At 71.8% G+C, this 56578-nt stretch carries 51 protein-coding genes and 1 other RNA gene (1 of these 52 running past the window's edge); 35 read left to right on the top strand and 17 right to left on the bottom strand.

The features are described 5' to 3' along the window. From ACIA5G_RS36115 to ACIA5G_RS36095, 5 genes are all read left to right on the top strand, one after another. Window positions 1-104, top strand: the final stretch of a protein-coding gene (locus tag ACIA5G_RS36115; RefSeq protein WP_395931548.1) for a DUF4129 domain-containing protein. 538 nt of this gene lie to the left of the window's left edge; the window shows 104 of its 642 coding nt (coding positions 539-642); its start codon lies off the left edge, out of view; it ends in the stop codon at window positions 102-104. Next, window positions 101-1240 carry a DUF4350 domain-containing protein gene (locus ACIA5G_RS36110; protein WP_395931546.1) on the top strand — a complete coding sequence of 380 codons (1140 nt, stop codon included), beginning with the start codon at window positions 101-103 and terminating at the stop codon, window positions 1238-1240. The genes ACIA5G_RS36115 and ACIA5G_RS36110 overlap by 4 nt, the downstream gene beginning before the upstream one ends. Next, window positions 1237-2208, top strand: a complete 972-nt coding sequence (locus ACIA5G_RS36105) for an AAA family ATPase (RefSeq protein WP_395931544.1) — start codon at window positions 1237-1239, stop codon at window positions 2206-2208. Before ACIA5G_RS36110 ends, ACIA5G_RS36105 begins: the two co-directional genes overlap by 4 nt. Window position 2209: 1 nt before the next feature. Continuing rightward, window positions 2210-3502 (top strand): DUF58 domain-containing protein, encoded by a 1293-nt coding sequence (locus ACIA5G_RS36100; protein ID WP_395931542.1) that lies wholly within the window; start codon window positions 2210-2212, stop codon window positions 3500-3502. 239 nt (window positions 3503-3741) lie between these two features. Next, window positions 3742-4521, top strand: coding sequence for an RICIN domain-containing protein (locus ACIA5G_RS36095; RefSeq protein WP_395931540.1), 780 nt, complete (start codon window positions 3742-3744; stop codon window positions 4519-4521). Here the strand turns inward: ACIA5G_RS36095 and ACIA5G_RS36090 are convergent. Further along, window positions 4513-5520, bottom strand: a complete 1008-nt coding sequence (locus tag ACIA5G_RS36090; protein WP_395931538.1) for a stage II sporulation protein M — start codon at window positions 5518-5520, stop codon at window positions 4513-4515. The two genes, ACIA5G_RS36095 and ACIA5G_RS36090, sit on opposite strands and share 9 nt — an antisense overlap. A 56-nt stretch (window positions 5521-5576) precedes the next feature. Here ACIA5G_RS36090 and ACIA5G_RS36085 point away from each other — a divergent pair, with 56 nt between their 5' ends. Further along, window positions 5577-6536: an RDD family protein gene (locus ACIA5G_RS36085; protein ID WP_395931536.1), complete on the top strand. Its 960-nt coding sequence runs from the start codon at window positions 5577-5579 to the stop codon at window positions 6534-6536. A gap of 10 nt (window positions 6537-6546) precedes the next feature. Here ACIA5G_RS36085 and ACIA5G_RS36080 read toward each other — a convergent pair whose 3' ends face one another. Continuing rightward, window positions 6547-7743 carry a neutral zinc metallopeptidase gene (locus ACIA5G_RS36080; protein ID WP_395931534.1) on the bottom strand — a complete coding sequence of 399 codons (1197 nt, stop codon included), beginning with the start codon at window positions 7741-7743 and terminating at the stop codon, window positions 6547-6549. 467 nt (window positions 7744-8210) lie between these two features. Here ACIA5G_RS36080 and ACIA5G_RS36075 point away from each other — a divergent pair, with 467 nt between their 5' ends. Genes ACIA5G_RS36075 through nudC form a run of 5 tightly spaced genes read left to right on the top strand, consistent with a single transcriptional unit; the run spans window position 8211 to window position 15251 of the window. Further along, a complete protein-coding gene (locus ACIA5G_RS36075; protein ID WP_395931532.1) occupies window positions 8211-9950 on the top strand; it encodes a DUF2207 domain-containing protein in 1740 nt (579 codons plus the stop codon). Between the two features lie 2 nt (window positions 9951-9952). After that, window positions 9953-11554 (top strand): DUF2207 family protein, encoded by a 1602-nt coding sequence (locus ACIA5G_RS36070; protein ID WP_395931530.1) that lies wholly within the window; start codon window positions 9953-9955, stop codon window positions 11552-11554. 9 nt (window positions 11555-11563) lie between these two features. Next, on the top strand, window positions 11564-12856 hold the full coding sequence (locus ACIA5G_RS36065) for a M16 family metallopeptidase (protein ID WP_395931528.1): 1293 nt from the start codon (window positions 11564-11566) through the stop codon (window positions 12854-12856). Further along, window positions 12853-14232: a M16 family metallopeptidase gene (locus tag ACIA5G_RS36060; RefSeq protein WP_395931526.1), complete on the top strand. Its 1380-nt coding sequence runs from the start codon at window positions 12853-12855 to the stop codon at window positions 14230-14232. The genes ACIA5G_RS36065 and ACIA5G_RS36060 overlap by 4 nt, the downstream gene beginning before the upstream one ends. Further along, window positions 14232-15251, top strand: coding sequence for an NAD(+) diphosphatase (gene nudC, locus ACIA5G_RS36055; RefSeq protein WP_395931524.1), 1020 nt, complete (start codon window positions 14232-14234; stop codon window positions 15249-15251). The genes ACIA5G_RS36060 and nudC overlap by 1 nt, the downstream gene beginning before the upstream one ends. Before the next feature lie 3 nt (window positions 15252-15254). Here nudC and ACIA5G_RS36050 read toward each other — a convergent pair whose 3' ends face one another. Next, complete coding sequence (locus ACIA5G_RS36050; RefSeq protein ID WP_395931522.1) at window positions 15255-15497, bottom strand: hypothetical protein; 243 nt, start codon at window positions 15495-15497, stop codon at window positions 15255-15257. 15 nt (window positions 15498-15512) lie between these two features. Continuing rightward, window positions 15513-15971, bottom strand: coding sequence for a hypothetical protein (locus tag ACIA5G_RS36045; protein ID WP_395931520.1), 459 nt, complete (start codon window positions 15969-15971; stop codon window positions 15513-15515). A 223-nt stretch (window positions 15972-16194) separates the two neighbouring features. On the opposite strand from ACIA5G_RS36045, the gene ACIA5G_RS36040 reads away from it, so the two are divergent. The 6 genes from ACIA5G_RS36040 to ACIA5G_RS36015 are packed head-to-tail and all read left to right on the top strand — an operon-like array spanning window position 16195 to window position 22927. Further along, a complete protein-coding gene (locus ACIA5G_RS36040; RefSeq protein WP_395932258.1) occupies window positions 16195-17403 on the top strand; it encodes an ROK family transcriptional regulator in 1209 nt (402 codons plus the stop codon). A 23-nt stretch (window positions 17404-17426) separates the two neighbouring features. Further along, window positions 17427-18785 carry an extracellular solute-binding protein gene (locus ACIA5G_RS36035; protein WP_395931518.1) on the top strand — a complete coding sequence of 453 codons (1359 nt, stop codon included), beginning with the start codon at window positions 17427-17429 and terminating at the stop codon, window positions 18783-18785. Beyond that, window positions 18782-19813 (top strand): carbohydrate ABC transporter permease, encoded by a 1032-nt coding sequence (locus tag ACIA5G_RS36030; RefSeq protein WP_395931516.1) that lies wholly within the window; start codon window positions 18782-18784, stop codon window positions 19811-19813. Before ACIA5G_RS36035 ends, ACIA5G_RS36030 begins: the two co-directional genes overlap by 4 nt. Further along, a complete protein-coding gene (locus ACIA5G_RS36025) occupies window positions 19810-20700 on the top strand; it encodes a carbohydrate ABC transporter permease (RefSeq protein WP_395931514.1) in 891 nt (296 codons plus the stop codon). The genes ACIA5G_RS36030 and ACIA5G_RS36025 overlap by 4 nt, the downstream gene beginning before the upstream one ends. Beyond that, on the top strand, window positions 20697-21962 hold the full coding sequence (locus ACIA5G_RS36020) for a 6-phospho-beta-glucosidase (protein ID WP_395931512.1): 1266 nt from the start codon (window positions 20697-20699) through the stop codon (window positions 21960-21962). The genes ACIA5G_RS36025 and ACIA5G_RS36020 overlap by 4 nt, the downstream gene beginning before the upstream one ends. Continuing rightward, entirely contained in the window at window positions 21959-22927 is a 969-nt protein-coding gene (locus tag ACIA5G_RS36015) for an N-acetylglucosamine kinase (protein ID WP_395931510.1), read from the top strand. Before ACIA5G_RS36020 ends, ACIA5G_RS36015 begins: the two co-directional genes overlap by 4 nt. 48 nt (window positions 22928-22975) lie before the next feature. Here ACIA5G_RS36015 and ACIA5G_RS36010 read toward each other — a convergent pair whose 3' ends face one another. The 4 genes from ACIA5G_RS36010 to ACIA5G_RS35995 form a co-directional block, all read right to left on the bottom strand. Then, the gene (locus ACIA5G_RS36010; RefSeq protein WP_395931508.1) at window positions 22976-23479 is read right to left on the bottom strand and encodes an SRPBCC domain-containing protein; all 504 of its coding nucleotides are present in this window, start codon (window positions 23477-23479) and stop codon (window positions 22976-22978) included. Next, window positions 23476-23799: an ArsR/SmtB family transcription factor gene (locus ACIA5G_RS36005; protein WP_395931506.1), complete on the bottom strand. Its 324-nt coding sequence runs from the start codon at window positions 23797-23799 to the stop codon at window positions 23476-23478. The genes ACIA5G_RS36010 and ACIA5G_RS36005 overlap by 4 nt, the downstream gene beginning before the upstream one ends. 119 nt (window positions 23800-23918) lie before the next feature. Then, window positions 23919-25286: a gluconate:H+ symporter gene (locus ACIA5G_RS36000; protein ID WP_395931504.1), complete on the bottom strand. Its 1368-nt coding sequence runs from the start codon at window positions 25284-25286 to the stop codon at window positions 23919-23921. Further along, complete coding sequence (locus ACIA5G_RS35995) at window positions 25283-25777, bottom strand: gluconokinase (RefSeq protein WP_395931502.1); 495 nt, start codon at window positions 25775-25777, stop codon at window positions 25283-25285. The genes ACIA5G_RS36000 and ACIA5G_RS35995 overlap by 4 nt, the downstream gene beginning before the upstream one ends. A gap of 61 nt (window positions 25778-25838) precedes the next feature. On the opposite strand from ACIA5G_RS35995, the gene ACIA5G_RS35990 reads away from it, so the two are divergent. Both ACIA5G_RS35990 and ACIA5G_RS35985 read left to right on the top strand, forming a co-directional pair. Then, window positions 25839-26564 (top strand): FadR/GntR family transcriptional regulator, encoded by a 726-nt coding sequence (locus ACIA5G_RS35990; RefSeq protein ID WP_395931500.1) that lies wholly within the window; start codon window positions 25839-25841, stop codon window positions 26562-26564. 64 nt (window positions 26565-26628) lie between these two features. Next, a complete protein-coding gene (locus ACIA5G_RS35985; protein WP_395931498.1) occupies window positions 26629-27525 on the top strand; it encodes a cobalamin biosynthesis protein in 897 nt (298 codons plus the stop codon). 36 nt (window positions 27526-27561) lie between these two features. Here ACIA5G_RS35985 and ACIA5G_RS35980 read toward each other — a convergent pair whose 3' ends face one another. From ACIA5G_RS35980 to ACIA5G_RS35965, 4 genes are all read right to left on the bottom strand, one after another. Next, window positions 27562-28185: an FMN-binding negative transcriptional regulator gene (locus tag ACIA5G_RS35980; RefSeq protein WP_395931496.1), complete on the bottom strand. Its 624-nt coding sequence runs from the start codon at window positions 28183-28185 to the stop codon at window positions 27562-27564. A 50-nt stretch (window positions 28186-28235) separates the two neighbouring features. Then, window positions 28236-29066 carry an SURF1 family protein gene (locus ACIA5G_RS35975; RefSeq protein ID WP_395931494.1) on the bottom strand — a complete coding sequence of 277 codons (831 nt, stop codon included), beginning with the start codon at window positions 29064-29066 and terminating at the stop codon, window positions 28236-28238. Between the two features lie 60 nt (window positions 29067-29126). Further along, entirely contained in the window at window positions 29127-29588 is a 462-nt protein-coding gene (locus ACIA5G_RS35970; RefSeq protein WP_395931492.1) for a low molecular weight protein-tyrosine-phosphatase, read from the bottom strand. A gap of 230 nt (window positions 29589-29818) precedes the next feature. After that, a complete protein-coding gene (locus ACIA5G_RS35965) occupies window positions 29819-30385 on the bottom strand; it encodes a chorismate mutase (RefSeq protein WP_395931490.1) in 567 nt (188 codons plus the stop codon). A gap of 31 nt (window positions 30386-30416) precedes the next feature. Here ACIA5G_RS35965 and ACIA5G_RS35960 point away from each other — a divergent pair, with 31 nt between their 5' ends. The 4 genes from ACIA5G_RS35960 (at window position 30417) to ACIA5G_RS35945 (ending at window position 35023) form a co-directional block, all read left to right on the top strand. Then, window positions 30417-31238 (top strand): Nif3-like dinuclear metal center hexameric protein, encoded by an 822-nt coding sequence (locus ACIA5G_RS35960; RefSeq protein ID WP_395931488.1) that lies wholly within the window; start codon window positions 30417-30419, stop codon window positions 31236-31238. Window positions 31239-31247: 9 nt separating this feature from the next. Continuing rightward, window positions 31248-31985: a zinc ribbon domain-containing protein gene (locus ACIA5G_RS35955; RefSeq protein WP_395931486.1), complete on the top strand. Its 738-nt coding sequence runs from the start codon at window positions 31248-31250 to the stop codon at window positions 31983-31985. Window positions 31986-31993: 8 nt separating this feature from the next. Beyond that, entirely contained in the window at window positions 31994-33097 is a 1104-nt protein-coding gene (locus tag ACIA5G_RS35950; RefSeq protein ID WP_395932256.1) for a bifunctional RNase H/acid phosphatase, read from the top strand. Window positions 33098-33280: 183 nt separating this feature from the next. Continuing rightward, window positions 33281-35023, top strand: a complete 1743-nt coding sequence (locus tag ACIA5G_RS35945; protein WP_395931484.1) for a hypothetical protein — start codon at window positions 33281-33283, stop codon at window positions 35021-35023. A gap of 108 nt (window positions 35024-35131) precedes the next feature. On the opposite strand, the gene ACIA5G_RS35940 is transcribed toward ACIA5G_RS35945, so the two are convergent. From ACIA5G_RS35940 to ACIA5G_RS35920, 5 genes are read right to left on the bottom strand one after another with little or no spacing between them, the layout of a single operon-like run. Beyond that, the gene (locus ACIA5G_RS35940) at window positions 35132-36373 is read right to left on the bottom strand and encodes an SLC13 family permease (RefSeq protein ID WP_395931482.1); all 1242 of its coding nucleotides are present in this window, start codon (window positions 36371-36373) and stop codon (window positions 35132-35134) included. A 9-nt stretch (window positions 36374-36382) separates the two neighbouring features. Further along, window positions 36383-37498 (bottom strand): dimethylsulfone monooxygenase SfnG, encoded by a 1116-nt coding sequence (gene sfnG / locus ACIA5G_RS35935; RefSeq protein ID WP_395931480.1) that lies wholly within the window; start codon window positions 37496-37498, stop codon window positions 36383-36385. 31 nt (window positions 37499-37529) lie between these two features. Beyond that, window positions 37530-40316, bottom strand: coding sequence for an AAA family ATPase (locus ACIA5G_RS35930; protein WP_395931478.1), 2787 nt, complete (start codon window positions 40314-40316; stop codon window positions 37530-37532). Window positions 40317-40347: 31 nt separating this feature from the next. Beyond that, window positions 40348-40884, bottom strand: coding sequence for a hypothetical protein (locus tag ACIA5G_RS35925; protein ID WP_395931476.1), 537 nt, complete (start codon window positions 40882-40884; stop codon window positions 40348-40350). After that, window positions 40881-41459: a sigma-70 family RNA polymerase sigma factor gene (locus ACIA5G_RS35920; RefSeq protein WP_395931474.1), complete on the bottom strand. Its 579-nt coding sequence runs from the start codon at window positions 41457-41459 to the stop codon at window positions 40881-40883. Before ACIA5G_RS35920 ends, ACIA5G_RS35925 begins: the two co-directional genes overlap by 4 nt. A 247-nt stretch (window positions 41460-41706) precedes the next feature. Here ACIA5G_RS35920 and ACIA5G_RS35915 point away from each other — a divergent pair, with 247 nt between their 5' ends. The 12 genes from ACIA5G_RS35915 to ACIA5G_RS35860 form a co-directional block, all read left to right on the top strand. Further along, window positions 41707-42375 carry a DUF4142 domain-containing protein gene (locus ACIA5G_RS35915; RefSeq protein ID WP_395931473.1) on the top strand — a complete coding sequence of 223 codons (669 nt, stop codon included), beginning with the start codon at window positions 41707-41709 and terminating at the stop codon, window positions 42373-42375. A gap of 8 nt (window positions 42376-42383) precedes the next feature. Next, window positions 42384-43190, top strand: coding sequence for a ferredoxin (locus tag ACIA5G_RS35910; RefSeq protein ID WP_395931471.1), 807 nt, complete (start codon window positions 42384-42386; stop codon window positions 43188-43190). Continuing rightward, complete coding sequence (locus ACIA5G_RS35905) at window positions 43187-44428, top strand: NAD(P)/FAD-dependent oxidoreductase (protein ID WP_395931469.1); 1242 nt, start codon at window positions 43187-43189, stop codon at window positions 44426-44428. The genes ACIA5G_RS35910 and ACIA5G_RS35905 overlap by 4 nt, the downstream gene beginning before the upstream one ends. A gap of 19 nt (window positions 44429-44447) precedes the next feature. Next, window positions 44448-44841, top strand: an RNA gene (gene rnpB, locus ACIA5G_RS35900) — RNase P RNA component class A. A gap of 208 nt (window positions 44842-45049) precedes the next feature. After that, on the top strand, window positions 45050-45904 hold the full coding sequence (locus ACIA5G_RS35895) for a hypothetical protein (RefSeq protein ID WP_395931467.1): 855 nt from the start codon (window positions 45050-45052) through the stop codon (window positions 45902-45904). Between the two features lie 452 nt (window positions 45905-46356). After that, window positions 46357-46623: a hypothetical protein gene (locus ACIA5G_RS35890; RefSeq protein WP_005166545.1), complete on the top strand. Its 267-nt coding sequence runs from the start codon at window positions 46357-46359 to the stop codon at window positions 46621-46623. Window positions 46624-46635: 12 nt separating this feature from the next. Continuing rightward, window positions 46636-47118, top strand: coding sequence for a hypothetical protein (locus tag ACIA5G_RS35885; protein ID WP_395931465.1), 483 nt, complete (start codon window positions 46636-46638; stop codon window positions 47116-47118). 3 nt (window positions 47119-47121) lie between these two features. Continuing rightward, window positions 47122-50103 (top strand): ATP-binding protein, encoded by a 2982-nt coding sequence (locus tag ACIA5G_RS35880; protein WP_395931463.1) that lies wholly within the window; start codon window positions 47122-47124, stop codon window positions 50101-50103. A 100-nt stretch (window positions 50104-50203) separates the two neighbouring features. Then, window positions 50204-52294, top strand: coding sequence for a magnesium transporter (locus ACIA5G_RS35875; protein WP_395931461.1), 2091 nt, complete (start codon window positions 50204-50206; stop codon window positions 52292-52294). Window positions 52295-52297: 3 nt separating this feature from the next. Next, window positions 52298-52900, top strand: a complete 603-nt coding sequence (locus ACIA5G_RS35870; RefSeq protein WP_395931459.1) for a hypothetical protein — start codon at window positions 52298-52300, stop codon at window positions 52898-52900. A 2-nt stretch (window positions 52901-52902) separates the two neighbouring features. Then, a complete protein-coding gene (locus tag ACIA5G_RS35865; protein ID WP_395931457.1) occupies window positions 52903-53904 on the top strand; it encodes a C40 family peptidase in 1002 nt (333 codons plus the stop codon). Window positions 53905-54024: 120 nt separating this feature from the next. Then, a partial coding sequence (locus tag ACIA5G_RS35860; RefSeq protein WP_395931455.1) for a hypothetical protein occupies window positions 54025-56578 on the top strand: 2554 nt, incomplete at its 3' end.

Here is a 56578-nt window from a genome sequence, read left to right as displayed (position 1 = left end):
TCCACTACGGCGGCCGCGAAGGCACCGAAGCGGCGTACACCACGCTGACCGAGCTGGACGAACGCTGCCGCCGCGAAAAGCCGGTCGCCATGGCGGGCTCGTGAGCACCTCGGTTTCGCCGGACCTGCGCCGGATCTGGCGCGGCGCCCGCGTCCCGCTCGCCCTCGTCGTCCTGGTCTTCGCCGCCGGCGCCCTGCTCCTGCTCGGCCGCGGCGAGCAGACGCACGGCGCGCTCGAACCCGGCTCCTACGAACCGGGCGGCGCGCACGCGCTTGCGCAGCTCCTGCGGGACCAGGGCGTGGACGTCCGCACGGTGCGCACCATCGACGAAGCGGACGACGAGACCGGCGACGGCGCAACACTGCTGGTCACCCAGCCGGACCTGGTCCCGGGGAAGCGGCTCGACACGCTGCGGGAGCGCGCCGCCGACGTCGTCCTGGTGACGCCGGGCGCGCCGACGCTGCACGATTCGCTGCCGCTGGTGCACCCGGTCGGCCAGAGCGACGAAGGCACGCTCGGCCCGCAGTGCACGGTGGCCGCGGCGATCGCGGCGGGCGACGTCACGCTCGGCGGGATCGGCTACGCGTCACCCGGCGCGCGCTCGTGTTACCCCGGCGAGGACGGCGGCGGCACGATGCTGCAGCTCGCCGACGCGGGCGGCACGACCACGCTGCTCGGCTCGTCCGCGCCGCTGGTCAACGCGAACCTCGCGGAGCAGGGCAACGCGGCGCTGGCGCTGCACCTGCTCGGGGCGCACCCGAAGCTCGTCTGGTACCTGCCGTCGGCGACGGACCCGGCGCTGGACGACACCCGCAAGTCGATCTTCGAGCTGATCCCGGACGGCTGGTACTTCGGCGCGACGCAGGCGTTCATCGCGGTGGCGCTGCTGGCACTGTGGCGGGCGCGCCGGCTCGGCCCGGTGGTCACCGAGCCGCTGCCGATCGTCGTGCGTGCGGCCGAAACCGCCGAGGGCCGGGCCCGGCTGTACCGGCGGGCGAAGGCGGCGGGGCACGCGGGCGAGACGCTGCGGGAGGCGGCGCGGACCCGGCTGCGGACCGCGCTGGGCCTGCCGCGCGACGCCGACGCGGCGGCGCTCGTGAACTCGGTGAGCGAGCGGACCGGACGGCCGGCGAACGACGTCGGCGCGGTGCTCTACGGCCCGCCGGCGCCGGACGACCCCGCGCTGGTCCGGCTGGCCGGCGAACTGGACAGGGTGGAACGAGAGGTGGGGCGAAGTTGAGCAGCGGTACCGAAAACGCGACCGGGGCCCGTGACGCGCTGATCGCGCTGCGCGGTGAGGTCGGCAAGGCCGTCGTCGGCAACGACGCCGCGGTCACCGGGTTGATCCTGGCGTTGCTCTGCCGGGGGCACGTGCTGCTCGAAGGCGTCCCGGGCGTGGCGAAGACGCTGCTGGTGCGCGCCCTGGCCGCGTCGCTGGACCTGGAGACCACACGCGTGCAGTTCACGCCGGACCTGATGCCCGGCGACGTCACCGGCTCGATCGTCTACGACGCGCACAGCGGCGAGTTCTCCTTCCGCGAGGGCCCGGTGTTCACGAACCTGCTGCTCGCCGACGAGATCAACCGGACACCGCCGAAGACGCAGTCGTCGCTGCTGGAGGCGATGGAGGAGCGGCAGGTTTCGCTCGACGGCAAGACCCGGCCGCTGCCCGATCCGTTCATCGTGATCGCCACCCAGAACCCGGTGGAGTACGAGGGCACCTACCCGCTGCCGGAGGCGCAGCTGGACCGGTTCCTGCTGAAGCTGACCATGCCGACGCCGTCGCGCGAGGACGAGATCGGCATCCTGTGGCGGCACGCGCAGGGCTTCGACCCGCGCAACCTCGCCGCGGCCGGCCTCAAGTCGGTCGCGGGCGCGACGGAGCTGGCGGCCGCGCGCGAAGCCGTTGCGCGCGTGACGATCGGGCCCGAGGTGATCGGGTACGTCGTCGACCTGTGCCGGGCGACGCGGTCACTGCCGTCGGTGCGCATCGGCGTTTCTCCGCGTGGTGCCACGGCGTTGCTGGCGGTAACGCGCGCTTGGGCGTGGCTCGCCGGGCGCGACTACGCGACCCCGGACGACGTCAAGGCGCTGGCGCGGCCGGCGTTGCGGCACCGGCTCGATGTGCGGCCGGAAGCGGAGCTCGAGGGCGTCACCGCGGACGGTGTGCTGGACCGCGTGCTCGCGTCCGTGCCCGTGCCGCGCTGACATGGCCGTCACCGGAAGGCTCGGGCTGCTGGCGCTGCTCGGCGCGCTGGTGGTCGGGCTGCTCATGCCGTCGGACGCCGGGATCCTGGCGGTCGGGGCGGTGCTCGTGCTGCTCGTGGTCGTTGATCTGGTGCTGGCCGGGAGCGTGCGGCCGCTGGTGTTCCGGCGGTCGGGTGACACGTCGGTGCGGCTCGGTGAGCCGTGCGAGGTGACGCTGGTGGTGGCCAACCCCGGCCGCCGCCCGGTGCGCGGGCAGCTGCGTGACGCGTGGCCGCCCAGCGCGGGCGCTTCGGACCGGCACGCTTTGCGTGTCCCACCGGGGGAGCGGCGGGCGCTGGTGACGGCGTTGCGGCCGTCGCGGCGCGGTGATCGGACGGCGGCGCGGGTGACGGTCCGGTCGGTCGGGCCGCTCGGCCTGGCCGCGCGGCAGGGTTCGCACGCGGTGCCGTGGACGGTCCGCGTGCTGCCGCCGTTCCACAGCCGTAAGCACCTGCCGTCGCGGCTCGCGCGGCTGCAGCAGCTCGACGGCCGCAACGCGGTGCTGATCCGCGGCCAGGGCACGGAGTTCGACTCGCTGCGCGAGTACGTGATCGGCGACGACGTCCGTTCGATCGACTGGCGTGCCACGGCGCGCGCGGCGGACGTGATGGTCCGGACCTGGCGCCCGGAACGCGACCGCCACGTGGTGCTGGTCCTCGACACGGGCCGCGTGTCGGCGGGCCGCGTCGGCGACGCGCCCCGGCTGGACGCGGCGATGGACGCGGCGTTGCTGCTGGCAGCGCTGGCTTCCCGGGCGGGCGACCGCGTCGACCTGCTGGCGTACGACCGGCGGCTGCGGGCGGCGGTGCAGGGCTCGTCGGGGGCTTCGCTGTTGACGTCGCTGGTCAACGCGATGGCGCCGCTCGAGCCGTCGCTGATCGAGACGGACGCGCGCGGGATGGTCGCGGAGGTCCTGATGCGGACGCGGCGTCGTGCGCTGGTGGTCCTGCTGACGGGCCTGGACGCGGCGCCGCTGGAGGAGGGTTTGTTCCCGGTGCTGAGTTCGCTGACCGCGCGGCACGAGCTGATTGTCGCGTCGGTGGCGGACCCGCGGGTGGCGGAGATGCTGACGGGCCGCGGTGACGCGGAGGCGGTGTACGACGCGGCGGCGGCGTCGCGGACGATGGCCGAGCGCAGCCGGGTGACGGAGCGGCTGGCGCGGCACGGCGTGAGTGTGGTGGACGCGGTGCCGGAGGAGCTGCCGCCCGCGTTGGCGGACCGCTACCTGGCTTTGAAGGCCGCCGGCCGCCTGTAGCCCGTACCCACCCGGACGACACGCGTACCCACCCGGACGACACGCGTACGCGGATGGACGACACGGCGACAGCCCCCGGCTTCTGCCGTGTCGTCCGCCCAGGTACGCGAGTCGTCCATCCCGGTACGCGTGTCGTCTGTTCCAGTACGCGTGTCGGCGTTCTGGGCACGCGGGCCGGGGTGTCCCTCGGGCGAGTGGCTGCGGTGGTGGACGTCCGTTCGGCCTGTTAAGCCCGAAGCATGCGAAAGCTGCTCATCGGGTGCCTGGTCCTGCTCGCCGTGTCGGTTCCCGGGACGGCAGCCGCCGATGACGGTGCGCCCGTCTACCTGGTCGAGGGCGGGGGCAAACTCTCGCTCGCGGCCGCCGACGGGAAGGCCGTCATCGCCGATGCGGCCGATCCGAACGCGAAGTGGAAGTACGACAAGACGTCCCAGCACTTCGTGAGTGTCCCGAGTGGACAGTGCCTGACCGCGGTCAGCCCGGTCGACGGTGTCGCGGTCAAGCTCGCCGCCTGTGACGACAAGGACAAGCACCAGGCCTGGCGGCGCGTCGCGGGGCTGCCGGGGCTCGTCGAGATCGCGAACGTCGCCACCGCGCGCTGCCTCACCGCCGAAGGCGCGACCGCGGGAGCCCGGCTGTACCAGGAAGTCTGCTCGCTCACCGGCATCGCGAACACCTGGGCCGCCGGCGGCCGGACACTCGCGATCCTGTCCGGCAACGGCCAGCGCCTCGCGTCGAAGGATCCCGGCGCGCCGTTCGTCGTGCGGGTGATCGGCGAGAACGGCCAGCCCGCGGCCGACGTGCCGGTGAACTTCTACGTCCGCGCGGCGCGCCCGAAGAACGTGCTGGTCTTCGAAGGCGGCAGCGAAACGGCGGCCGCGAAGACCGGCGCGGACGGCTCCGCGTCGAGCCCGAAGCTGACCCTGACCGAGCCGGGCGAGTTCGAGGCGCGGTTCGTCGGCACGGCAAGCCTCGACGACGGATCGTCGATCGCCTTCGAAGGCTCGTGCCTATGCTGACTCGGGCAGCGCGTCCCCGGTGTCGCGCGCGTCGAGATCGCCGACCTCGCCGTCGCGGGCCGCACGCCGGCCGAGCGTGAAAACGTAGACCAGGAAAGCCACTTCGACCACCACGCCGATGCCGACGCGTACCCACGTCGGCCAGCCGGACGGCGTCACGAACGCCTCGATCAGGCCGGACACGAACAGCACACACGCCAGCCCGAGCGCCATCACCACCACCGACCGGCCCTGCTCCGCCAGCGCGGCGGTGCGGGACCGGCGGCCGGGATCGATCACCGTCCAGCCGAGCTTCAGCCCGGTGCCCGCCGCGACGAACACCGCCGTCAGCTCCAGGAGGCCGTGCGGCAGCAGGAGCCCGATCATCACGTCACCGCGGCCCGCCGCGCTCATCGCGCCGATGATCAGCCCGGCGTTGAGCGCGTTCAGCCACAGCGCGCCGATCACCGGCAGGCCCAGCGCGACGCCGAGGAACAGGCAGGTCGCCGCCACCCAGGCGTTGTTCGTCCACACGCGCGCGGCGAACGACGTCGCCGGCCCGGTCGAGTAGTAGCTCTCGGCTTCGCCGCCGGGCTTGGTCAGCTGGTTCAGCTCGTCCGGCGTCGCGATCGACGCCCGGACGTGCGGGTCACCCGCGACCCAGACGGCGATCACCGCCATCACCGCGATCGACACCAGCGCGGCCGGGATCCACCAGCGCCGTGACAGGTACACCGCGGCGGGGAAGCGGCGCGTGAAGAACAGCGCGACCTCGCGCCACGCCGGGTTGTGCGACCCCGAGATCGCGCTCCGGCCGCGCGCGACCAGCCCGGACAGCCGCCCGATCAGCGCCGGGTCCGGCGCGACCGACCGGACGATCGACAGGTGCGTCGCGGTCCGCTGGTAGAGCGTCACCAGCTCGTCGGCCTCGGCCCCCGTCAGCTTGCCGCCGCGGCGGGTCAGCTCGCCGAGCCGGTTCCACTCCGCCGTGTGCGTCGCGACGAAGACGTCCACATCCACGCTGGCACCTCCCGCGCTCACCCTATCTGCCGGGCCCCGCCGCTAGGCTGGGCTGCGTGGGAGAGGAATCCGAGCTGGTCACCGGCGAAGCCGTGGTCCTGGACCTGCGCGTGGCCAAGCTCGCCAGCCGCGCGCTGGCGATGGCGCTGGACGTGCTCGTGCAGTTCGCGCTGCTGCTGGGCGCGGTGCTGGTGCTGACGTTCGCGGTGCCGGCCGACGACGAAGCGCTCGCGCTGACCCTGATCCTGGTGTTCCTGGTGCTGATCATGGTCGGCTACCCGGTGCTGTTCGAGACGCTCTCGCGCGGCCGTTCGCTGGGCAAGCTGGCGGTCGGGCTGCGGGTGGTGCGCGTCGACGGCGGGCCGATCCGGTTCCGGCACGCGCTGGTGCGCGGGCTCGCCGGGTTCGTCGTCGACTTCTGGACGCTCGGGCTGTTCGGCGCGGTCGCGGTGATCGTGTCGCTGTGCTCCTCCGACGGCCGCCGCGTCGGCGACTTCCTGGCCGGGACGCTGGTCGTGCGCGAGCGCGTGCCGGAAAGCGCGGGTTACCCGGCGATCGGCATGCCGCCCGGCCTCGAGGGCTGGGCGGCGCAGCTCGACCTGACGCGCCTGCCGGACGACCTCGCGCTGGCGAGCCGCCAGTTCCTCGCGCGGTTCGGCCAGCTGCGGCCGGAAGCGGCGGAGGCGCTCGGCTGGGGGCTCGCGCAGCAGGTGGGCAACGCGCTGGGCACGCCGGTGCCGCCCGGGGTCCCGCCGTGGGCGTTCCTGGCGGCGGTGCTGGCGGAGCGGCGGCGCCGTGACCACGCCCGGGCGTTCCAGGCGCACGAGGCGGCGCGGGCCCAGGCTCACGCGACGCCTTCGCCGGGCCAGCCGGGTTTCCTGCACGCGGGTCACTCGGCCGGTGCGCAGGTCGCCTCGATGGCGCAGCCGGTCGCGGCCCAGCCGGACCTGCCGACACCGCCGTCCGGGACCCCGGCTCCGGCTCCGGTCGAAAACCCCTTCACACCGCCGAGCTGAACCGGGCCCGCTAGGACACGTCTCCGGACGCCGAAGCCCACGTGTTGCACTGCTGGTTGCGGTTGGTCGTCGCGCCGTGCTGCCACCAGGAGATGTTGTGCCTGGCGCTGCCGTGGTCGTGCTTGCCGTTGCGGGAGTAGTCGTCGCCGCGGTCCTGGGCGTTCCAGGCTTCGTTGTAGATGTTCTTGTCGACCGAGCCGCCGGAGACCGACGCCGAGCCGAGGAACATCCCCGAGAAGCACTGCGCCTCGAGTTCCATGCGCCGCGACAGCTCCAGCCCGATCGCCGAGTCGGCGCCCGCGTCGTAGCGCTGGTCGCCGTACGCCTCGGTGATGCCGGACATGTTCTGCACGTGGTGGCCGTACTCGTGGGCCAGGATCGACAGGTACGGGCCGGGGTGGTTGCCCCACACGTCGAGCTCGATGCGGTCCATCGGCATGTAGATCGTGGTGTTCGACGGGCAGTAGAACGGCGTGACCCCGGTGGTCGTGCCGCCGCTGCCGCACGGCGTCGACGATTCGGAGATCGACCGCGGCACCGACAGGCTCGGCGACTTGAACGGCAGGTCCGCCGCCCCGAGCATCTTCGACCACATCGCGTCGAGGCAGGCGATGCCGGACTGGAAGAACCGCTGGGCGCTGTTCTGGTCGGTCGCCCAGCGGCTCAGCGAGCAGGGGATGTTCTGCAGGCCGTAGTCCGGGCTCTCGAACAGCGGGTTGTCCCGGGTGCGCGCGACCGGGCGCGGGCCGGACGGCGTTTGTGACGTCGGCGTTTCGCGCTCGGAGGTGCGGCTGGTCGTCCGTTCCGTCGATTCGGTCGACGACGTCGTTTCGGTGGTCTCTTCGGTCGTCTCGGTGGTTTCGGTCGGGTAGGTGCTGGAGTAACCGGCGTCGGCGACGTGGCGCTTGTCGCCGCCGGTCAGCGCGACGGCCGCGATGAGCCCGCCGACCACGGCGACGATCCCGATGATCGCAACGGCGACGATGATCCCGGCGTTGGACTTCTTGGCGACGTAGGGCCGGTAGCCGGGGGCGAACCGCGGACCGAAGGGCGCGCCCGGGGGCGGTCCGGCGTAACCGGGGGTGAAGACGGGCGGCCGGGCCGCGGCCGGCGGCGGCAGGGGAGTGCCGGGCGGCGGTGGGGTGAAGGGGCCGGTCGGGCCGCCGGGCTGGGGGTACGGCCCGGTCGGCGGTCCCTGCACGGGCATGCCCCGGGTGCCCTGCGGTCCGTGCGGAGGCTGCGGCCGGCCCGGGCCTCGCGGCGGCTGGCCGTGGGGTGCGCCGCCGGGTGGCTGGTTCGGCTGCCCGCCCCGGCCCGGACCCTGCGATGGCTGGCCCGGAGCGCCGCCCGGCCCGTGCGGCGGCTGGCCTGGAGGTCCGCCGGGTACCGGGTTCGGCTGCCCGCCCCGGCCCGGACCCTGCTGCGGCTGCCCGCCCGGACCCTGCGGTGCCTGGCCCGGCCGGCCCGGCGGCAGCGGCCGCACGCCCGGTGGCGGCAACGGCGGCCGTCCGGGTGGTGGCAGCGGACGGCGCGGGTCGTGCGGACCCGGGCCCTGCGGGCCTTGCGTCATCGAGTGGAACCCCCCGTGCGATTTCCCCGTCGGAACCGGCGTACCTGCGGTGATTGCGCCGTTCCGGGCGTCAGCATAGATCGCGTGCTCTAGGGTGTGGTGCTGTGTTGAGGAAATGGGGGACCACGACCGCGGCGGCCGTCGCGGTCGTGCTGATCACCGCCGGGCCCGCCGCCGCGCAGGACGGGCCGTCGGCCGGGCCGCCCCTGCCCGACGCGCCGAGCGACCTGGTCAAGAAACCGCAGCCGCTCACCGGCAACGAGGTGCGGCCCGCGGACGGCCCCAGTGCGGACGTCGCGCTCAAGGTCCTCCGCGACGGCGCCCTCTCCGTCACCGAGAAGGTCACCGTCCCCGGCGGGCAGCAGCTCACCTCCCGCGTCCCGTTGCGCGTCGCCGCGAGTGACGACCAGGACCGCGTCTTCACCGTTCGCGACGTCAAGACCGAAGGCGCCGCGAGCGGCCAGGTCACCGGCGACCAGCTCGTCCTGACCTTCACCGGCGGCACCTCGACCGTCACCTACCTGGTCGACGGCGCGGTCGCCGACCAGAGCGGCCGCCAGCAGGTCCGCTGGCAGGTCGCGAGCGGTTTCGACACGCCGCTGGCGAAGCTCACCGCGTCCTTCCTCGCGCCGTCGCCGCAACTGTCCCCTGTGGACTGTTTCGCCGGCCCGATCGGCTCGAACCAGCGCTGCACGCTCGCCGAGCTCGACCACACCGGTGTGGTGCGCCTCGAACAGAACGACGTCCAGCCCGGCGACCGGGTCGACCTGCTCGTCGGCCTGCCGGCGGGCACCACGCCGGTCAACGCGGTGTTCGCCGACATCGGCCTGCTGGCCAACGCCTTCGCGCTGACGCCGCTGACCGGGATCGTCTTCGCCGTCCTGCTGCTGTTCCTCGTCGCCGGCGCGGTTTTCGTGTGGCGTCGCCGCAAGGCGGACGCCGGTGCGCTGCACACCACCACCGGCCCGGTCGAGGTGCTGCTGCGCGACGGTGACCGTGTCTTCTTCGCGAGCCCGGACGGCGTGCTGCCCGGGCAGGTCGGCACGGTCGTCGACGAGACGGTGGACGTTGTCGACATCAGCGCCACCGTCGTCGATCTGGCCGTCCGCAACTACCTCTGGCTCGCCGAAGTGCCGGGGCCCCACGGACAGGATTGGCAGCTCGCCCGCCGCAACCCGCCGGACGAGCACCTCCACGACTTCGAGCGCGCCGTCTACGACACGCTGCTGCCGGACGGCACCGAGACCGTGCTGGTGTCGCAGCTGCGCGCCCGCGGCGGGCTCGACCTGCGCCGGATCAGCGACGCGATGTACACCGACGTCGTCACCAAGCGCTGGTTCTCCCGCCGCCCGGACACCGCCCGCGGCCGGCTGACCTGGCTCGGCGCCGGCATCTTCGCGCTCGGCCTGGTCACCACCGCGGTGCTCACCTTCACCATCGGCGACGCGCTCATCGGTGTCGCGGTCGCCCTCGCCGGGCTCGCCGTCGCTGCCGCGGCCGCGCTGCTGCCGTCGCGCACCGCGCGTGGCCGGGTGCTGGCCGGGCAGGTCCGCGGCCTGCTCGACTACCTGCACACCGCCAAGGCCGAGGACATCCCGCCGGCCGACCGCGAGCTGGTGTTCTCCCGGTCGCTGCCGTACGCGGTGGTGCTGGGTGACACCGAACGCTGGCTAGGCGCCTTCGCCGCGCTCAACCCGGCGTCGGACGGCTCGGCCGGGCTGTACTGGTACGGCGGCATGGAGGCCGACCGCGACCTGCGCCGGTTCGGCGCGCACTTCCCGTCGTTCCTGACCGCGCTCGACGGGCTGCTGACCGAGTCCCGCCGCGCCACCGCGTCCCGCTGACCGTGCTCGCCGGGGCGGTGCTGGCGCTGTTCCTGGCCGCCGCGCCGGTGCCCGCGCAGGACCAGCCGCCGCTGCCCGCGCTGCCGCAGAGCGCCGAGATCCAGCTCAAGCTGGAGCGTGACGGCTCGCTGTCGGTCGCCGAGGCGGTTTCGGTGCCCGAAGGCATGACGATGGACCGCCGGGTCCCGTTGCGCGTTGCGGCGCCGCACCACCGCGACCGCGTCTACGGCATTCGCGACGTCGTCATCGAAGGCCGCGGGACGGCGTCGGTGGACCAGGACGCGTTCACCGTCCACCTGCCGCCGGGCACCTCGATCTTCCGGTACACAGTGGACGGTGCGGTCGACGGCGACCGGGTCACCTGGGAACTGGCCGGCGGCTGGAGCGCCGAGCTGAAGTTCCTCCGCGCCTCCCTCGCCACCCCGAAGATCCCGACCGCGGTCGACTGCCTGGCCGGCCCGCCGGACTCGGACTTCCAGTGCGGCGCGGCGCAGATCGACCACGCCGGGCTGACGCGGTTCAGTCAGCAGAACCTCCTCGCGGGGCAGCGGATGACCACCACCGTCGAGCTGCCGGCGGGCGCCGTCCCGGCGAACGCGCGCCTGGTTCCCGCCAAGACATTCGCGGGCGCGTTTGTCCTCACCACCCCGGTCGGCTGGGCCTGGGCCGGCTTCGGCGCACTGCTGCTGGCCGCGGCGGCGTTCGTCTGGCTCGCACGCCGCCGTGACGCCGCCGCGGGGGAGCCGCGGAAGGCCGAGCTGGTCTCGGCGGACGGCGAGTTCGCGTCACCGGAAGGTGTGCTGCCGGGCCACACCGGCGTCCTGCTGGACGGCCGCGCCGGGCCCGCCGACCTGGCCGCGACGGTGCTCGACCTCGCCGTCCGCAACTACCTCTGGGTCAGCGCCGAGGACGACGGCTGGCAGCTGACCCGCCGCAATCCGGCCGACGAGCACTTGACGCCCTTCGAGCGAGCCGTCTTCGAAGCGGTCGTGCCCGAGGATTCGGTGACGCTTGCCGAACTCCGCCGGCGGCACGTGGACGTCCCACCGGACGAGCTGCGGGCCGACGTCGTCCGGCGCGGCTGGTTCACCACGCGGCGGCTCGGCCGCGCCGGGCTCCGGGTCGTCTTCTACGGCGTGTTCCTGACCGTGCTGCTCGCGCTGACCGTCGGCTACGCCCAGCTCGGCGTCATCCTCGTGCTGGCCGGGGCCGCAGCTGCCGGGGTTTCGGCCGCCTTGCCCGCGCGGCGGCGGGCCGGCGCCGACGTGGCGCGACGCCTGCGCGGGGTCGGCGCGAAGCTGACATCGGTGCGGCCCGGAGACCTGACGAAGCCGCAGCGCGAACTGGTGTTCTCACGCGGCTTGCCGTACGCGCTCGCTCTGGGCGAACTAAGCCCCTGGGTGGCCGCTTTCGACACTCTCGACCACCCGCCGCCGGTGTACTGGCACGCCGGCGACGTCACCCCTGACCAGGCCGGATCCTTCGCGAACGCGCTCGCCGGCACCTTCGCCGCCGCCCGCCGCGGCCGGCTCCTCGAAGCCGTGGGTCAGGACACCGGTTCTCACCCGCCAGCCGGGAAGCCAGGAGGCGCCGAGCCGTCGTAGGGTGGGGCCATGGCCGATCCCGAGCTCGTCCGATACACCCTAGACAACGGTCTGCGCGTGGTACTGGCACCCGACGCGACCGCGCCCGTGGTCGGTGTCAGCGTGCACTACGACGTGGGCTTCCGCTCCGAGCCGGAGGGGCGCACCGGATTTGCGCACCTCTTCGAGCACCTGATGTTCCAGGGCTCCGAGAGCCTCGAGAAGCTCGCCCACTTCCGGCACGTGCAGTCCAGCGGCGGCACCTTCAACGGGTCCACCCACCCGGACTACACCGACTACTTCGAGGTGCTCCCGAGCGCCGCGCTGGAGCGCGCGCTGTTCCTCGAAGCCGACCGGATGCGCGCGCCGAAGCTGACCGCCGAGAACCTGGCGAACCAGATCGACGTCGTCAAGGAGGAGATCCGGCTCAACGTGCTGAACCGGCCGTACGGCGGGTTCCCGTGGATCACCCTGCCGCCGGTCCTGTACTCGACGTTCCCCAACGCGCACAACGGTTACGGCGGCTTCGAGGACCTCGAGAGCGCGACGGTCGAAGACTGCGCGGCGTTCTTCGACACCTACTACTCGCCGGCGAACGCCGTGCTCACGGTGGCCGGTGACTTCGAGGTCGACAACGCCAAGAAGCTGATCGAGCAGCACTTCGGCGACGTCCCGCACCGGCCCGCGCCGCAGCGGCCGTCCTTCGCCGAACCGCTGCCGACCACCGAGCTGCGCGGTGAGGTCGAAGACCCGCACGCCCCGCTGCCCGCGCTCGGCATCGGCTACCGCATGCCGGACCCGATCAACGACGTCGACGGTTACCTGGCCTACCTCGTGCTCGCCGGTGTGCTGACCGACGGCGACGGCTCCCGCCTGCAGCAGCGGCTGGTGCACCGCGAGCCGCTGGTCGTCGACATCGGCGCCGGCGCCGGGCTGTTCGGCCCGTTCGAGGCCCGCGACCCGGACACGTTCACCATCACCCTGATCCACCCGCACGAGGTGCCGCGCGAGCGGGTCCTCGCCGCGCTGGACGACGAGCTCGAGAAGATCGCCGAGAACCCGCCGGACGAGCAGGAGCTGCGCAAGGTCACCGCCCGTTGGACGGCGAGCCTGCACTCGGAGCACGACAGGCTGGTGTCCCGGACGCTGGCGCTCGGCTCGTTCGAGCTGCTCTACGGCGACGCGTCGCTGGTGTACAAGCTTGCGGACCGGATGTCCGCCGTCACCTCGGAAGCCGTTTCGGCGGCGGCGAAGGCGCTGCGCCCCGACGCGCGCGCCGTCCTGGTGGTCAAGCCCGCTTCGGAAGGGACCAACGAGCAGTGACTTCTGCAACGCACCGCAGTGCCGAGGAGATCGGCCGCACCGCGCAGGGGCCGCGCCCGCTGCCCCCGCTGGGCGAGCAGCGGGTCGCCGGTGATCTGTCCCATGTGGACACCGAGCTGAGCAACGGCCTGCGGGTCGTGGCCGTGCGCAAGGCGACGGTGCCGATGACCGAGGCGCGGCTGTGGATCCCGTTCGCGGGTGACGACGCGCTGCACCCGGCGACCGCCGAGGTGCTCGCCGAGACGATCCTCACCGGCACCGCCCGCCGCAGCCGCATCGACATCGACACCGAACTGGCGCTGATCGGCGGTGACATCGGCGTCGGCGTCGACCCGGAACGCCTGGTGCTGACCGGTTCCGCGCTCGCCGCCGAGCTGCCGACGTTCCTCGACGTGCTCGCCGACGCGCTCACCGGCGCCACCTACGCCGACGACGAGATCGCCCGCGAGAAGGAGCGGCTCGTCGAGCGGATCGCCGTCTCTCGCACCCAGCCGCGCACGATCGCGCGCGAGGCCCTGCAGAAGCACCGCTACGGCGACCACCCGGCGACGCGTGAGGTGCCGCGCGCCGAAGACGTCGCGGTCGTGACCCCCGAGCAGGTCCGCGCGCTGCACCGGGCTTCGGTGCTGCCGCGGGGTTCCGTGCTGGTGCTGGTCGGCGACATCGACCCGCAGGGCGTCATCGGCGACCTGGAGAAGGTGCTCGGCGGCTGGGCTTCGGACCGGTCCGCCGTCCGGCTGCCGCCGCTGCCGGACCTGACCGGGCCGGACGTGCTGCTGGTGCCGCGCGCCGGGGCCGTGCAGTCGCAGATCCGGCTCTCGGCGCAGACCGTGCCGCGCACCGACCCGGGTTACGCCGCTCTGCAGCTGGCGAACCTGGCCTACGGCGGGTACTTCTCGTCGCGGCTGGTCGAGAACATCCGCGAGAACAAGGGGTACACCTACTCCGCGCATTCCGGCTTCGAGTTCACCGACGGCACGGCCGTGGTCAACGTCGACGCGGACACCGCCACCGTGGCGACCGCGCCGGCGCTGCTGGAGACCCGCTACGAGCTGGGCCGCCTCGGCCAGGTCCCGCCGGCCGGCGACGAGCTGGAGTCGGTGCGGCAGTACGCGATCGGCTCGCTGCTGACCTCGACGTCGTCGCAGTCCGGGCTGGCCGGGCAGGTGCTGGCGCTGGCCTCGACCGGGCTGGGCCTGGAGTGGCTGAACGAGCACCCGGCGCGGGTCGCCGCGGTGACCGCCGAGGAGGTGGCCGACGCGGCGCTGAAGTTCTTCGCCCCCAAGCGGTTCACCGGTGTGGTGGTCGGTGACGCGGGTGTGCTGGAACGCAAGCTGCTGTCCCTCGGCGACGTCGTAGTGGGCGAGCCGGCCTGATGTCCGTCCCGTTCTCCCTGGGTGACCTGCCCACCCTGTCGCGGTCCACTGTGGACCGCCAGGAGGGCTTGCGCACCAACCCCTCGCGGCTGCTGTCGCGCTGGGCCGACGCCCGGGTCGTCCTGCTGGACGACACCGGGCGCACCCCGGTCGTCGAAGGCTCGCCGGTGCTGGCGTTCCGGAAGGCGATCGACTTCGGGTCGGAGCCGCCGGCCGACGCGGTGTTCCTCGGCGAGTGGCAGGACACCGACTACTGGTCGCTGCCGGGCGGGCCGTCCGGTGACGCCGGCACGGTGAAGATGGCGGGCAGCTGGGGGTTCGTCGAAGAGGTCCCGAGTGCCGACGGCGAGATCTGGGTCGAGCTGCGCGGGTACGGCGACCTGCTGGACGACACGTCGGCAGGGCTGTTCACCACGGCGCAGGCGCTGCGGAACTGGCGTCGCCAGGCCAAGTTCTGCACGCGCTGCGGGCACCCGACCGAGCTGATCCAGTTCGGCTGGGCGAGCAAGTGCACCAACGACGGCCGCGAGGAGTACCCCCGCACGGACCCGGCAGTGATCTGCCTGGTCCACTCGCAAGAGGGGACGAACGGCTCCCACGTGCTGCTGGCCCGCCAGCCGATCTGGCCGGCCGGGCGGTATTCGGTGCTGGCCGGGTTCGTGGAGGCGGGGGAGTCGCTGGAGGCGTGCGTCCTGCGCGAGATCCGCGAAGAGGTGGGCGCCGTGGTTTCCGACGTCCGCTACCTCGGCAGCCAGCCGTGGCCGTTCCCGCGGTCGATCATGCTGGGCTTCACGGCCCGCGCGGACCGGTCGTTGCCACTGGTCCCGGCGGACGGCGAGATCGAAGAGGCGCTGTGGGTGTCGCGCGCGGAAGTCCGTGAGGCGTTCGCGAACAGCCAGCTCCGGAACGAAGGTGCGCGCCCGACGCCCATCGCGGACGGCGCGGCGGAGATCATCCTGCCGGGCAACTCGTCCATCGCCCGCGTGATGCTCAAGGCCTGGGCGGACGCGGAGGAGTAGCCCCTACTCGTAGATCGTCGCCGCTTCCAGGGCCACCCGGATGATCTCCCAGCCATCGGCGGGGATCGGGCGGCCCTGGTTCGCGAAGTAGCCCTCGCTGCCCTGAAGCCATGCGGCCAGTGCATCCAGATAACGCGGCAGGGTGTCGTTCTCCCAGTCCGGAGGGCCGTCCTGCCACTCGGCCAGCAATGTGTGGATGGTTGTCACCAGCTGGTCTCGACCTGCCTTGAACATCTCTTCGGACATTCCTGAATTCACTCCTCAAGGCCAGTACGGCTGGGCGTCCGCCGCCGCTTCGGCGATCGCCCGGCCGTCGATCGTGGTGGCGGTGCGGTCGAGGCCGACCTTTCGCCACTCCACGCTGAACTCGAACGGCTCCGCCGGCAGTGGGCTCAACCAAAGCTGCCGGTCACCCCGGTAGCGCCGGTCGTCGTAGCTCGCTCCGCCGCCGACCTCCACCAACGCTCCCCGGCTGACCCGGAACTGCAGGCCCGCGTCCGACGGGCCGGGGAACCCGCCCGCGTGACCGCTGTCGATGCCGTCCCAGGTCGCCGCGTCCAAGGATCCGCGCCGGACGCTCAGGTGCACGGTGAAGGCACACCCCGCCGGGTAGGCGACAACGTGCTGCAGCGCGACCACGGCGACGTCCGTCCGCGCGACGAACCGCGCGATCGGCACCGGGCACCCGAGCACATCCGGAGGCGGGACGGTCGAGGTCATGCCTCCAGAGTCCTCGCCACCGCAACCAGAAATCCGCTGACCAGGCCCACCGGCGCGGCCGAACGTGTTTCCGCCACGTGGCCCAGTGCGGCCCCAAGCGTTACCTGCCCGTTTCCGGAGCCCGTTGACGGCTGTGCCCCGGCTCACTACAGTCCCCGGAAACCGTCTGTAAAGTATCCTAATTAAGTCGGGAGCGACGACAGTGCGAGCCGGTAGCCCGCGGATGCTGCGCGAGATCAACGATCGCGCGGCCATCGAGGTCCTCCTCCGGGAGGGCCCGCTCACGCGTGCCGAGCTGGAGCTCGCCATCGGCCTCTCCAAGCCCGCCACCGCGCAGCTCATCACCCGGCTCGAGCTGGACAACCTCGTCATGAAGGCCGGCGTGCGGGGTGGTGGCCGCGGGCCGCGCGCCCAGCTCTGGGCGGCCAACGGCGGACTCGCGTTCGTCGCCGCCGTGGACCTCACGCCGCACGTCGCGGACTTCGTCGTCGCCGATGTCGCCGGGATCGTGCTCGCCGAACATCGGACCCCGCTGCCCGTCCACGAGGGCGCCGACGTCGTCGGGACCTTCGGGGAGGCGCTCAACCACGTCACCGCCGCGGCCGGGATCACCCGCCAGGAGCTCGCCCACGTCGTGATCGGCGCGCAAGGCGCGTTCGACCCGCGGACCGGCCTGCTCTCCTCCGCCCCGCACATCCCCGGCTGGCTCGGCTTCGACGTCCCGCAGAAGCTCAGCGACGAGCTCGGGGTCGACGTCCTGATCGAGAACGACGTCAACCTCGTCGCCGTCGAGGAGATGAGTGCCGGGAAGGCGCAGGACGTCGACGACTTCGTCATGGTGTGGATCTCCGAGGGGGTCGGCGGCGCGGTGGTGATCGGCCGCCGGCTGTTGCGCGGCGCCACCGGCGGCGGGGGCGAGATCGACTGGATGCGCGTGCCCGACGCCGCGACCGTCGACACCGGCGACGTCTGGCCCGAGGCCGGCGCGCGGTTCGGCAACCTGGTCGACTCGCCCGCGGTCTGCCGCCTCGCCGCCGCACACGGCATCAAGGCCGAGACCGCCTGGGAAGCCGTCGGCAAGGCCGAAAAGGGCCATCCGTTCCTCGTCGACCTCGCCCGGCGGGTCGCCGGCGGCATCGCCAACCTCGTCGCGGTCGCCGACCCGCAGCTTGTGCTGCTCTGCGGGGACACCAGCCGCGCCGGCGGTGAGGACTTCGCCGCCCTGGTGCAGGACCGGCTGCACGAACTGGTCCTGCCGCGCACGCCCGTCGGCTGCGCTTCCGTGCAGGGCAACGCCGTCCGCGCGGGCGCGCTGCAGTCCGCGCTCGCCAAGACCCGTGAGGACGTCTTCGGCGTTGTCACCCCCACGCTCCTCGGGTCGCGCCGGCCCGAGGCCGGAAGAACCCGTCCCGCCCCGTCCCCGACCGAGTAGCCCAACCGATGAGGAGGAGGGCCATGCCCCCTACCACCCGGATCCGCCGAGGCGCCCTGCTAGCGGCCGCCGCCGCGGCGTCCGTTCTGCTGACCAGCGCCTGTTCCGGTGCCGCCGCCCCGAGCGGGGGTGACGCCGCGGCCGCGCCCGGCAAGGACGACAAGCTCACGATCACCGTGTACTCCAAGTTCACCGACCGCGAGTACGGCGTGGTCACCGCCGGCCTGAACAAGCTCAAGGCGAAGTTCCCGAACATCGAGATCAAGCACGAGGGCAACCAGGACGACGACAAGCTCACCCAGTCGATCCGCGGCGGCAACCCGCCCGACGTCGCGATCTCCTTCTACACCGACAACCTGGGCGCCTGGTGCTCCACCGGCAGCTTCCAGGACCTGAAGCCCTACATCGAGCGCGACAAGATCGACCTCAACCAGATCCCCGAGGCGGTCCGCAACTACACCGAGTACCAGGGCAAGCGGTGCGCGATGCCGATGCTCGCCGACGTCTACGGCCTGTACTACAACAAGGACATGTTCGCGGCGAAGGGCATCACCTCGCCGCCGAAGACCACCACGGAGTGGTTCGAGGACGCCAAGAAGCTCACCGAGTTCAACCCGGACGGCTCGATCAAGGTCGCCGGCTTCCTGCCGTCGATGCCGTTCTACGCCAACCAGGCCCAGTACTGGGCGCCGAACTTCGGCGCGCCGTTCCTCGGCCCGGACGGCAAGTCGGACCTCGCCAGCAACCCGGGCTGGAAGTCGATGTTCGAGTTCCAGAAGAAGATGATCGACTTCCTCGGCGGCCACGACAAGGTCGAGCAGTTCAAGGCCGGGCTCGGGGACGAGTACTCCGCGGACAACGGCTTCCACAAGGGCAAGCTGGCGATGATCTACGACGGTGAGTTCCGCACCGCGTTCCTCAAGGACCAGGCGCCGACCCTCAACTACGCCACCGCGCCCGCGCCGGTGCTCGACAGCATGGCCGACCACTACGGCGGCGGCTTCACCACCGGCACGATCATCGCGATCCCCAAGGGCGCCAAGAACCCCGGCGCCGCGTGGGAGCTCGTCAAGCAGGTCACCCTGGACACCGACACCCTGGTGGACATGGCCAACGGCCTGAAGAACGTGCCCAGCACCAAGGCTTCGCTCACCTCGCCGAAGCTGGACCTGCAGCCGCAGTTCAAGACGTTCCTCGACATCTACGACAGCGGCAAGCTCGTCGCGAACCAGACCACCCCGATCGGGGACGCGCACCTCAAGGCGGTCAACGACTTCGCCGAGAAGTGGCAGGCCGGCTCGGTGCCCGATCTGACCGAGGGCCTGAAGAAGGTGGACGCGCAGATCGACGACGAACTGAAGCAAAAGGGCGCGGGCGGATGACTCTGTCCGATGGGGCCTCGGCGGTGAAGACCGCCTCGCCCCGCACCCTCTCCGCGAAGACCGACGGTTCCCCGGCCGCGCCTGACCAGGCGCGGGCGGGGGCCCGCCGGGCCAAGCGCCGCCGGACCGTCTTCTTCTTCATGGCCCCGGCGTTCCTCGGGTTCCTGATCTTCTTCGGCTACCCGCTGATCGCCACGGTCTACTACTCCTTCACCCGCTACGACCTGATCAACCCGCCGCAGTTCATCGGGTTCGACAACTACGTCCGGATGTTCACCAGCGAGCCGCTGGTCGGCACCGCCGCGTACAACACGCTGTGGCTGGTGGTCGTCCTGACCGTCTGCCGCGTGACGTTCTCCCTCGGCATCGCGTCGGTGATCTCGCGGCTCAAGTCGGGGGTCGGGCTCGTCCGGACCCTGTGCTACCTGCCGACGCTCGCCCCGCCCGCGGCGGCGACGCTGGCCTTCGTCTTCGTGTTCAACCCGGAGTTCGGGCCGGTCAACCGGTTCCTGCGGCTTGTCGGCATCGACGGCGGGCTCTGGTTCAACAGCCCGGCGATGTCGAAGCCGGCGCTGACGCTGCTGGCGCTGTGGGGCTCCGGCGAGCTGATGATCATCATCCTGGCCGCGCTGCTCGACGTCCCGAACGAGCAGTACGAGGCCGCGGAGCTCGACGGCGCCGGTGCGGTGCGCAAGTTCTGGCACGTCACGCTGCCGTCGATCTCGCCGGTGCTGCTGTTCGGCGTGGTCAACTCGATCATCTACGCGCTGCAGTTCTTCACGCAGGCGATCGTCGCGGCGTCCGCCTCGGCGGGGACGGCCGACGTCGCCGGCAACTCGAAACTCATCGGGGCGCCGCAGAACTCGACACTGACGTACCCGATCTGGCTGTACGTCCAGGGTTTCCGCTACTTCAACATGGGTTACGCGGCGGCCATGGCGGTGCTGCTGTTCATCGTGAGCGCGGCCTTCACGTGGATTCTCGTGCGGCAGCTCCGGAAGTCCCAGCACCAGGAGGAGGGGGCATGACCGCACTGGCCGAAGCGCCGCAGAAACCGGCGGGCGTGCCGCCGAAGGTGCGGTTCAAGCACAGCTGGGACAAGCGGCTGGCCTACATCGCGACCCACGCGATCGGCATCGCGCTCGGCGTGATCTTCGTGCTGCCACTGCTGTTCGTGTTCCTCACCGCGGTGATGAAGAGCGACCAGGCGATGACGGCGAGCCTGTGGCCGTCCGAATGGCACTTCGAGAACTTCGTCGAGGTGTTCCGGAAGGCGCCGCTGCTGGAGTACTTCGGCAACAGCCTGCTGTACTCGGGGCTGGCGACGGTGGGCGCGCTGCTTTCGGCGATCCCGGCGGCGTACGCGCTGGCGAAACTGCGGTGGCGCGGGCAGAACCTGTTCTTCATGCTGACGGTGGCGGCGATGCTGCTGCCGCCGCAGGTCACCGTCGTGCCGCTGTACGACCTGTGGGTGCGGCTCGGCTTCACCGGCACGCTCGTGCCGCTGATCGTGCCGTACTTCTTCTTCGACGCGTTCTCGATCTTCCTGCTCCGGCAGTTCTTCCTCACCATTCCGAAGGACTACCTGGAAGCGGCGAAGATCGACGGCTGCAACGAGTTCCAGGCGATGTACCGGGTGCTGATCCCGATGGCCAAGCCGGGGATCGCGGCCACCGCGATGTTCTGCTTCCTGTTCACCTGGAACGACTACTTCGGGCCGCTGCTCTACACCGGCGAGAGCCAGGACAACTGGCCGCTGTCGCTGGCGATCGCGTCCTTCCGCGGCATGCACCACGTCGAGTGGAACATGACGATGGCGGCGACCGCGCTGATCATGGCGCCGGTGATCGTGCTGTTCATCTTCGCCCAGAAGTCGTTCGTCAAGGGCATCACATTCACGGGAGTCAAGGGATGAAGCTGGCAGTCGTCGGTGGCGGGTCCACCTACACGCCGGAGCTGATCGACGGGATCGCCGGTCGCCGGTCCACTTTGGACGTCGACGAGATCGTGCTGGTCGACCCGGACGCCTACCGCGTCGAGGCGGTCGGCGGGTTCAGCCAGCGGCTGCTCTCGCACGCCGGTCACCCCGCCCAGGTGCGGACCACGCAGTCGCTGGAAGAAGGCGTCGACGGCGCGTCCGCGGTGCTGATCCAGCTGCGCGTCGGCGGGCAGCGGGCGCGGCGCTCCGACGAGACGTTCCCGCACGCCTGCGGCTGCGTCGGGCAAGAGACGACCGGTGCGGGCGGGCTCGCGAAGGCGTTGCGCACGGTGCCGGTGGTGCTCGACATCGCCGACCGCGTCCGCAAGATCGCCGGTGACGACACGTGGATCGTCAACTTCACCAATCCGGTCGGCATCGTCACGCGGGCGCTGCTCAACGAGGGGCACCGCGCGGTCGGGCTGTGCAACGTCGCGATCAACCTCCAGCGCCAGTTCGGGAAGCTGCTCGGGGTCGGCGCGGACGACGTCAAGCTCGTCCACACCGGGCTCAACCACCTGAGCTGGGAGCGTGGCGCGCTCGTCGACGGTGTCGACCGGCTGCCCGAGCTGCTGGAGAAGCACCTGGACTACCTCTCCAACGAGGTTAGTGTGCCGGAGAAGTGGTTGCGGCGGATGAACGTCGTGCCGTCGTACTACCTGAAGTACTTCTACGCGCACGACGAGCAGGTCACCAAGCAGCGCACCGAGCGGCCGCGCGCGGACGTCGTGTCCGACGTCGAGGAAGAGCTCCTGAAGATCTACCTCGACCCGGAGCAGAACACGAAGCCGGAGTCGCTCGAGAAGCGTGGCGGGGCGTACTACTCCGAGGCGGCGGTGCAGCTGGTGCACGCGCTGACCGCGGGCGGCCCGGCCGAGGAACACGTGGTGAACGTCCGCAACGACGGCACATTCCCGTTCCTGCCGGACGACGCCGTGATCGAGTCGCGGTCCCTTGTGGACTCTTCCGGTGCGACACCGATCCCGCAGACGCCCGTGGAGCCGCAGTTCTCCGGTCTCATCGCGGCGACGACGGCGTACGAGTTCCTCGCGCTGGAGGCGGCGATCAAGGGCGGCCGCGACCGCGTGGCCGACGCACTGCTCGCGCACCCGCTGGTCGGCCAGTACACGAAGGCCGACACGCTCGCCGACTCCCTGGTGCAGATCAACCGCGAGTACCTGCCCTGGGCGCGCGGATGAGGCCAGCTGTCATTGCCATCGACGGCGGGAACAGCAAGACCGAGGTCCTGGTGATCTCGGAAGACGGTGTGGTGCTGGGGAAGTCGCGCGGCCCCGGCGCGTCGCCTCAGAACGTCGGCGTCGCGGCGTGTGTCGCGGCGCTCGAAGAGCTGGTGCTGGCGGCTTTTCCCGGGTTCGGCGAAAAGCCGTTCGCCGTGCACACGTCGGCGTACCTCGCCGGGCTCGACTTCCCGCGTGAGGAGGAGGCGCTGCACGCGGCGCTGGCGGCCCGCGGCTGGAGTGACACGCTGGTCGTCGGCAACGACACCCTCGCGCTGCTCCGGGCGGGCAGCGCGGGGGTCGGGGTGGCCGTGGTGTGCGGCGCCGGGATCAACGGCGCCGGCGTCGGCCCGGACGGCCGGGTGCACCGGTTTCCCGCGCTGGGCAAGATTTCCGGCGACTGGGGCGGCGGTTACCGCCTCGGCGAAGAAGCGCTGTGGTGGGCCGTGCGCGCCGAGGACGGCCGCGGCCCGCGGACCGCGCTGATGCCGGCCGTGGCTGCCTACTTCGGCAAGCCGACGCTGCTGGACGTGGTGCAGGGCCTGCACTTCGAGGAGATCGACGCGGCGTCGATCCACGGGCTGTGCCCGTTGTTGTTCGAGGTGGCGGCGGCGGGCGACGAGGTGGCGGCGGACATCGTCACACGGTTCGTCGAAGAGGTCAGCGTCTTCGCGGCGGTGATCCTGCGGAAGCTGGACCTGACGGAGGAAGCGCCGGAAATCGTCCTGGGCGGCGGGGTGCTGACCGGGATCGGCGCGCCGGTGATCGCGGAGATCGAGCGGCGGTGCCTGAAGGTCGCGCCGCGCGCGGTGGTCCGCGTGGTCGACGTGAACCCCGTGGTGGGAGCGGCCCTGTTCGGACTGGACACGCTGGGTGCGTCGGAGGCTGCGAAGGCGGCCCTCAAGGCGGCGACCCAGCGCACATGACCCTGGTGGCCTGCCTCGAAGCGGCGCGAGGCAGGCCACCAGACCCTTTCACGGCACCAGGATCTCACCGGTCTCCAGCAGGGACTTGAGGTCCGAGAGCACCCAGGCCCAGCCGCCACCGGCGTTCTCGCCCGGCCCGGCGTTGACGTCCTCCATCTGCCCGCTCACCAGCGCGGCGGTGTTCGGCGCGCCGGTGACGTCGTGGGTGATCGTGAGTCTGGTGCCGGCGGTCTTGGTTTCCTCGATGTCGTAGGTGAGGGTCGTGTAGGGCTCTTCCACCAGTTCCGGGCTCATCAGCAGCTTCCAGGTGACGACGAGCCTGCGTGGCGGGTCGACTTCGAGGACCTCGCCGTCAACGAGGTCACTGGTGAAGCCCGCGTTGATGAACTCCTTCGTCGGGCGCGTCCGGTGCTTGCCGCCGGGCTCGAGGTCGAAGTCGGCGAGGCCGCTGTAGCCGTACTTCTGCGTCCACTCGGGCTTCGTGATGGCTTCCCAGATGCGCTCCGGGGTGGCCTTGATGTAAACGCGGTGGACCTGCACGGTGTTCGTCATGGCTCGTTGCCTTCCAGTTCGTTCTTGAGATCGAGCAGCGCGGTCACTTGGTGTTCGGTGTACTTGTCGATCCACCGGTCGTGGATCTGCCGGATCGGCACGGGGTTGAGGAAGTGCCGCTTCTCACGGCCTTCCTTCCGGGCGACGACCAGCCCGGCTTCTTCGAGGAGCTTCAGGTGCTTCATGACACCGAAGCGGGTCATGTCCACCTGGGTCTCGAGCTCGGTGAGCGTGCGGCCGTCACGTTCGAAGAGCAGGTCGAGCAGCAACCGGCGGGTCGGATCCGCCAGCGCCTTGAACACCAGGTCGTCGTCGGGCACGTGAGTGAGAATAGGTGACCAAAAGGTCACATGTCAACGGTCGCTCAACCGGTCCCCGAATGCCATGAAGGGCACCCTCATGGCTTTAAGTCCATGAGGGTGCCCTTCACGGCTTTGAACTAGACCAGCAGCGACAGCGGCAGGATCAGCGCGATCGCGACGACCGAGATCAGCGTCTCCATCACCGACCAGCTCTTCAGCGTCTGGCCCACCGACAACCCGAAGTACTCCTTGACCAGCCAGAACCCGGCGTCGTTGACGTGCGAGAAGAACAACGACCCCGCGCCGATCGCCAGTACCAGCAACGCGCTCTGCGACGGATCCATCGTCGCGGCCAACGGCGCCACGATGCCCGCCGCCGAGACCGTGGCCACCGTGGCCGAGCCCGTGGCCAGGCGGATCGCCACCGCCACCAGCCAGCCGAGCAGCAGCGGGGACAGGTTCGCGTCCTTGGCCAGGCCGGTGATGACGTCGCCGACGCCCGCCTTGACCAGCGTCTCCTTGAACCCGCCGCCCGCGCCGACGATCAGGATGATCCCCGCGATCGGGCCCAGCGAGTCACCGACCACAGTGGACAGCCGGGTGCGGTCGAGGCCGGCCGGGCGGCCGAGCAGCACCATGCCCACCAGCACCGCCGCGAGCAGCGCGATCAGCGGGTCGCCGACGAAGTCCAGCACGCGACGCGCCTGGCTTTCCTTGGCCAGCAAGATGTCCGACAGCGCTTTCGCGAGCATGAGGACGACCGGCAACAGCACGGTGGTCATCGTCGCCGCGAAGCTCGGGCGCGGTTTGTCCGTGTCCGCCCGCTCCGGGATCAGCCGCTCGGGCGGCGCCGCGTCCGGCACCAGCCGGGCCGCGACCTTGCCGAACAGCGGGCCCGCGATGACCAGCGTCGGGATGCCGACGAGCAGGCCGAACGCCAGCGTGATCCCGACGTTCGCGTTCAGCGCGCCCGCCGCGGCGAGCGGGCCCGGGTGCGGCGGGACCAGGCCGTGCAGCACCGAGAGCCCGGCGACGGCGGGAATTCCCAGCAGCATCAACGGTTTCCCGGTGCGCTTGACCGCGAGCAGCACCACCGGGATCAGCATGACGAGCCCGATCTCGAAGAACATCGGCAGCCCGATCAGTGCCGCGACCAGCGCCATCGCCCACGGCAGCGCGGCGCCGCGAGCCTTGCCGAGCACGGTGTCGACGATCTGGTCGGCGCCACCGGAGTCGGCCAGCAGCTTGCCGAGCATCGCGCCCAGCGCGATCAGGATGCCGACGGACGCGACCGTGCTCCCGACGCCGCCGGAGAAGTTCTTGATCAGGTCGGCGATGGGCATCCCCGCGGCCAGCCCGAGCACGAGCGAGCCGAGCACCAGCGACAGGAACGGGTGCAGCTTCACCTTGGTGATCAGCACGACGATGACGGCGATCGCCACCACGGTTGCGCCGATCAGACGGGTGTCGTGGCCGGTCCAGGCGGCCGCGAGGACGGTGTTCATGCGTGCTCCCGGAAGGCGGTCAAGGCGGCCCGGGTGATCTCCTCGGGGGAGCCGCCGATGTCGAAGATCGCGCCGGGCTCGTCCGGCTCGAGGGGTTCCAGGTCGGCGAGCTGGGAGTCCAGTAGCGACACCGGCATGAAGTGACCCGAGCGGCTCTTCATCCGCTCGGCGAGCAGCGCGCTGTCGCCGTGCAGGTGGGCGAACCAGACGTCACCGCCGGTTCTCAGCACGTCCCGGTACCGGCGTTTCAGCGCGGACGACGTCACGACGCCGCCGGAGCTCTGGTGGTCGCGGATCCAGCCGGCGATGGCCTCGAGCCAGGGGGCGCGGTCCTCGTCGGTCAGCGGGTGCCCCGCGGTCATCTTGTCGATGTTGGCCTTCGGGTGGAACGTGTCCGCTTCGGCGTACTCGACGTCCAGCGCGCCGGCGAGCGCCGTGCCGATCGTCGTCTTCCCGGAGCCCGACACCCCCATCACCACGATGACGGTCATCCCGCACCTCCCACGTCGTTGTGCTCAGGTGAGTGAAGCTCAAAAGTACTACTTATTCAAGATGAAGTACTACTTAATCGAGTCAGATGGTTACGTTGGCCGAGTGAGACACGAGCAGGTATTGGACGCCCTCGGCGCATCGATCGCCAACGGAGCGCTGCCACCAGGCACCGTCTTGCGCTCCGAAGAGCTCCAGGAGCGCTTCGGTGCTTCGCGGACGGTGGCGCGCGAAGTCGTCCGGGTGCTCGAAACGATGCAGCTGACCAGCAGCAAGCGCCGGGTCGGGGTGACCGTCCGCGAGCCGGGGGAGTGGAACCACTACGACCCGCGGCTGATCCGCTGGCAGCTCGACGGCCCGGCGCGGCCGGCGGCGCTCGCGACGCTGAACGAGCTGCGGTCGGCGATCGAACCGTGCGCCGCGCGGTACGCGGCCCTGCGCGCGACGCCGGAGGAGCGCGGCCGGCTCGGCGCGCTCGGCGAGCGGCTGGCGCGGACGGCCCGGGCGCGCGACCTCACGACGTTCCTCGAGTTCGACATCGCGTTCCACGACCTGCTGCTCGGCGCGTCCGGCAACCCGATGTTCGCGCAGCTGTCCCAGGTCGTCGCCGAGGTGCTCACCGGCCGGACCGGGCACGGGCTGATGCCGCCGGAGCCGCAGCCCGAGGCCGTGGCGCTGCACCTGGAGGTGGCCGCCGCGGTGGCCGGCGGTGACGCGGACCGGGCGGAGCGGGCGATGCGGGACATCGTCGTCCAGGCGCGTGACGAGATCGCGGCGCTGGTCGAGTAAGGCACGGCCGCGGGGTCGAGTAGCCTCGTCGGGTACTGGAGTTTTCTTCTGCCGGGGGGCACGGGTGAGCGCGGCGCGCGCGATCGGACTGGTGTTGGGTGTGGCGGCCGACGGCGCCCTCGGCGACGCCCGGCGGCGGCCCCCGGTGACGGCGTTCCGCCGGATCGCGCACCGTCCCGGCCCCGGAGCCGCGCTGGCGGGTGTGCTGGTGGCCGGCGGAGTGCTGCTGGAACGAGCGGGCCGCGGCCGTCCGGTGCTGCAGGCCTCGGCGACCGCGGTGACGACGTGGGCGGTGCTCGGCGCGGCGGGGCTCGCCCTGCAGGGCACGGAGCTCGCCCGCGACCTCGAGGAGTGCCGCTTCGAGCCGGCGCGCTCGACACTGTCCGAACTGGACCCTCGCGTGGCCGACGGCCTCGGGCCGATCGCGCTTTCGCGCGCTTCGGTGGAAACGTTGGCGGAGAACACTTCCGACGCGGTGGTCGCGCCACTGGTGTGGGGCGCGGTGGCGGGGGTGCCGGGCCTGCTCGGCGCGCGAGCGGTGAGCCTGCTGCGCCGTGCCCGCGGCGGCCGCCGTGGTCATTGGGCGATCGACCGCCTCGACGAGCTGGTCCACCTGGTTCCCACCCGCGTGGCGGCGGGCCTCACGGTCCTGGCCGCCCCGGTGGTCGGCGGCTCCGCGGGCGGCGCGTGGCGGGCGTGGCGCCGCGACACCATCGCCCACCCGAGCCCCAACGCGGGCCGCGTGGAGGCGGCGTTCGCCGGAGCGCTCGAGGTCCGCGTCGGCGGGCGCACGGTGTACCCGCACGGGGTGGCGGAACTGCCGGTGCTCGGGGTCGGGCGCAATCCGGACGCCGGGCACGTGACGCGGGCGGTCGAGCTGTCACGGGTGGTCGGGTGGCTGGCCGGGGTGACTTCGGTGCTGCTGGCCGTGGTTGCGGGCTTCTGGCGCCGTTCGCGCTGACGCCCTCCCTGGCGAAGGGCGGGGGCCGTTGCGCTCTCAGCCGCGGCGCCGCAACTGCGTCAAAGCCTCCGCATCCAACCGCCCATCCCGCTCGGCCAGACGACCCCCGATCCGCTCCCGGTCCTCCGCCGTCCGGTTCCCCCCGAACTTGAACTTCGCCCGCACCCCCGTGATCGTGAACTCGATCCCGCGGATCCCCGGCAGCAGCCGCCGGTCCGGCGACTCCGAAGCCGCGCTCACCGAAGCCCGCGCGCCGTCGGTCTCGAAGTGCCGCAACTGCTTGTCCAGCAACGCCGCCTTCGCAGCCGGGTCGTCGACCAGGCGCACGTCACCCTCGAGCTGCACCGTCGCGTAGTACGACGTCGGCACGCCGAAGGCCGGGTCCGCGCCGTCCGCCGTGTTCCAGTCCGCGCGGATGTACGTGTAGTCGTCGACCACCGTCAGGAGCGCGCGGGGGTGTTCCTCCAGCAGCGGCCAGATCGGGTTCGGGCGGGCCAGGTGGGTGACGATCGTGCGGTCGCCGTCGTAGGCGAAGTGGGCCGGGGTCACCATCGGGAGGTCGCGGCCCGCGCCGCCGGCGATGAGCTGGCCGAAGTCGTGGCCGGACAGCCACTCGCGCCATTCGGTGTCCTCGGCGGCGTCCCACGGGTGGATCAGCATGACCCCAGGCCATCACAGGCAAGTGGACTCGAGAAAGGTCCAGTAATGGACTATTTGAGAGGGCCACTTTCCGCGTACTCGTCCTCGGCCAGGATCTCCGCGACGGACTTCCGGCGGGTGGGCGCCGACGCCGGGGTCAGCGCGCCGCCCGGCTTGAGCTCGCGGACCGTGAAGTACAGCCAGCCCAGCAGCGCCATCGCGCCGAACGCGATCCACTGCAGCGCGTACGACAGGAACGGCCCGGAGTCCGTCTGCGGCAGCGGCAGCGCGCCGAGCACCCCGGGCTGACCGGCGTCGAGCTGGAAGTACCCCGGCCGGATGTCGAGCTTCCCGGCCCGCGCGACGACCTGGGAGTCGACGACGTAGCTCTGCAGCCGCCCGCCGGTCGAGGCGTCGGCGAACGCGTCGCGGTTCTTCGGGTCGGTCTCGTCGGCGCGCACCCGGGCCGTGACCTGCACGGTCCCGCCCGGCGCCGGCGCGAACGGCAGCGCGCCGGACTTGCTGTCGAGCTTGACGAACCCGCGGTCGATGAGCACGACCGTGCCGTCGGTGGTCCGCAACGGTGTCAGCACCTCGAAGGCGCCTTCACCCTGGACCGTCCGCAGCCGCGCGATGACTTCCTTGTCCGGCAGGTACCGGCCGGTGATCGAGACGAGATGCCATTCGGTGTGCGGCCCGGGCACGGCGCCCGGCGGCAGCAGCTGCGTGAGCGGCACCGGCGCCGCGGTGAACGACGTCTCCAGCGCGGAGTTCTGCTGCTCGCGCTCGGTGTTGCGGCTGAACTGCCACGGCGAAAGGAGCGTGAAGCAGCAGATGGCGAAGGTGAACACCACCGCCGTCAGAGCCAGCCACCCGGGCCGGAGCAGGAACCGCAACCGCACCCCACCACGGTAGGCCGTGCCCCCGCCCGGCCGCCCGCCGACCTCCACGACCTGTGATTCCTACCCCCGCGAACGCACCCAATCGAGCAAACCGGGCACCGCCCGCTCGATCATGCCGAGGACGTCTTCGAAGCCGTCGTCACCGCCGTAGTACGGGTCCGGGACCTCGGCGCCCTTGGGCGCCGACGGGTCGAACGACCGCAGCAGCCGCACCTTCGCCGGGTCGTCGACGCGGGCGCGGAGGAACTCCGCGTGGCCGGCGTCCGCGGCCAGCAGCAGGTCGGCGGCCAGGTCCTCGTCCGACACCTCGGACGCGACGTGCGCGGTCGGGTAGCCGTGCGCCTTCAGCGTCGCGCGGGCGCGCTTGTCGGCGGGCTCCCCGGCGTGCCACGGGCCGGTGCCCGCGCTCGTCACCCGGACGGCGCCGTCGAGGCCGGCGTCCTCGAGCCGGGCGCGGAAGACCAGCTCGGCCATCGGGGAGCGGCAGATGTTGCCGGAGCAGACGAAGACGATGTGCGACACGTCGTCAGCGTAACCACCGGGTTCACCCGGTCACCCGCTCGCTCGGCGGTACCACCGGGTCGCGCGGGACACCTAGCGTCGATCGGGCGAGGACGCGAACCGGAAGGAGAGCGATCATGCACGGGTGCTGCTCGAAGTGCACCGGTCAGGGCTGCGGCTGCTGCGGCAACTGCAACTGACGCTCCACCCGGCGCTCGCGGCGGCGGCGGTCCGCCGCCGCCGGGGCGCTCCTAACGGGCCGAACAGGTCGCCGAGGTCGCTTCGCCGAGGGCGCGCGCGTGGAGCGCGTCGAAGTGGTGGACGACGTCGGCCACGCCCGCGGCCACCAGCTGGCGGTTCGGGCACGAGCGCGCCTTCCGCGCGGGGATCGTCGCCGCCAGCTCGGTGAGCAACCCGCTGTTCAGCCGGTCGATCACCGGGCGGAGCTGCCCGAGGTCGGGCCGGGTCGCCGGCGCCTCCGACGGGTGCGCGTCCCAGCGTGCGTAGAGCCCGCGCTGCACCATCTTGTTCGCCTCGATCTGGGCGCGGAAGAACCGCACCGCGTCCGCCGGGGTGAGGCCGAGCGCCGGGGCCTGCCCGGCGACCGTGTCGTAGATCTGCTGTTCACGCACCGGGTCGTCGATCGGGGACGGCGTGCCGTACTTCGCCGCCGCCACCCGGTCGGCGATCCGGACGCGCTGGGCGGCCAGGTCGGTGAGCCGCCACAGCGTCGGGCCCGAGGCCGACGCCGGGACCGCGGCGAGCAGGAGCGCCGCGAAGAGCACCAGGAGCAGGGCGAGCCCGGACCGAAGTCGCATGGCTCCGCACCGTACATGCGAAGATCCCCGGGTGCCCGCCCTTTCCGAAGTCATCAGCGCGCTGGAACAGGCTTATCCGCCCGCGCTCGCCGAGTCGTGGGACGCCGTCGGCCTCGTCTGCGGCGACCCGGCCGAACCCGTCACGCGCGTGTTGTTCTGCGTCGACCCCGTCACCGAGACCGTCGACGAAGCCGTCGAGCTCGGCGCGCAGCTGATCGTCGCGCACCACCCGCTGCTGCTGCGCGGGGTGCACGGTGTGCCCGCCGACACCGCCAAGGGCGCGCTGGTGCACCGGATGATCCGCGAAGGGGTCGCCCTCTACTGCGCGCACACCAACGCCGACTCCGCCGACCCCGGCGTCTCCGACGCGCTCGCCGAGGCGATCGGCCTGCGCGTCACCCGGCCCCTGGACCCGAAGCCGGACGGCGTCACCGGCATCGGCCGCATCGGTGAACTGCCCGAAGCCGAGCCGTTCGAGACCTTCGTCCAGCGAGTCGCCGACGCCCTGCCCGTGACCGTGCCCGGCGTGCTCGGCGCCGGTGCCGCGGACCGCCCGATCCGCACCGTCGCGGTGTCCGGCGGAGCCGGTGACTCCTACCTCAAGCAGGCGACCGCGGCCGGGGTCGACGCCTTCGTCACCGCCGACCTGCGGCATCACCCCGCGGGTGAGCACCTGGCCGGCCGCGGCCCGGTGCCCGCGCTGGTCGGGCTGACCCACTGGGCCTCCGAATGGCCCTGGTGCGGGCAAGCCTCGGCGGTCGTGGCGGAAGCGTTTGCGGGTAACGTCGACGTTCACGTCTCCACGAGGTGCACCGACCCGTGGAACGTCCGCGCCGAGCGCAAGCCGAATTAGAGGAGCACCGTGAAGGCCGAACCCGCCGTGCAGCGCCAGTTGCTCGAGCTCGCCAAGGTGGACGCCGAGCTCTCGCGCACCGCGCACCGCCGTCGCACCCTGCCTGAGCTGGCCGAAATCGACGCCGGGGAAAAGACCGCCCGCGAGCGCCGCGACGCGCTCGTGTCCGTGGAGACCGCTTCGTCCGACCTCGACCGGGAGATCGCCCGGCAGGAGAAGGAGATCGAGTCGGTGCGCGCCCGCGAGGACCGCGACCGCAAGCTCCTGGCCTCCGGCACCGTCGTCGCGAAGCAGATGTCCGACATCGAGCACGAGCTGCAGAGCCTGGAGCGCCGGCAGAGCGCGCTCGAAGACGACCTGCTGGAGCTGATGGAGCAGCGCGAGGCGCTGGGCCTGGACGCGCAGCGCACCGGCGCCGAGGTCGACAAGGCCGAGGCCGAGGTCGCCGCCGCGATCACCCGCCGCGACGAGGCGTTCAAGGACCTCGACACCATCCGCGCGCGTCGCGACGAAGACCGCGCGAAGCTGCTGCCGCGCTTCCCGGAGCCGCTGCTCAAGCTGTACGAGCGCGTCCGCGAGCACAAGGGCATCGGCGCCGCGCTGCTGCGGGCCCGCCGTTGCGGCGCGTGCCAGCTGGAGCTGGACCGCAACACCGTCAACGAGATCAAGGGCGCGCCCGAGGACGACGTCATCCAGTGCGAGAACTGCGGCGCGATCCTGGTCCGGACCATGGAGTCGGGTCTGTGACGTCGCACGTGGTCGTCGAAGCGGACGGGGGCTCCCGGGGCAACCCGGGCCCGGCCGGGTACGGCGCGGTCGTCAAGGACGCCGCCACCGACGAGGTCCTGGCCGAACGCAAGGAAGGCCTGGGCGTCGTCACCAACAACGTCGCCGAGTACCGCGGGCTGATCGCCGGCCTGGCCGCCGCGGCCGAGCTCGGAGCGTCCACTGTGGACGTCCGGATGGACTCGAAGCTCGTGGTGGAGCAGATGTCCGGGCGCTGGAAGATCAAGCACCCGGACATGCAGCCGCTCGCCGAGCAGGCCAAGGAGCTGGCCGCCGGGTTCTCCCGCGTCAAGTACGAGTGGATCCCGCGAGCGCAGAACTCGCACGCCGACAGGCTGGCCAACGAGGCCATGGACGCGGCCGCCGGAAAGCCCGTCGCCGCGCCGAAGTTGCCGACCCGCAAGCCGGACCGCGCAACGGTCGCCTGGACCGGCGCGACCGGCACCCCGACCCGGCTGCTCCTGCTGCGCCACGGCCAGACGGAGATGTCCGCGCTGCGGCGCTACTCCGGCCGCGGCGACGTCCCGCTCACCGAGCTGGGCCGCGCGCAGGCCGCGGCGGCAGCGAAGCGGCTGGCGGCCACCGAAGGCCTGGTCGTCGACGGCGAGGCCGTCCCGATCGTCTCCTCGCCGCTCACCCGCACGAAGCAGACCGCGCAGGCCGTCGCCGACGCGCTCGGCGGGCGCGTCGAGACCCACCCCGGCCTCATCGAGACCGACTTCGGCGACTGGGAAGGGCTGACGTTCGCCGAAGCGGCCGACCGTGACCCCGAGCTGCACCGGTCCTGGCTCGGCGACAGCTCGGTGCCGCCGCCCGGCGGGGAGAGCTTCGACGTGGTCCACCGGCGCGTCCGCAAGGCCCGCGACGAGCTGATCGCCGAGCACGGCGGCCGGACGCTGATCCTGGTCAGCCACGTGACGCCGATCAAGACGCTGCTGCGGATGGGCCTGGACGCCGGGCCGTCCCTGCTGTTCCGGCTGCACCTGGACCTGGCGTCGCTGTCGATCGTCGAGTTCTACCCGGACGGGAACGCGTCGGTCCGGTTGGTGAACGACACCTCGCACCTGGCCTGATCGGGTAAATGTGGGGTGGATCACGCTCAATGCCGACGCGTGGCCGACCCCGGATGGGGTATTGGCTACAGTGTCTCGACCGCGACGCCGCGGTGGCGGGCCCGGCCTCGGGCCTGCTTCATGGGGCGCCAGCTCGTGCGTATCCCACCGGCAGAGGCCTGCGGGCGGAACAGTGACGAGGACATGACGGCTAGCGCACTCACCGAGACCTCCCCGAGCGACGTCCCCGAGGACCCGGCACCCGTGACGACCACGCGGGGCTGGGGCGCGCGGCTGGCGCCGGTGCTGGCCGTGCTCGCCGGCGTCGCGGCGGTCGCCGTGCACGCCACCCGCTACGGCCACTGGATCGTCGACGACGCCGCCATCACGTTCTCCTACGCCCGCAGCTTCGCCGACGGCCTCGGCCCGGTGCTGCAGCCGGGCGCGCCGCCGGTCGAGGGCTTCTCCGACCCGACGTGGATGGTGCTGCTCGGTGTTGGCAAGCTCGTCGGCCTCTTCGACCACGGCCTGCTGTTCGGCCTCCCGGACTACGTGCTGTTCCCGAAGGCGCTGGGCCTGCTGTTCACCGGCGGCATCCTGACGGCGTGCTACATCGCCGCGAAGCAGATCTTCACGCGCTTCGCCTGGCTGGTCACCCTGGTTGCGGGCCTGACGCTGGCGACCATCCCGTCGTTCGTCATCTGGGTCGTGTCCGGCCTGGAGAACTCGCTGTTCGCGTTTGTCGTCGTCACGCTGGCGGTGACGCTGTTCGTCTCGGTCAAGCGGGACAAGCTCCTGACGCCGAAGGTCGCGATCTGGGCGGGCGTGCTGGTCGCGTTCGCCGCGCTGACCCGGCCGGAAGGCCTGATCTACGCGGGCGCATACCCGCTGGCCGCGCTGTTCCTGCTGCGCTCGGGCCAGTTCTGGAAGAGCTTCCGGCTCGCGCTGCTGTCGGTGGCGGCGTTCGCCGTCCCGTTCGGCGCGTACGTCGTCTGGCGGCACGCCGAGTTCGGGCGGCTGCTGGCCAACCCGTCGGTGGCGAAGCAGCAGGGCCTGCCCGGGTTCGACGCGGTGAAGCGCCCCTTCGAGCTCGTCGAGTACGCGGGCTGGGCGGGTGTGGTCCTGCTGGTGCTGGTGGTGGTGTTCGCGCTGGTCAAGGCACCGTGGCGGCGTTCGCTGATCGCGCTGCTGGTGCCGCTGGCGCTGGGCGTCATCGCGTATGGCGTGATGGTCGCCGACTGGATGTACCAGCACCGTTTCGCCAGCCCGATCTGGGCGCTGGGCGTCATCGCGGGCACGCTGTCGGCGGGAGAGCTGCTCAAGCACCGGCGGGCGCTGCTGCGGATCGGCATCGTCGTGGTGCTGGTGGGCGCGTTCGTCCCGTCGGCCATCGGGTTCGCCCAGGCCGCGGACAAGTTCGCGAAGAACCCCAACATCACGGCCTGCCTGGTGGCGGACCGCTTCGGCCGCGGCTTCAACACCTACGCCGACATCCTGGGCATCCAGCAGGCCTCGCTGCTGCTGCCGGACCTCGGCGGCTCGTCGATGACCAGCCGGCTGGAGCTGGTGGACATGGCCGGGCTGGTCAACAAGCCGATCGCCGACCTGGTCCACGACAACGACCTGGCGGGCCTGCGCAACTACGTGTTCGACACGGTGAAGCCGACGTTCATCCACTCGTGGGGCCCGTGGGCCGCGGGCAACGGCATCGCACTGGACCCGCGCCTCGACCGCGACTACGTGCTGATCTACAGCTCCCCGATCGAGGGCTTGCGCAACGGCGACTGGGTTCGCCGCGACGCGGTGACGGATCCGGCCAAGCTGACGGCGGCGCAGGAGTACGCGAAGAAGACGATCCCCGAGGTGGCGGCGGACCGTTTCGGCGGCCCGCTGGACGACTGCGGCGCGACGATGAAGCCGGGCCAGACGATCACGATGCCGAGCTGAATCCCGTAACTCGCGTGATCAGGGGCGTGACCAGCGTGATCGGAGCCGTAACTCGCGAGATCCGGCTCCAATCACGCGAGTTCCGGCCTCAATCACGCGAGTGACGGGCTACGTCACCAGACCCAAGCCCAGCCACAGCGCCACCGTCGCCGCTACCAGGCACAGGGGCGTTGTGATCGCCCCCAGCGCGTGGAACGTCTTCGCCGACGGGTGCTCCGGCAGCGTCCGGCGCCAGAGCAGCGTCGCCAGCGAGCCCAGGTACGTCGCATTCGGGCCGATGTTGACCCCCAACAGCACCGCCAGCAACACTCCCGGCGCCGGGTGCGGGCCGAGCACCGACAGCAGGATCAGCGTGGCCGGGAGGTTGTTGACCAGGTTGGCGAGCAGCGCCGCCACGCCCGCCGCCACGAGGAGCTCGACCAGGCCGGTGGACGTCGGCAGCAGGGACCGCAGCAGGCCGCCGAGCAGGTGCTCCGAAACCGCCTCCACCACCACCGCCAGACCCAGCACGAACAGGCACAGCTGCGGCGCCGCCTCCGTCACCAGCTGCCACGGCCGGATCTTGCCCGCGGACAGCGCGCGGACGCCGAGGATCAACGCCGCCAGCGCCGCGATCCACACCGGCTCGACGTGCCCCAGCGGGCCCAGTGCAAAGCCCACCAGCGTCAGCGCCAGGACGACGAGCGCGAACACCGGCGTCTCGAGGTGCCGTGCAGGCGAGGCCGTCTCCCGGGGGCGAAGGTCGGCGGCGAAGAACCGCAGGAACACCAGCAGCTCGATGCCGATCGTGACCAGCCACGGCAGCGCCATCAGCGCCGTGAAGCCGGCGAACGTCAGGCCCGACGCGGCGAAGGCCAGCAGGTTCGTCAGGTTGGACACCGGCAGGAGCGTCGACGCCGAGTTGGCGAGGTGCGCGCACGCGTACACGTGCGGCCGGGCCGGGAGGCGGAGGCTCGTCGCGGTCGCCAGCACCACCGGGGTGAGCAGCACAACCGTGGCATCCAGGCTGAGGACCGCGGTCACCCCGGCCGCGGCGGCGAAGGTGAGCACCAGCAGCCGCCGCGGTTTGCCGTGGCAGGCCTCCGCCAGGCGGTTGCCGAGCCAGGAGAACACGCCGTCCACACTGACCAAAAAGGACAAAAGCAGGATCGCGGCCAGGAAGCCCAGCGTCGGGAGGATCTCGACGGCGCGCTCCCCGGCCGCGGCGGGCGGGACCAGCCCCAGCAGCAGCGCGAGCCCCGCCGCCGGGACCGCGGCCACCGCTTCGGGCCAGCCCCGCGGCCGCACGATCGCGAAGACCAGCACACCGGCCAGGAGGGCCAGGCTTGCCGCGGCCGCGAGTGAGTTCACCCGCTCACGCTAGACGCCCAGCGGCTCCGGGGTGGCGGCGCCGCGGGCGAGATCACGTTCCTTCTCGCGGATCACCGGCAGCACGTGCGTGCCGAAGTGCTCGACGTCCTCGAGGTAGTGCAGGAAGCCGAGCAGCAGCAGGTTCGCGCCGCGCCGTTTGTACTCGATCGCCCGGTCCGCGATCTGCTCGGGCGTGCCGATCAGCCGGGTGCGGAAGCCGTCGTTGTACTGGACGAGGTCCTCGAACTCCGAGTCCGCCCACATGCCCTTGGTGTCCGAAGTGGACTTGCCGGCCTGCTTGACGGCGTTGCGGAAGCCCTCGACGGCGTCCTTGTTGGCCTTGTCGACGATCTCGCGCAGCACGGCCTTCGCTTCGCTCTCGGTTTCGCGGGCGATGAGGAAGCCGTTCAGTCCGAATCGGACGGTGTGGTCGTTCTCGGCCGCGTACCCGCGCACCTCGGAGACCTGCTCACTGAAGCCGTCGAAGTCCTTGCCGTTGCTGAAGTACCAGTCCGAGACGCGGCCGGCGAGCTTGCGCGCCGCGGTGGAGTTGCCGCCCTGGAAGATCTCCGGGTGCGGCGAGACGACCGGCTTCGGCTTGATGTCGAAGTCGTGGATCCGGTAGAAGTCGCCGCGGAACTCGGCGTGGTCGTTCGTCCAGAGCTCCCGCAGCACGCGGATGAACTCCTCCGACCGCCGGTACCGCTCGTCGTGCTCCAGCCACGCCTCGCCGAGGCCGGTGAACTCGTCCTTGAACCAGCCGCTCACGACGTTCACCGCGGCGCGCCCGCCGGAGATGACGTCGGCGCTGGCGATGAACTTGGCCAGCACACCGGGGTGCCACAGTCCGGGGTGGACGGCCGCGATCACCTTCAGCCGCTGCGTCGCGAGCAGCAGCGCCAGGCTGAACCCGGTTGATTCGTGCTGGTAGGCGGCGCCGTAGCTGGCGGTGTAGCGCACCTGTGAGAGCGCGTACTCGAAGCCGTTGTTCTCGGCGAGGACGGCCAGCTGCCGGTTGTACTCGTAGCCCCAGTCCGTCCGCTGTTCGATGTCGGACGTGACGAGGCCACCACTCACGTTCGGGACCCAGTAGGCGAATTTGAGGGGTTCTTCGAGCGAAGACATGGCCCGAGTAGAGCAACGGCGCCGGACCGGGTCAACGCGTGTCCACGCGCTGGGACTTCGCCAGCGCGCCGCCGAGTTCGGCGCGGCCGGGGATGCCGAGTTTGCGGTACGCGCCCGACAGGTGCAGCTCCACCGTCCGCCGGGTCAGGTGCAACGCCGTGGCGATCTCGCGGTTCGTCAGGCCCTGCGCGGCCATCACGGCGATGCGGTTCTCCTGGCGGGTCAAGCCGTGCTCGTTGTCCTTGGCCGGCGTCAGCGCGCGCCGCGACGAGCGCAGCTCCTCCGCCGCGCGGCGGGCCAGGGGGCGCGCGCCGCAGTGTTCGCTCAGCTCGACCGCTTCGCGCAGTGTCTCGATGGCCTTTTCGGACTGTCCGTGCCGCGCCTGCAGGGCGCCCAGCTCGGTCAGCGCCGTCGCCAGCTGCAGCCGGGCCGGGGACGACCGCAGGGTGGTGATCGCCTTGGTCAGCGCGCGCTCGGCTTCGTCGTCCTCGCGGACGAGGCCGATCGTCGTCAGCGCCGTGCCCAGCGGGCGGGCCGCGCCCCAGCGGGCCGACGTGTTCATGTCCTCTTCGGCCAAGCGGGCCGCGTCGTCGGCTTGGCCGAGAGCCAGCGCCGCGCGGGCGGCGTGCGCGCGCCACGGCACGAAGCCCGGGAACCGCATGCCGTGGTGGGCGAGCCGGCGGCCGCAGCTGAGCAGGTCCTCGAACCCGAAGCGGGTGTACCCGGTCGCGACGCGCAGGCGGCCCCGCGCGTACAGCAGGTAGGTGTGGGTGAACAGGCCCTGGCTGGCGACGAAGTCCATCCGGTCCAGCAGCGACGTCGCCGCTTCGAACCGGCCCAGGTCCACCCAGCATTCGACGAGCTTCGCCGCGCACAGCACACCGACCGGGCAGGTCGTCGTGCCGCCGCGCTCGTCGAACCGGCGCAGCAGCGACTCGAAGTGCACACTGGCCCGCTGCAGGTCGCCGCTGGCCTGCAGCGCGATCCCGCGGGCCAGGGTGGGCAGCGCGCCGTGCGGCACGTGCACGTCCCACGGCTCGCGCTCGACGTCGAGGACCCGGCAGAGCCGGTCGACGTGCGCCGGCTCGTCCGCGAGCACCGCGGTGGCCAGCGTGAAGAAGTAGTGCTGCTCGAACAGCTCGCCGTCGTCGCCGCTCAGCGCGTCCGCGAAGTGCCCGACCGCGTCCTGCGCCGACTCGCCGCTGCGGACCGCGTCGAGCGCCAGCAGCGCCGAGCGGCTCCGCCGGGCCGCCGGGTCGGTCAGCGGCGCCCACTGCTCCTCGAAGTCGCGGAACTCCGGCGGCGGGCCGAGCCGGCTGCCGGCCTCGGCCAGGTACGTCACGCACAGCAGCGGCCACACGGCGTCCGGCCCGCCGGCGTCGAGCCGCGCGGCGATCTGGCCCGCCGCGCTGATCCCGAGGCGGGCGTCCTGGCCGCCGCAGAGCGACAGCAGCATCGCGGTGGCGATGAACGCGGCCGTCTCGCGGTTCCCGACGGTGTCGACGGCTTCCCGCACCCGCTTCGCCGCGGCGGGCGGGTCGAGCTGGAACTCCGCGTGCGCGAGCTGCAGCAGCACGGCCACCCGGCGCCCGGACGTCAGCCGTTCGTCCAGCGCCCGGCGCAGCTGGTGGGTGGCCAGTTCGGCCCGGCCGGAGAACACGGCGTTGCGCGCGCTCAGCCGCAGCACGTCGATGCCCCACGGGATCCGGATCGACGTCGCTTCCAGCAGGTGCGCGGCGACGCGCTCGGCGGGCGCGCCCGTCTCCGACAGCAGCTTCGCCGCCCGTGCGTGGTTCACCGCCCGCGTCGTCTGCGGCATGTCCTTCAGCACGGAGTTGCGGACGAAGGGCAAGGTCAGCGTCGGGCGGCTGCTGTTGTGCAGGAGGTGCAGCCGGACCATCGTGTCGATCGCCTGCAACGCGTCGAGCTCGTCGACCCCGGCGAGCTGGGCCAGCAGGTCGAAGCCCGCGTCCTCGCCGAGGATCGCGGCCGCGTGCAGGATGGCCGGCGCGTGCGGGAACTCCTTCATCCGCGTGTGCAGCACCTGCCCGATCAGCGACGAACCCAGCTCCCGCGGGTCCGCGCCGGGCAGCAGCCGCGGGCGCAGCGCGTTCAGCAGGTACGGGTTGCCGCCGGTCGCCTCGCGGCAGGCGGTGGTGAGCTCGCCGGGGGCGAGGCCGAGGATCTCCGCCGCGGCTGCGTCGCCGAGGCCGTGGAGGGTGATCGTGGCCGGCGTGCAGCCCGCCATCTCCAGCAGCGCCACGTCGCTGTGCGGCGGGTGGCCGGTCAGGGACGTGAGTATGATCAACACCGGCAGGTCGAGCACGCGGTTGCGGATGTAGGCCAGGCACCGCATGGACCAGGCGTCGGCGAGGTGCACGTTGTCGACGCCGAGGAGCAGCGGTCCGCGGTCGGTCGCGTCGCGGACGAGGCGGAAGAAGTGCTCGAGCGCTTCGCTCTCGCCGGCCGGGCCGCACTGCTCGGTGAAGGCCGGGCGTGGTGCGCCGGGCTCGTCGAGCGCGCCGGCCAGCTGGCGGGCGAGGCCGCCGGGCAGGTGGCTCTCCAGCCGCGACCCGGTGGCGATCGCGACGGTGAAGCCGGCGTCCGCGGCCAGGGCCGCGGCGGCGTGCAGGGTGGCGCTCTTGCCCATGCCGAACTCGCCGACCAGCACCGCGCTGGCGGCCGAGCCGCCGAGCGCGACCGGGAACAGGCTGGTCAGGCGGCTGAGCTCGGGCTCGCGGCCGGGGAGCCGCGGAGCGGGACGCTTCGGTACCGAAGCCCCGCCGACGGGGTGCTCGGGATTTACTTCGGTATCCACCGTAAGGACTTTCATGTTGGGTTGGGGCAGACTACTGGAAACCGGCTGACCACGGGAGATCCCGCAGGTCGCAGGCGGTACCGGCGACGACCTGAGCAGGGGAGACGATGCACGCAGCGGATGCGGACCCGATCTCCCCGGTGGCCGGCCGGGCCGCGCCGAGGGCCGTCTCGGCCACCGCGAGCAGCAGGAGCGCGCCGGCCGCCGAGCCCCGCCGTCCGGTGAACACACACGGCTTCCGGCGCCGGGCGGCGCCGTCGGCAGGCGCCGGGTAGCCGCTCCCGGCCACACCGCCGTCCGGCGAGCCGCCGGTGACGCCCGCGCGATCGGGCAAGCCCTCCGGCGCCGGGTGGCCGGCCTCGGCGAAAGCGCCGGGCCCCGGGCCACCGGGCCCGCGCAGCGGCAGGTACCCCAGCCGGGCCGCCCGGGCCAGCGCCCCGGTCACCGAGCGGAACTCGGCGACCCGGACCCGGCAGCGGGCGCACCCCCGGAGGTGCTCTTCGAACTCTTCCGCATCGTCGAGGACGCCGAGCCCGTAGGCCGCGGCTTCGCAGTGCTTCCGCCTCATCGCACCGCCATTTCCCCGAGCGCCTTCCGCAAGTGCCGCATCGCCGTGTACAACCGCGACTTCACGGTTCCCTCCGGAATTCCGAGAATTGTCGCCGCCTGCCGGACGGTGTTTCCGGCGAGGTAGGTCTCGGTGATGACGGACTGGTATTTCTCGTCGAGTTCCAGCAATGCCTGCGTAATCGTTAGTGCGGCTAACGAACTGTCCGCGCGATCGGCCGACTCGGCGTTTTCCGGGATCTCCAGAGCGACCTCCTGCGGGCGGACCCGGCGATTTCGCCAGCCGTCGATGACGATCCGGCGGGCCACCGTGAGCAGCCAGCCGCGCAGCATTCCGGGCTCGCGCTCAAGGGTTCCGGAGTGCTGCCACGCGCGGATCATGGTCTCTTGCACCACATCCTCGGTCCACTGCCGGTCATAGTTGGTGAGGGACAACACTTGTGCGAACAGGGTGGTGCGAAAGTCCTTGTACAGCAACGGGATCAGGTCGTCCGTAGGATCGATGACGACGGCGGCCGCGGTGGTGGACGAGGCGTGGCCGACGTGGCCGCGACGTTCTCTGCCCAGTGCTTCCATAAAGCTCGCAACCTCACCTGACTGGCGGACCGTGGGGCCATCGGAGCGTAGCGCAAAACCACTTAATAGGCCATATGCATTAGTTTCCCTTGCCAATTAGCCGTGGCGGCCGCGCCGACCGCACACGGACGGTTCAAATTGTGTCTTGTGATACACGTCACAGTCACTAACAGGTGACGGTCAGAACCGGATCACACCTTTTCCCCGTAACTCCCGGTGAGGACTACTTCGCGAAGGGAAAACGGGGATGCCGCTCCGATTCGTGGCCCTGTTCGCCGTCACGACCGCGCTCGTGCTCGGCATCGCTCTCCCGGCGTCCGCCGGCGAGCTGCAGCAGACCGACCGCACGCTGCTGACCCGGCTGAAGCAGCACGCGCTGTGGGCCGGGCCGGCCAGCAGGCTCGCCGCCGAGCGGGCCACCAACCGGCGCGTCCAGGCCGTCGCCGGCCGCATCGCCGACGACCAGGCCCGCCTCGACGTCGCCCTGCGCGCGGTCGCCGACCGGCTCGCCGTCACCCTGCCCGCCGAGCCCACCGGCCAGGAGCGCGCCTGGGCCGACGAGATCGCCGCGGACGCCGGCGGCGAGTTCGACCGCGTCTACGTCAACCGGCTCCGCGCCGAGTACGGCACCCTCTTCACGCTCGCCTCCGACGTCCGCGCCGGCACCCGCGACGACGACGTCCGAGCGTTCGCCCAAACCGCCGTCGACACCGCCCTCGGCCACCTGACGCTCCTCGAGAGCACCGGGCTCGCCGAGACGACGTCCTTGCTCGTCTCCGCCACCGAGGACAACACCCTCGGTGGCGGAGACCTCGCTCTCGGCGCCGTGTTCGTGGCCCTCGCCGCCGTCGCCACGTTCGGCCTGCTCCGCCTGCTCGGAACCCCCGGCAGGACCTCGCCGCGCACCCGGAGGTAAGCCGCCCCATGTCCCCCTCAGCCGCGCTGGTCCCGGTGTCGCCGCACGACACCGGGATCGCCGAGGCCGCCGCGCTGTCCGGCCGCCTCACCTACCTCTGCATGTGCCTCGCGCTGTGCTGGGGCGTCCTCGCCGCCACCGGCTGGGTCCGCCGGTTCAGCGGCCGGGACGCACTGCGCACCGGGCACGTCCTGCTGTCCGCGTTCACCCTCGCCACCGGCACCCTGCACGGGCTGACGTTCCTCTTCCTCGAGGACGACCCGTTCGGCGTCACCGACCTGCTCGTCCCCTTCTACGACGGGACCCCGCGGCACGCGCTCGGCATCGTGGGTCTCGAGCTCGTCATCGCCGTGTCCGTCACCGCGGGCCTGCGCCGTGGCGCCCGCGAAGGCCGCTGGCTCCGCTTCCACCAGCTCGGCTACCTCGCGATCGGGCTGCTCGCCGGGCACGCCTGGCTCGGCGCGATCGCCTCGGGGCACCTGTCGGTCGTCTGGCTCGCCGGGATCACGCTGCTCGTCCCGCCGGTGGTGCTGTCGGTGCTGCGGGTGCTGCCCGCGGCGGCCCTCGTCCGCGCCGGGCTGATCGAAGCGGTGCCCGACGAGCCGGAGCCGGCCGGGCTGCACGTCGACGTCGACAGCCGGCGCTGCCACGCCTACGGGGTCTGCCAGTCCGAAGCGCCCGGGGTCTTCCAGCTCGGCCAGGACGGGCACCTCGAGTACGAGAAACGGCCGGAGCCCGGAGAAGCCACGAACGTCCAGGCCGCCGTGCGCGCCTGCCCCATGCGAGCCATCCACCTGTTGGGAGCCACCCGATGACCGAACGCATCGTCATCGCCGGAGCCGGCCTCGCCGGCCTGCGTGCCGCCGAACGGCTGCGCGAAGTCGGGTTCGACGGCGAAGTCGTCGTCCTCGGCGCCGAACCCGACGTCGCCTACCACCGGCCGGCGCTGTCCAAGCAGCTGCTCACCGGCGCGGTCAGCCGCGCGGACACGCTGCTCGCCGACCCGCTCGAAGTCGACGCCGAATGGCGGTTCGACACCCCGGTCACGGCGGTGTCGCCGAATCGGCAGATCGTCCACCTCCGCGACGAGGAGCTCCGCTACGACGGCCTGGTCATCGCGACCGGTGTCGAGCCGCGGCGCATGCCCGGCGCGCCGCACGGCCACCCGCGGGTCGTCGTCGTCCGCACGCTGTCCGACACCACCGCCCTCCAGCGCGCCCTGGCCACCAACCCCGGCCCGGTGGCCGTCATCGGCGACGGCTTCATCGGCTGCGAAGTCGCTTCGAGCCTTCGGGAGATGAACCGCGAGGTCGTCCTCATCGGCCGCGGGCGGGCGCTGCTCGCCGACGTCCTCGGCCCCGACATCGGCGACTGGCTCACCGCGCTGCACACCGCGCGCGGTGTCCACCTCGAACTGGGCACCACCATCCGCCGCTGGCGCCCGGCGCCGACGTCCGTCGGCCTCGAGTTCACCGACGGCCGGGCTCTCGACGTCGCCTGCGTGGTGGTCGCCGTGGGCAGTGTCCCCGCCGTCTCCTGGCTCCGCGGCGCGAAACTGCCCCTCGACGACGGTGTCGTGTGCGGACCGACCTGCCACGTCGTCGGGTCGTCCACGATCGTCGCCGCCGGCGACGTCGCCCGCTGGCCCAACCTGCGTTACGAGCGTGCGCCGCAACGGGACGAACACTGGCTCAACGCGGTCGAAATGAGCCGGGTGGCGGCCGAAAACCTCCTGACCGGCCCGCAGGGCTCCCCGGCCTACTCCCCGGTGCCGCGCTACTGGTCCGAACAGCACGGCGTCCGGATCCAGGTCGCCGGCCGGCCCGAGCTCGGCGCCGACACCGTGCTCCTCGAATCACCCGTCCCCGGCACGCGGCCCATCACCGGCTTCGTCCGCGACGGCAGGCTGATCGGGCTCATCGGCCTGGACAGCCCGGCGGCGGTGCTCCACTGGACCGCGGAGCTCGCCCGCCAGCACCCCGCACCGGGCCGCTACGAGCCCCCGCCGGAGGTCCGCCCGCACCACCGCAGCGGGGCCGTGGCCGGGTACTGAGCTAACATCCACCCGCGGACGAGCTGGCAGGGCGGTCGCGAGCCGGGGCGACCCGGTCCGAGGAAAGTCCGGACTCCGCAGGGCGGGGTGGTTGCTAACGGCAACCCGGGGTGACCCGCGGGAAAGTGCCACAGAGAACAGACCGCCTTCGTCTTCGGACGGGGGTAAGGGTGAAACGGTGGTGTAAGAGACCACCAGCGTCCCGGGCGACCGGGACGGCTAGGTAAACCCCACCCGGAGCAAGGCCAAGAGGGAGCGCGAGCTCCTGCGCAGGCGTTCGAGGACGGCCCGTCCGAGTCTGCGGGTAGGCCGCTGGAGCCTGCCGGCGACGGCAGGCCGAGATGGATGATCGCCGCCCCGCGAGCCGCAAGGCGACCGGGGAACAGGATCCGGCTTACATGCCAGCTCGTCCGCACCCCGTACCCGGACGGTCGGCTCGCGTACCCGGACAGTCGGCTCACCGGCCGACCCTCCAGGTACGCGAGCCGACTCCCTGGGTACGCGAGCCGACTCCCTGGGTACGCGAGCCGACTCCCTGGGTACGCGAGCCGACCCTCTGGGTACGCGAGCCGACCCGCTCGGAGCCTGGCCCCGCTGGTTACCCGGTAGTAGGGTGCGCACATGGCGGGCGACGAGAAGCGGTTCAAGCGGGCCTTCGATTCCTTGCACGCCTTGGCGTACTTCGCGCCCGAGGTGGATGCCGCGCTCGTGGGCGCCGGGTTGCGGCCGGGGCGGATGCCGTACTTCGCCGGGCGTTCGGCCGCCATGGGCGCGGTCGGGGCCGAGGTCGTCGCCGCGACCTTCTACAACTTCAACCCCGAGGTCGTCGCCAGGACGATCCCGCGGGCCTGGACCCTGGCCACCCCCGCCCAGGTGCTCGACGCGCGCGTCGACGGTGTCGACAAGGCGCTGACCCGGCTGCTCGGCGACCACGTCAAGGGTGACGACGTCGCCGAAGCCGGCGAGCTGGCGCGTGAAGCCGCCGACGGGTGCCACGGCGAAGGCCGTCCCCTTTATGCCGCGCACGCCGGGCTGGGCTGGCCGGGGGAGCCGCACCTGGTCCTCTGGCACGCCATCACGCTGCTGCGCGAGCACCGCGGTGACGGCCACATCGCCGCGCTGGTGCTCAACGGCCTCAGCGGGATCGAAGCCGTCCTCACGCACGTCGCCACCGGCGTCGGCTTCACCGCGGACGCGGCCAAGCTGACCCGCGGCTGGAGCGACGAGCAGTGGGCCGCCGCCGAAGCCGGTCTCCGCGACCGCGGGATCCTCGACGCCGACGGCGCGCTGACCGAAGAAGGCGTCGCGGTCCGTGACCGGGTGGAGGCCGCCACCGAGGCCGCCGCGCGCGGGCCGTGGGAGCACCTGGGCCCCGAGAAGACGGCCCGGCTCGAAGAGCTGTGCCGCGGTCTCAGCAAGCGGGTCGTCGAAGCCGGCGCCTTCCCCGCCGGCGTCTTCGCCAAGGGCCGGCCCTGACGACCAAGATCACGCTATGTAGTGAAAATTGCGTTAAGTCCTGAGCGCCCTGTGACGGACGGCGGCGGCGCCGAAGATCGACATCTCTCTGGACCGGCCGAAGGTGGTCACGGAGCGGACTCGGGCGACAGGGCCGTTCGTGTCATGTCACACTGTTCCAGGCCGCACAACGGCCAAGGCGCCAGTACCCACAGTGAGCAAATCCCGGGCAATGGGGTGAGTTCGTCAGCACACTGAGAAGTATGGGTGCCCGGGCTTTAACCCGAGGACCCTTGCCGCGATGATGGTGGGCGTGGAGATTTCGTGTGAAGCACGCGCCGAGCCGGTTGAAGAGGCAGCCGGCACCTACGGAGCGCGCTTTGACCATCACCCCTCGTAGCCTCCATGATGTTGTTCGAAGCACTGCCTGAGCCAGAACCGCGCGGCCCCCACCGCGCATCGGGAGTATCACGATGATGACCTTGACCACCCTCGACACGCTGGCCGCCGGTGAGCTGGGCACGGGAAACGTGCGCACCTGGCTGATCGACAACATCATTCCCCTCGTGCTGCTGGCCGTCGCCCTCCTCCTGCTGTGGCTGGGCGGTGGCAAGGGTGACAACGCGGGCGTCATGCGGCGGCTCGCCGGCGTGGTCATCGCACTCGCGATCATCGGGCTCGCGGTCAGCGGCGCCGGCGTCAACGTGGGCCAGTGGATCGCCGGCCTGTTCACGGGCTGAGGCGGAACCGGCGTGCGCATCAGGACTGATGACGAGGTCTACCGGGTCGACGCCGTGTGGCTCGGCCCGCCGAAAGCGACTTTTCCCTGGAGGGCCCGGTACGTCGCCTGGCTCATCGGCATCCCGGCGTTCTTCGTCGTCCTCGGCATCGAGCGCTGGGCGGGGTGGAGCTTCGGGTTCTTCTCGACGGCGTGGGCGTTCATCGCCACCATCGCGATCACCCGGCTGCTCACGGCCAAGATCAGCCACGAACGCCCGCTCGGCACCGTGGTCAGCATGGCCGGGCGCGAGCTCAACACCCCGAGAGAACAGACCACGGGCACGGGCGGCGCGGTCAGCGCCAGCCGCGTCCGGGTGCGGGCGACCCGCCCGTTGCCGAAGCACCGCCGAAGGCGGCAGTACCAGCACCACGGCGCGCAGCCGGGTGCGGCGTTCACCCAGGGAACCCCACGAGCGCGCCGGAGCCGTAGCAGTGCGGCTCGGGCCGGGAGGTAGTCGTTGTTCGGTCGCGGCGGTAGCCGAGGAAAGCAGGGTCGGGACGCACACTCGGGTGCGTGGCAACCGCCCGAGCAGGTCCGCGCGGCGCGGAACGGCTCGGGCGGCAACGGCCGTCGCCTGACCGGCGAGCAGGCGATTCCCGCGTACACCCCGTCGATCGCGGTGCGCAGCATCGACGGCCACCTCGTGCGCACCGGGTTCGAGGTCTACGCCTGGTACCGGCTGGCGCCGCAGCGCTGGTCGTTCCGCTCCGACTCGCAGCGCCGCGACCTCGTCGCGGCCATCGCCGGCCAGTACGCCGAGCTCCAGGGCCGCTGGCTGCACCTGCGCGTGACGAACCGGCCGTACCCGATCCGGATGTGGGCCGAGGCGCACGTCTACAACGCGCACGGCCGCCCCAACGACGTCCCGGGCGCGCTGTCGTTCGACGACTACCTGATCGGCGAGCAGCAGCAGCTGATGGGCCGCTCGATGGCCGAAAAAGAGGTCTACCTGGGTGTCCAGGTGCAGACCCGGCGGATGGTCGACCGCGCGGTCGAGCGGGCCGCGCCGGTGCTGCGCAAGATCCTGCCCGAAGCCGTCGACGCCGAGCTGGCCGCGCTGGACTCCGAGGTCGAGCACCTCGACCAGGTCATCGGCAGCGCCGGGCTCGAAGGCCGTCCGGTGCACGCCGAGGAGATGTCCTGGCTGATGCACCGCTCGTGCTCACTCGGCCTGCCCGCGCCGCGGAACATGCCCGCGGTGCCCGGCGCGGCCTGGGAGCCCGAGGACCTGGCCAGCTTCACCGACGCCGCCGACTACTACGCCGACCCGTACGCGCCGACGGTGACCGTCCGCGGCCGCACCGGCTCCAACGCCGGCGTCTCGCGGCACCTGGCCATCCTGACCGTGGGGCAGATGCACGGCCTGCAGATCCCCGAGGTCGACGACCCGTGGATCCAGCACGCCGACCGGCTGCCCGCGGCGGTCGAGGTGTCCGCGCGGATCTACGTCCGGCGCCCCGAAGAGGTCGCCAACGAGCTGCAGCGCCAGATGAACAAGGTGCGTTCGCAGGTCAAGCACTACACCGACGAGCACGAGTTGGAGCCGCCGCAGTCGCTGTCGCGGCAGGCCGGGCGTGTGCTGGAGATCGACGACGAGATGACGTCGGGCTTCACCGCGCTCGCCACCCGCGTGCGGTCCTGGTGGCGGCTGGCGGTGTCCGGCCCGACCGAGCGTGACGCGCTGCGCCTGGCCCAGCAGCTGCTCGACCTCTACAAGCCGAAGATCGCCATCGAGCACCCCGAAGCCCAGTACGCGATGGCGCGGGAGTTCATCCCGGGCGAGCCGCTGGCCTCGGCGGCGTACATGCGCCGCGGCTCGGTGGTCTGGGCGTCCTCGGCGGTCCCGACGGCGACCGCGGAGGTCGGCGACCGCCGCGGCATCCTGCTCGGCGAAACGTGCACGGCGACCCGGCGCCCGGTGGCCTGGGACCCGTGGATGGCCCAGGAGATCCGCGACGGCTCGGGCCTGACGGCGATGGTGGCCGGCCTGGGTGGCGGCAAGTCGTTCCTCGGCGGCGGCATCGTCTACAAGACGCTGCGAGCCGGGGCGAACTGGACGATCCTCGACCCGTCCGGCCCGCTGTCACGGCTGTGCGACCTGCCGGAGCTGCGGCCGTTCGCGCGGCCGATCAACCTGCTCAACGCCCAGCCGGGGATCCTGAACCCGTACCGGGTGGTCGCCGAGCCGCTCATCGAGCACTTCATGGACGAGGACGACCCGGAGCGCTCCTGGCGCCGCGAGAAGGCTCTCGCGGGCGCGACGCGACGGCGTCTTGTGCTCGACGTCCTGACCGGTGTCCTGCCGTACGAGGTGTCGCGGATGGCGCAGACCCGGATCGTGCTGCTGCGCGCGGTCCGCACGGTCGGCGGCCGGTTCGACGCCGACCCCGGCCAGGTCATCGACGCCCTGCGGCGCGACTCGAGCGAGCACCACGAGCACGCGGGCGTCGTCGCGGACTTCCTCGACGAGATGCGCGAGCGGATGGCGCTGCTCATCCCGGAGACCGACGCGGACCCGTACTCGGAAACCCGCGACGACCGGCTCACGGTCCTGACAATGGCGGGCCTCACGCTGCCGAAGGACGGCGTCCCGCGCGAGTACTGGACGGACGCGGAGTCCCTCGGCGTCGAGATGCTGAACCTGGCGGCGTGGCTGACCCAGCGGTCGGTGTACGAGAAGCCGAAGGAGATGCGCAAGGGCGTCTGGATCGACGAGGCGTTCTTCCTGTCCGAGGTCCCGACCGGGCGCGTGCTGATGAACCGCTTCGCGCGTGACTCGCGCAAGTGGAACGTCCGGGTGCTGCTGTCGTCCCAGATTCCCGCGGACTTCCTGAAGATCCAGGGTTTCGTGACGCTGTTGGACTCGGTGTTCGTCGGCCGCCTGGACGACGACGACGCCCAGGCCGACGCCCTGCGTCTGCTGAAGGTCCCGGTGGGTGTCGGGTACGAGCAGGTCGTCGCGGCCCTCGGTCGTCGTCCGGGAGCCGCCCAGCGTGGCCTGGAGCGCGACGTGGAGCCACGCCAGTTCATCTTCGGCGACGGCGCGGGCGGCGTGGAACGCATCCGCGTCGACTTCTCCGGCCCGCACCTCGACCACCTGCGCGCGGTCATGGACACAACGCCGGGTTCGAAGGACGCGGCGCCTTCGCGGCGTCCGGGCAACGAGCTGGCACTGCCTCCGAACGCTTCGGCGCAGCCCGCGGAGAAGCCGTTCGTGGCCTCCCCACCCGAGGACGACATCGGGCTGGAGCAGGACTTCGAGCTGGCGGCGGAGCTGGAGGTCGGCCTGGCCGACGAAAACCTCCTGGGCGCCCCGGACCCATTGGCGTCCGAAACGGGCGAAGTGGAGGGCGGCGTCCAGCCGACCAACGGCAACGGACACGGCGGGCAGCACGCCCGCACCGGCGGAAAGGGCGGCACCGGCCGGGACGCCGCATGAGCGCGGCCCGGACTCGAGGCGTGCGTGCGGACCGGGGCGCGAGCCCCGGTAGCCGGGTCGTGGGCAGCCGTCCCGCCGGGTTCGGCACGGACGGTGCCGCATGAACACCTTGCTGACGTTGGCGGTGCTGCTGACGCTGGCCGCCGCATGGCACGCGCTGAAGCGCCGGATCAAGGAAGGCCCCCGGGCCCGTCGCACGCCGAGCCGCAAGGCGACGATGTTCGCCGTCATGCTGGTCCTCGGCCTGCAGGCCATCGCGACCGCCCCCGCAGCGAGCGCGGCAGCCTGCGGTGAGGCGCCGAACCCGGAACGTCCCGGGGCGGGCATGGTCGGTGCGATCGATCCGCCGGAGGGCCACGGCGAACCGAACAGCGCCTACATCGACTACGGCTACGCCGGCATGGTCTGGAACACCTTCGAGACCAACTGCTCGGGGCTGAATCTCACCCCGGCTGGATCCACATTGGACACCTGGGGCGGCAATCAGCTGTTCAACCTGGGTAAGAACATCGTCGGTGCCACCAGTTCGCTGCACTACACGGTGCTCGAAGGTGGCCTCCTGAACCCGATCTACGCCGCGGTGAAGTCGGGCGCCGAGAAGGTTTACAACAACATCTACGCGCAGTTGTTCGGCCTGGTCGCGTTGATCCTGTCGATCATGATGTTCCGCAACATCTGGCGGGGTGACCTCGCCGCGGTCAGCAAACGGGCGCTGTACGCACTCGCGGGCGTCTGGCTGGCGGCGTCTTCACTGGCGATGCTCCGGTACTTCGATCCGATCGACAAAGCGATCGTCCAGACCACGACGAACATCCAGGCAGGATTCGTCGACGAGAGTGGCGACCGGATCGTCCGCGACATCCTGCCGACCCAGCTCCACACGCAGATCGTCTACAACAACTGGCTGCGCGGGGAGTTCGGCACACCGACGGCGCCGCAGGCCGAGCAGTTCGGCAAGCCACTGCTCGACGCCCAGGCGTTCACCCGCAACCAGCTGGTCAACGGCGACGACGGCAACCAGTCCGTCATCGACGGCAAGAAGAACGCCTACAAGGACATCTCCACCAAGCTCGGCCCCGCCACCGGCTACTTCACCGGCGAGGCCGGCGGCCGCACCGGCGCCGGCTTCCTCTCCCTCGGCCAGGCCCTCGTCTACTCGCTCTTCCAGTTGCTCGCCAAGGCGTCAGTACTCCTCGCCCAGGTCCTGATCCGCCTCTTCGCGCTCACCGCGCCGCTGATCGGGCTCATCGCGCTGCTGCACCCGGAGATCCTGCGCCGCGTGCTCAAGGTCGCCGGCGGGGTCGCGTTCAACCTGGTTGTCCTCTCGGTGCTCGCCGGGGTGCACGCGCTGCTGCTGCAGGCGATCTTCGACGCCGGGAACTCGCTGAACATGCTCACGCAGATGGTCCTGGCCGGGCTGATCACCGTGCTGCTGTTCATGGTCGGCCGCCCGGTGCGGCGGTTGTGGCAGATGGTCGAGATGTCGGTCAGCATGGTCGGCGCCGCCGTGCCGTCGCCCGGTGGCGGGATCTTCTCCCGCTTCAAGCGCAACCGCAGCGGCCCGTCCCCGCAGGACGACTTCTGGCAGCACGTGCGGGAGACCGACGACGTCGTCGACGGCGAGCAGCGCGGGCCGCTGGGCGCGACCGCCGGCGGGGGCCGCTTCCGGCCGGAGGCCACGATCTTCGCCAACTCCCAGCGCCTCGACAACGGCTCCGGCGCGTCCCGCCCGGCCGCCGCGTGGTCCGGTGCGTGGCCCGGCGCCGCGATCAACGGCGGTCCGGCGGGGGCGCTGCCGGCGGGCGGGCGGCCCGGTTCCCCGGTGTACGGCCAGTACAACCCGGCCGGCGGCGACCCCGGGGAGTACGTCGTTGTCGGCGCCGGTGGCCGTCCGACGCTTCGTGGGGAGGAGAGCAGGCGGGTCGACACCTCGCCGGTGGCCGACCGGCGCTGGAACGACGAGCCCGAGCCCGTTGTTGTGCCGTCCGACCTGCGCACTCCCGAATCCGACTTCACCGGTGGCGGTTACCCACCACCGGAAGCGCCGCGGCCGCCGGGAGTACGGGCGCAGCCGCGCCGCGTCGACCCTGAAGTCGTTGCGGGCAAACCGGTCTTCGTGCTCTACCGGCCTTCGCGCGGCATCGAAGTGCGCGAAGAACCGCGGGACACCGACCAAGTCATGGGGCGGTGACCGATGCCGATCCGCACCAACCGCGGCCGCGCCGCGGTCTACCGCCGCCTGTGGGGCTGGCCGCTGCGCTCGCCGCGTCACCTGATGGGGACGCTGGTCTTCCTGGCCATCCTGGTCACCGCACTGGGCATCGTGCTGCCGAAGGTGGTGGGCAAGCAGCAGGCGAAGGCCTCACCGCCGACCGGGACCACGACCACCTCCGTCACGGCGAAACCGCCGGGGGTCGCCGCGCCGGTGCCGACGTCGAACCTGCCGACGCGCCTGTCCACGCCGCTGGCCACCCCGACGTCCGCGGCGCCGAACGCCGACGCCGTCCGCGTTGCGAAGGACTGGGCCGCCGCCTGGGTGGACCACCCGGCCGGCATCACGTCGGAGCAGTGGCTGGCCAAGCTGAAGCCGTTCACCACGGAGGAGTACCTGCCGGTGATGGCGTCGGTCGACCCGGCGAACGTCCCGGCGACAAAGGTCACCGGTGAGCCGCAGGTCGGCACGTCGTACACCAGCTCGGTGCAGCTGACGATCCCGACCGACGGGCCGAAGCTGAGCATCACGGTCGTGAACACCAACGCCGGCTGGCGGGTCGCCGACTACGACCAGGCGAGCTGACCGTGCGGCGGCTGGGGCTGTGGCTGGGGCTGATCGTGTTCGTCGCGATCGGCGCCCTGATCGTCACCGCCGTGGCCGCCAAGGTCGTCATCGACAACCAGCAGGCGCAGGCCAGGGGTGTGTCCCTGACCAGCTGCGACGCCTCGGTCGGGCCAACACAGCCCGGCCAGGGCGAGCGCGGCACGATCGACGCGTCGAAGCTCGACGACGAGCAGAAGGGGATCGTCGCGCTGATCATCACGATCGGCAAGCAGCGGACGCTGGCCCCGCGCGCCTGGCAGGTCGCGATCCAGGCCGGGATGACCGAGTCCGGGCTGCACAACCTCACCTACGGTGACCGCGACTCCCAGGGCATCTTCCAGATGCGCCCGTCGATGGGCTGGGGCTCGATCTCGGAGGTCACCAACCCGCAGTACGCGGTCAACAAGTTCTACGACGTGCTGCTGGCGGTGCCGGACTGGGAGAACAGGCGTCCCGGCGACGCCGCGCAGGCCGTCGAGCGCTCGGGCTTCCCGGACCGCTACCACAAGTGGGAGCCGATGGCGGCGACGCTGGTGGAGAACGTCGGCCAGGTCGTCGACGTCGTCGCCTGCGGCACCGGGCTGGGCAACCTGCTGCCGCCGAGCCAGGCCGCCGCGAAGGCGATCAGCTTCGCGCTGGGCGAGCAGGGCAAGCCGTACGTGTGGGGCGCCACAGGGCCCAATTCGTACGACTGTTCGGGGCTGATGCTGCGCGCGTACGAGTCGGCCGGGATCATCCTGCCGCGCGTTTCCCGCGACCAGTACCACGCGGGCGCGATGCTGCCGGTGCGTGAGGCGCAGCCCGGTGACCTGCTGTTCCTGGCCAACAACCCGGCGGATCCGAACACCATCCACCACGTGATGATGTACCTGGGCGACGGCAAGATCGTCGAGGCCCAGCAGACCGGCGTCCCGGTGCACACGCGGGCCTTCTCCTTCGACGAGGCCGAAGTGGTGCCGCAGGCAGTCCGCCCCGGCGTTTAGCATGGGGGATGGTCCTCGGCCCGAGCAGGGGCCGCGGATTCGGCCGAAAGCGGAACCGATTCACCCGACGTCGCGGCGCTTCCACGAGCAGGTGGCCGCGTACTGGCAGAGGATGAGCACGTGGGACGGAAATTCGGCAGGCGAGGCAAGCCCGGCGCGGGCGAGCCCCAGGACCCGGCGTCGCTGTTCGGCGCGCCCCAGGCGCCCCGGCAGTCGGCCCGCCCCGCGTCCAGCACCCCGCTCGCCGACCAGCTGAGCCAGGGTTATCCCGGCGTCGACCAGGGGTACGTGGTGCTGCCGCGCTCGCTGGCCGAGGGCATGTCGCTGCCGTGGCAGCACCAGATGGCGGCGCTGCTGGCCCAGTTCCACGCCGAACACGCCGCGCTGGCCTGGCCGATCTACCGAGTGGTGCCGTCCCGCTACGAGCGGCTTGGGGACCTCGACGAGGAGCAGCTCGCGGAGGCGGGCTACCTGGTCGAGATGGACGCCGACGGCGAGATGGTCTACCGCGAGCGAAGCGGCCGCAAGGTCGAGGACCCGCTGAACACAACGGTGCTGGTGTCGAGCCTGGACCCGATCCCCAAGCCGGCGTCCCGCCCTGCGCCCCCGCCCCCGGGTGCTCCGCCGGCGCGGGGGCAGGCACCGGCGCCGATGAACATCGGCCCGGCGCCGGTGTGGCGGACGGTGCCGCATCCGCCGCCGGCCCAGTCCGTGCCCGGGACGCCTGAGCAGCACGCTCCGCGGCCGCCGAGTGCGGGGCGGCCGGCGTCTTCGGGGGTCAGTCCGGCGTGGTCTTCTGCGCCTGCTCCTGGTCCGGCTCCGGTTGAGCCCGAGTGGGCGGTGGCGGCTGAGGCGGACCTGCCGGGGCCGGTGAGGGCACCGGAGTCGACGGCGCGTCATGCGGCTCCGGAGCGTGAGGTTCCGTCGTCCGCTCAGCGGTCTGGGGTGGGGGAGCCTCGGCATGAGGCGGTGGTTCCGCCGGTGCCGGTCGCCGAGTCGGCGGTGTCGCCCGCCGCGGGGGCTGCTGCGCAGGAGGCGATTCGCCCGTCGGTGGCGGAGAGTCAGGTGCCGTCCGGTGGGGAATCGCTCGCCGTCGAGGAGTCGCCAAGCTCGGAATCGGCGGCCGAGTTTTCGCCTTTCACGGCGACGGAGCCTGCATCACCGCAGGCCGAACGTGCTCCGCAGGCCGAGCCTGAAGCGACCGCGACGGCGCCTTCTGAACCTGAGCCGTCGGAGGCGCCTGGACCTGCTCCAGTGCAAGCCGAGCAAGCGCCGTGGGAGGCGGTTCGCAAGGAGTCGGCTGCGCCGCTGCCCGACGAGTCCGCGCGCAGGGAAGCAGTTGAGTCTGAGCCCGCAACCTCGACGGCGCCGGTCGACACTGTCGAGTCGGAGGCTGCTTCCCCCGTAGTGGCTGAGGACGCCGAAGCCCTGCCCGCGGAGTCGCCCGAGCCGGTGCAGGATGCTGCCGAGCCGGAGGCAAGTGCGCAGACTCCGGCCGAGCACATGTCGCAGGATGCGGACGGGCCTGAGGCCTCGACTCCCGTAGCGATGGAGCCCGCGCTGTCGGGCGCGGACGATCCGGCGGCGGCTGAATCGGCGCATGCCGAGGACGCGCCGCAGGGCGCTGGGCCAACTGAGCCCGCTGCTCCGGCACCTGCGGAGGACATGCCGCAGGCCGCGCAACCTGAGCCGGCGGAGGACCTGCCGCAGGGTGCTGTGCCGCCCGAGTCGGCTGCCTCGGTACCGGCCGAGCCGGCGCCGTGGGATCGTGCCCGGCCAGAGGCTGCCGGACTAGCACCGGCCGAGGATGCGCCCCAGGGTGTCGGCCAGCCCGAGGCTTCAGCAGGGTCGGCCGAGACTGTGCGGTCCGATGCAGCTCAGGCGGAGTCTGGACTGGCACCAGCTGAGCAGGATGCTGGCCATCCCGAGGTTGCTGCTCCAGCGCATGCCGAGCATGCGCCGGAGGATCTTGGTCAGTCTGAGACTGCTGATCGAGCCGAGGCCGAGCAGATTCCGCATAGTGCAGGTCAGTCCGAAGTTGCCGCTCCGGCGCAGCCTGAGCACACGCAGCAGAGTGCCGGCCATCCCGAGACTGCTGCTTCAGCGCCAGTCGAGCCCGCGCCACAGAGTGCTGCCCGGCCGGAGGCGGCTGCCCCCGAAGCGGTCGAAGACAAGCCGATCCGCCCGGTGGCACCTGATTTCCAGGCCGGGCCGCCGACGGCGCCCCAACCGGCATCGATTGCCGGTTCGCAGCCGCCTGCCGCGCCAGGGCCCGCTGATGGTTCGCCCGGTGCGCCGCAACCGACTGTTGCGGCGCCTGCTGCTTCGCAGCCGGCGCCGCCCAACGTGCCGCAATCGCCCGACGAGGCGCAATCGCCCAGCGCGCCGCAGTCGCCCGACGAGGCGCAGCCGCCTGCTGCTTCGCAGCTGGAGCCGCCCAACGTGCCGCAATCGCCCAACGTGCCGCAATCGCCCAACGTGCCGCAATCGCCCGACGTGCCGCAATCGCCCGACGTGCCGCAATCGCCCGACGAGGCGCAATCGCCCAGCGCGCCGCAGTCGCCCGACGAGGCGCAGCCGCCTGCTGCTTCGCAGCCGGCGCCGCCCAACGTGCCGCAATCGCCCGACGAGGCGCAATCGCCCAGCGCGCCGCAGTCGCCCGACGAGGCGCAGC

It is taken from the genome of Amycolatopsis sp. NPDC051758 (assembly GCF_044453095.1).
GTDB lineage: Bacteria > Actinomycetota > Actinomycetes > Mycobacteriales > Pseudonocardiaceae > Amycolatopsis.
This window is presented reverse-complemented; position numbering and strand designations above follow the sequence as displayed.

What these genes read in the sequence shown, in the direction of transcription:
- ACIA5G_RS35910 (WP_395931471.1), top strand. Translation starts at nt 42,384, where the DNA reads ATGTCCCCCTCAGCCGCGCTGGTCCCGGTGTCGCCGCACGACACCGGG.
- ACIA5G_RS35890 (WP_005166545.1), top strand. Translation starts at nt 46,357, where the DNA reads ATGATGACCTTGACCACCCTCGACACGCTGGCCGCCGGTGAGCTGGGC.
- ACIA5G_RS35995 (WP_395931502.1), bottom strand. Translation starts at nt 25,777, where the DNA reads ATGACCGTCATCGTGGTGATGGGGGTGTCGGGCTCCGGGAAGACGACG.
- ACIA5G_RS36080 (WP_395931534.1), bottom strand. Translation starts at nt 7,743, where the DNA reads ATGCCCGTGCAGGGACCGCCGACCGGGCCGTACCCCCAGCCCGGCGGC.
- ACIA5G_RS36045 (WP_395931520.1), bottom strand. Translation starts at nt 15,971, where the DNA reads ATGACCTCGACCGTCCCGCCTCCGGATGTGCTCGGGTGCCCGGTGCCG.
- sfnG (WP_395931480.1), bottom strand. Translation starts at nt 37,498, where the DNA reads ATGTCTTCGCTCGAAGAACCCCTCAAATTCGCCTACTGGGTCCCGAAC.
- ACIA5G_RS36100 (WP_395931542.1), top strand. Translation starts at nt 2,210, where the DNA reads ATGGCCGTCACCGGAAGGCTCGGGCTGCTGGCGCTGCTCGGCGCGCTG.
- ACIA5G_RS36030 (WP_395931516.1), top strand. Translation starts at nt 18,782, where the DNA reads ATGACTCTGTCCGATGGGGCCTCGGCGGTGAAGACCGCCTCGCCCCGC.
- ACIA5G_RS36065 (WP_395931528.1), top strand. Translation starts at nt 11,564, where the DNA reads ATGGCCGATCCCGAGCTCGTCCGATACACCCTAGACAACGGTCTGCGC.
- ACIA5G_RS35875 (WP_395931461.1), top strand. Translation starts at nt 50,204, where the DNA reads ATGAACACCTTGCTGACGTTGGCGGTGCTGCTGACGCTGGCCGCCGCA.
- ACIA5G_RS35920 (WP_395931474.1), bottom strand. Translation starts at nt 41,459, where the DNA reads ATGGAAGCACTGGGCAGAGAACGTCGCGGCCACGTCGGCCACGCCTCG.
- ACIA5G_RS35965 (WP_395931490.1), bottom strand. Translation starts at nt 30,385, where the DNA reads ATGCGACTTCGGTCCGGGCTCGCCCTGCTCCTGGTGCTCTTCGCGGCG.
- ACIA5G_RS36020 (WP_395931512.1), top strand. Translation starts at nt 20,697, where the DNA reads ATGAAGCTGGCAGTCGTCGGTGGCGGGTCCACCTACACGCCGGAGCTG.
- ACIA5G_RS35915 (WP_395931473.1), top strand. Translation starts at nt 41,707, where the DNA reads ATGCCGCTCCGATTCGTGGCCCTGTTCGCCGTCACGACCGCGCTCGTG.
- ACIA5G_RS35990 (WP_395931500.1), top strand. Translation starts at nt 25,839, where the DNA reads ATGAAGTACTACTTAATCGAGTCAGATGGTTACGTTGGCCGAGTGAGA.
- ACIA5G_RS36040 (WP_395932258.1), top strand. Translation starts at nt 16,195, where the DNA reads ATGCTGCGCGAGATCAACGATCGCGCGGCCATCGAGGTCCTCCTCCGG.
- ACIA5G_RS35905 (WP_395931469.1), top strand. Translation starts at nt 43,187, where the DNA reads ATGACCGAACGCATCGTCATCGCCGGAGCCGGCCTCGCCGGCCTGCGT.
- ACIA5G_RS36010 (WP_395931508.1), bottom strand. Translation starts at nt 23,479, where the DNA reads ATGACGAACACCGTGCAGGTCCACCGCGTTTACATCAAGGCCACCCCG.
- ACIA5G_RS36000 (WP_395931504.1), bottom strand. Translation starts at nt 25,286, where the DNA reads ATGAACACCGTCCTCGCGGCCGCCTGGACCGGCCACGACACCCGTCTG.
- ACIA5G_RS35925 (WP_395931476.1), bottom strand. Translation starts at nt 40,884, where the DNA reads ATGAGGCGGAAGCACTGCGAAGCCGCGGCCTACGGGCTCGGCGTCCTC.
- ACIA5G_RS36095 (WP_395931540.1), top strand. Translation starts at nt 3,742, where the DNA reads ATGCGAAAGCTGCTCATCGGGTGCCTGGTCCTGCTCGCCGTGTCGGTT.
- ACIA5G_RS36015 (WP_395931510.1), top strand. Translation starts at nt 21,959, where the DNA reads ATGAGGCCAGCTGTCATTGCCATCGACGGCGGGAACAGCAAGACCGAG.
- ACIA5G_RS36050 (WP_395931522.1), bottom strand. Translation starts at nt 15,497, where the DNA reads ATGTCCGAAGAGATGTTCAAGGCAGGTCGAGACCAGCTGGTGACAACC.
- ACIA5G_RS35945 (WP_395931484.1), top strand. Translation starts at nt 33,281, where the DNA reads ATGACGGCTAGCGCACTCACCGAGACCTCCCCGAGCGACGTCCCCGAG.
- ACIA5G_RS35980 (WP_395931496.1), bottom strand. Translation starts at nt 28,185, where the DNA reads ATGCTGATCCACCCGTGGGACGCCGCCGAGGACACCGAATGGCGCGAG.
- ACIA5G_RS36025 (WP_395931514.1), top strand. Translation starts at nt 19,810, where the DNA reads ATGACCGCACTGGCCGAAGCGCCGCAGAAACCGGCGGGCGTGCCGCCG.
- ACIA5G_RS35895 (WP_395931467.1), top strand. Translation starts at nt 45,050, where the DNA reads ATGGCGGGCGACGAGAAGCGGTTCAAGCGGGCCTTCGATTCCTTGCAC.
- ACIA5G_RS35870 (WP_395931459.1), top strand. Translation starts at nt 52,298, where the DNA reads ATGCCGATCCGCACCAACCGCGGCCGCGCCGCGGTCTACCGCCGCCTG.
- nudC (WP_395931524.1), top strand. Translation starts at nt 14,232, where the DNA reads ATGTCCGTCCCGTTCTCCCTGGGTGACCTGCCCACCCTGTCGCGGTCC.
- ACIA5G_RS36035 (WP_395931518.1), top strand. Translation starts at nt 17,427, where the DNA reads ATGCCCCCTACCACCCGGATCCGCCGAGGCGCCCTGCTAGCGGCCGCC.